At 63.9% G+C, this 57,303-nt stretch carries 53 protein-coding genes (1 of these 53 only partly in view); 34 read left to right on the forward strand and 19 right to left on the reverse strand.

The window, feature by feature from the left end:
- On the forward strand, positions 1-1,362 hold a 1,362-nt coding region (locus tag AQ12_RS23030; RefSeq protein WP_202967513.1), incomplete at its 5' end, for a hypothetical protein.
- A 63-nt stretch (positions 1,363-1,425) separates the two neighbouring features.
- Here the strand turns inward: AQ12_RS23030 and AQ12_RS17000 are convergent.
- The 4 genes from AQ12_RS17000 to AQ12_RS17015 form a co-directional block, all read right to left on the reverse strand.
- Entirely contained in the window at positions 1,426-4,011 is a 2,586-nt protein-coding gene (locus tag AQ12_RS17000) for a bifunctional aconitate hydratase 2/2-methylisocitrate dehydratase (protein ID WP_048441146.1), read from the reverse strand.
- Positions 4,012-4,065: 54 nt separating this feature from the next.
- Positions 4,066-4,770, reverse strand: a complete 705-nt coding sequence (locus AQ12_RS17005) for a hypothetical protein (RefSeq protein ID WP_048441147.1) — start codon at positions 4,768-4,770, stop codon at positions 4,066-4,068.
- Positions 4,771-4,796: 26 nt separating this feature from the next.
- The gene (locus tag AQ12_RS17010) at positions 4,797-5,807 is read right to left on the reverse strand and encodes an aldolase/citrate lyase family protein (protein ID WP_048441148.1); all 1,011 of its coding nucleotides are present in this window, start codon (positions 5,805-5,807) and stop codon (positions 4,797-4,799) included.
- Positions 5,808-5,900: 93 nt separating this feature from the next.
- The gene (locus tag AQ12_RS17015; RefSeq protein ID WP_048441149.1) at positions 5,901-6,887 is read right to left on the reverse strand and encodes a malate dehydrogenase; all 987 of its coding nucleotides are present in this window, start codon (positions 6,885-6,887) and stop codon (positions 5,901-5,903) included.
- A 201-nt stretch (positions 6,888-7,088) separates the two neighbouring features.
- Here AQ12_RS17015 and AQ12_RS17020 point away from each other — a divergent pair, with 201 nt between their 5' ends.
- From AQ12_RS17020 to AQ12_RS17050, 7 genes are all read left to right on the forward strand, one after another.
- The gene (locus tag AQ12_RS17020) at positions 7,089-7,880 is read left to right on the forward strand and encodes a GntR family transcriptional regulator (protein WP_048441150.1); all 792 of its coding nucleotides are present in this window, start codon (positions 7,089-7,091) and stop codon (positions 7,878-7,880) included.
- Between the two features lie 107 nt (positions 7,881-7,987).
- On the forward strand, positions 7,988-8,422 hold the full coding sequence (gene sdhC / locus AQ12_RS17025) for a succinate dehydrogenase, cytochrome b556 subunit (RefSeq protein WP_048441151.1): 435 nt from the start codon (positions 7,988-7,990) through the stop codon (positions 8,420-8,422).
- A 33-nt stretch (positions 8,423-8,455) separates the two neighbouring features.
- Entirely contained in the window at positions 8,456-8,821 is a 366-nt protein-coding gene (sdhD, locus tag AQ12_RS17030) for a succinate dehydrogenase, hydrophobic membrane anchor protein (RefSeq protein ID WP_048441152.1), read from the forward strand.
- A 1-nt stretch (position 8,822) separates the two neighbouring features.
- Entirely contained in the window at positions 8,823-10,631 is a 1,809-nt protein-coding gene (sdhA, locus tag AQ12_RS17035) for a succinate dehydrogenase flavoprotein subunit (RefSeq protein ID WP_048441153.1), read from the forward strand.
- Between the two features lie 51 nt (positions 10,632-10,682).
- A complete protein-coding gene (locus AQ12_RS17040; protein WP_048441154.1) occupies positions 10,683-11,387 on the forward strand; it encodes a succinate dehydrogenase iron-sulfur subunit in 705 nt (234 codons plus the stop codon).
- Positions 11,387-11,656, forward strand: a complete 270-nt coding sequence (locus AQ12_RS17045; RefSeq protein WP_048441155.1) for a succinate dehydrogenase assembly factor 2 — start codon at positions 11,387-11,389, stop codon at positions 11,654-11,656. The genes AQ12_RS17040 and AQ12_RS17045 overlap by 1 nt, the downstream gene beginning before the upstream one ends.
- Before the next feature lie 50 nt (positions 11,657-11,706).
- Positions 11,707-13,017, forward strand: coding sequence for a citrate synthase (locus AQ12_RS17050; RefSeq protein ID WP_048441156.1), 1,311 nt, complete (start codon positions 11,707-11,709; stop codon positions 13,015-13,017).
- Here the strand turns inward: AQ12_RS17050 and AQ12_RS17055 are convergent.
- Positions 13,014-13,946, reverse strand: coding sequence for a LysR family transcriptional regulator (locus tag AQ12_RS17055; RefSeq protein ID WP_048441157.1), 933 nt, complete (start codon positions 13,944-13,946; stop codon positions 13,014-13,016). The genes AQ12_RS17050 and AQ12_RS17055 overlap by 4 nt on opposite strands.
- Positions 13,947-14,041: 95 nt before the next feature.
- Between AQ12_RS17055 and AQ12_RS17060 the strand changes: the two genes are divergently transcribed.
- The 4 genes from AQ12_RS17060 to AQ12_RS17075 all read left to right on the forward strand — a co-directional run bounded on the left by AQ12_RS17060 (position 14,042) and on the right by AQ12_RS17075 (position 17,844).
- Entirely contained in the window at positions 14,042-14,824 is a 783-nt protein-coding gene (locus AQ12_RS17060; protein WP_082151653.1) for a Sua5/YciO/YrdC/YwlC family protein, read from the forward strand.
- Positions 14,825-14,922: 98 nt separating this feature from the next.
- The gene (locus AQ12_RS17065; protein ID WP_048441158.1) at positions 14,923-15,900 is read left to right on the forward strand and encodes a tripartite tricarboxylate transporter substrate binding protein; all 978 of its coding nucleotides are present in this window, start codon (positions 14,923-14,925) and stop codon (positions 15,898-15,900) included.
- A gap of 190 nt (positions 15,901-16,090) precedes the next feature.
- Positions 16,091-16,822, forward strand: coding sequence for an L-threonylcarbamoyladenylate synthase (locus AQ12_RS17070; protein WP_048441159.1), 732 nt, complete (start codon positions 16,091-16,093; stop codon positions 16,820-16,822).
- A gap of 53 nt (positions 16,823-16,875) precedes the next feature.
- The gene (locus AQ12_RS17075; protein WP_053076778.1) at positions 16,876-17,844 is read left to right on the forward strand and encodes a tripartite tricarboxylate transporter substrate binding protein; all 969 of its coding nucleotides are present in this window, start codon (positions 16,876-16,878) and stop codon (positions 17,842-17,844) included.
- On the opposite strand, the gene prpR is transcribed toward AQ12_RS17075, so the two are convergent.
- On the reverse strand, positions 17,831-19,807 hold the full coding sequence (gene prpR, locus AQ12_RS17080; RefSeq protein WP_048441161.1) for a propionate catabolism operon regulatory protein PrpR: 1,977 nt from the start codon (positions 19,805-19,807) through the stop codon (positions 17,831-17,833). The two genes, AQ12_RS17075 and prpR, sit on opposite strands and share 14 nt — an antisense overlap.
- A 150-nt stretch (positions 19,808-19,957) precedes the next feature.
- On the opposite strand from prpR, the gene AQ12_RS17085 reads away from it, so the two are divergent.
- The 15 genes from AQ12_RS17085 (at position 19,958) to accD (ending at position 36,437) form a co-directional block, all read left to right on the forward strand.
- On the forward strand, positions 19,958-21,154 hold the full coding sequence (locus AQ12_RS17085) for a CaiB/BaiF CoA-transferase family protein (RefSeq protein WP_048441274.1): 1,197 nt from the start codon (positions 19,958-19,960) through the stop codon (positions 21,152-21,154).
- A 5-nt stretch (positions 21,155-21,159) separates the two neighbouring features.
- Positions 21,160-22,071: a hydroxymethylglutaryl-CoA lyase gene (locus AQ12_RS17090; protein WP_152682847.1), complete on the forward strand. Its 912-nt coding sequence runs from the start codon at positions 21,160-21,162 to the stop codon at positions 22,069-22,071.
- Between the two features lie 22 nt (positions 22,072-22,093).
- Positions 22,094-23,083, forward strand: coding sequence for a tripartite tricarboxylate transporter substrate binding protein (locus AQ12_RS17095; RefSeq protein ID WP_053076779.1), 990 nt, complete (start codon positions 22,094-22,096; stop codon positions 23,081-23,083).
- 107 nt (positions 23,084-23,190) lie between these two features.
- On the forward strand, positions 23,191-24,135 hold the full coding sequence (locus AQ12_RS17100; protein WP_048441163.1) for a LysR family transcriptional regulator: 945 nt from the start codon (positions 23,191-23,193) through the stop codon (positions 24,133-24,135).
- A gap of 41 nt (positions 24,136-24,176) precedes the next feature.
- Entirely contained in the window at positions 24,177-25,601 is a 1,425-nt protein-coding gene (gene leuC / locus AQ12_RS17105) for a 3-isopropylmalate dehydratase large subunit (RefSeq protein WP_048441164.1), read from the forward strand.
- 22 nt (positions 25,602-25,623) lie between these two features.
- Complete coding sequence (locus AQ12_RS17110; RefSeq protein WP_048441165.1) at positions 25,624-25,755, forward strand: entericidin A/B family lipoprotein; 132 nt, start codon at positions 25,624-25,626, stop codon at positions 25,753-25,755.
- Between the two features lie 2 nt (positions 25,756-25,757).
- The gene (gene leuD / locus AQ12_RS17115) at positions 25,758-26,408 is read left to right on the forward strand and encodes a 3-isopropylmalate dehydratase small subunit (RefSeq protein ID WP_048441166.1); all 651 of its coding nucleotides are present in this window, start codon (positions 25,758-25,760) and stop codon (positions 26,406-26,408) included.
- 27 nt (positions 26,409-26,435) lie between these two features.
- On the forward strand, positions 26,436-27,533 hold the full coding sequence (gene leuB / locus AQ12_RS17120) for a 3-isopropylmalate dehydrogenase (RefSeq protein WP_048441167.1): 1,098 nt from the start codon (positions 26,436-26,438) through the stop codon (positions 27,531-27,533).
- Between the two features lie 85 nt (positions 27,534-27,618).
- Positions 27,619-28,767 carry an aspartate-semialdehyde dehydrogenase gene (asd, locus tag AQ12_RS17125; protein WP_048441168.1) on the forward strand — a complete coding sequence of 383 codons (1,149 nt, stop codon included), beginning with the start codon at positions 27,619-27,621 and terminating at the stop codon, positions 28,765-28,767.
- Between the two features lie 289 nt (positions 28,768-29,056).
- Positions 29,057-31,963: a FimV/HubP family polar landmark protein gene (locus tag AQ12_RS17130; RefSeq protein WP_238587751.1), complete on the forward strand. Its 2,907-nt coding sequence runs from the start codon at positions 29,057-29,059 to the stop codon at positions 31,961-31,963.
- Between the two features lie 40 nt (positions 31,964-32,003).
- Positions 32,004-32,786, forward strand: a complete 783-nt coding sequence (gene truA / locus AQ12_RS17135) for a tRNA pseudouridine(38-40) synthase TruA (protein ID WP_048441170.1) — start codon at positions 32,004-32,006, stop codon at positions 32,784-32,786.
- Positions 32,783-33,505, forward strand: a complete 723-nt coding sequence (locus AQ12_RS17140) for a phosphoribosylanthranilate isomerase (protein ID WP_048441171.1) — start codon at positions 32,783-32,785, stop codon at positions 33,503-33,505. Before truA ends, AQ12_RS17140 begins: the two co-directional genes overlap by 4 nt.
- The gene (gene trpB, locus AQ12_RS17145; protein ID WP_048441172.1) at positions 33,483-34,730 is read left to right on the forward strand and encodes a tryptophan synthase subunit beta; all 1,248 of its coding nucleotides are present in this window, start codon (positions 33,483-33,485) and stop codon (positions 34,728-34,730) included. The genes AQ12_RS17140 and trpB overlap by 23 nt, the downstream gene beginning before the upstream one ends.
- On the forward strand, positions 34,727-35,536 hold the full coding sequence (gene trpA, locus AQ12_RS17150) for a tryptophan synthase subunit alpha (protein ID WP_048441173.1): 810 nt from the start codon (positions 34,727-34,729) through the stop codon (positions 35,534-35,536). Before trpB ends, trpA begins: the two co-directional genes overlap by 4 nt.
- Before the next feature lie 28 nt (positions 35,537-35,564).
- On the forward strand, positions 35,565-36,437 hold the full coding sequence (gene accD / locus AQ12_RS17155; protein ID WP_048441174.1) for an acetyl-CoA carboxylase, carboxyltransferase subunit beta: 873 nt from the start codon (positions 35,565-35,567) through the stop codon (positions 36,435-36,437).
- A gap of 6 nt (positions 36,438-36,443) precedes the next feature.
- Here the strand turns inward: accD and AQ12_RS17160 are convergent, their stop codons facing one another.
- Positions 36,444-36,989, reverse strand: coding sequence for a YggT family protein (locus tag AQ12_RS17160; RefSeq protein WP_048441175.1), 546 nt, complete (start codon positions 36,987-36,989; stop codon positions 36,444-36,446).
- A gap of 45 nt (positions 36,990-37,034) precedes the next feature.
- Between AQ12_RS17160 and AQ12_RS17165 the strand changes: the two genes are divergently transcribed.
- Positions 37,035-37,667, forward strand: coding sequence for an LON peptidase substrate-binding domain-containing protein (locus tag AQ12_RS17165; RefSeq protein WP_048441176.1), 633 nt, complete (start codon positions 37,035-37,037; stop codon positions 37,665-37,667).
- A 133-nt stretch (positions 37,668-37,800) separates the two neighbouring features.
- Here AQ12_RS17165 and AQ12_RS17170 read toward each other — a convergent pair whose 3' ends face one another.
- Genes AQ12_RS17170 through AQ12_RS17205 form a run of 8 tightly spaced genes read right to left on the reverse strand, consistent with a single transcriptional unit; the run spans position 37,801 to position 46,412 of the window.
- The gene (locus AQ12_RS17170) at positions 37,801-39,606 is read right to left on the reverse strand and encodes a nucleoside-diphosphate sugar epimerase/dehydratase (protein ID WP_048441276.1); all 1,806 of its coding nucleotides are present in this window, start codon (positions 39,604-39,606) and stop codon (positions 37,801-37,803) included.
- Positions 39,593-41,089, reverse strand: a complete 1,497-nt coding sequence (locus tag AQ12_RS17175) for an aminotransferase class I/II-fold pyridoxal phosphate-dependent enzyme (protein ID WP_048441177.1) — start codon at positions 41,087-41,089, stop codon at positions 39,593-39,595. Before AQ12_RS17175 ends, AQ12_RS17170 begins: the two co-directional genes overlap by 14 nt.
- Positions 41,086-41,697 carry a NeuD/PglB/VioB family sugar acetyltransferase gene (locus tag AQ12_RS17180; protein WP_048441178.1) on the reverse strand — a complete coding sequence of 204 codons (612 nt, stop codon included), beginning with the start codon at positions 41,695-41,697 and terminating at the stop codon, positions 41,086-41,088. The genes AQ12_RS17175 and AQ12_RS17180 overlap by 4 nt, the downstream gene beginning before the upstream one ends.
- A 33-nt stretch (positions 41,698-41,730) precedes the next feature.
- Complete coding sequence (gene neuC / locus AQ12_RS17185) at positions 41,731-42,873, reverse strand: UDP-N-acetylglucosamine 2-epimerase (RefSeq protein ID WP_048441179.1); 1,143 nt, start codon at positions 42,871-42,873, stop codon at positions 41,731-41,733.
- Positions 42,870-43,895: an N-acetylneuraminate synthase gene (neuB, locus tag AQ12_RS17190; RefSeq protein WP_238587752.1), complete on the reverse strand. Its 1,026-nt coding sequence runs from the start codon at positions 43,893-43,895 to the stop codon at positions 42,870-42,872. Before neuB ends, neuC begins: the two co-directional genes overlap by 4 nt.
- Positions 43,896-43,915: 20 nt before the next feature.
- Complete coding sequence (locus AQ12_RS17195) at positions 43,916-44,704, reverse strand: SDR family oxidoreductase (RefSeq protein WP_048441181.1); 789 nt, start codon at positions 44,702-44,704, stop codon at positions 43,916-43,918.
- A complete protein-coding gene (locus AQ12_RS17200) occupies positions 44,701-45,396 on the reverse strand; it encodes an acylneuraminate cytidylyltransferase family protein (protein WP_048441182.1) in 696 nt (231 codons plus the stop codon). The genes AQ12_RS17195 and AQ12_RS17200 overlap by 4 nt, the downstream gene beginning before the upstream one ends.
- The gene (locus AQ12_RS17205) at positions 45,393-46,412 is read right to left on the reverse strand and encodes a Gfo/Idh/MocA family protein (RefSeq protein ID WP_161799042.1); all 1,020 of its coding nucleotides are present in this window, start codon (positions 46,410-46,412) and stop codon (positions 45,393-45,395) included. Before AQ12_RS17205 ends, AQ12_RS17200 begins: the two co-directional genes overlap by 4 nt.
- Positions 46,413-46,456: 44 nt before the next feature.
- Here AQ12_RS17205 and AQ12_RS17210 point away from each other — a divergent pair, with 44 nt between their 5' ends.
- The 4 genes from AQ12_RS17210 to AQ12_RS17225 are packed head-to-tail and all read left to right on the forward strand — an operon-like array spanning position 46,457 to position 50,872.
- Complete coding sequence (locus AQ12_RS17210; protein WP_048441184.1) at positions 46,457-47,776, forward strand: hypothetical protein; 1,320 nt, start codon at positions 46,457-46,459, stop codon at positions 47,774-47,776.
- The gene (locus tag AQ12_RS17215) at positions 47,773-49,008 is read left to right on the forward strand and encodes a CDP-glycerol glycerophosphotransferase family protein (protein WP_048441185.1); all 1,236 of its coding nucleotides are present in this window, start codon (positions 47,773-47,775) and stop codon (positions 49,006-49,008) included. The genes AQ12_RS17210 and AQ12_RS17215 overlap by 4 nt, the downstream gene beginning before the upstream one ends.
- Positions 49,005-49,760 (forward strand): bifunctional 2-polyprenyl-6-hydroxyphenol methylase/3-demethylubiquinol 3-O-methyltransferase UbiG, encoded by a 756-nt coding sequence (locus AQ12_RS17220; RefSeq protein WP_048441186.1) that lies wholly within the window; start codon positions 49,005-49,007, stop codon positions 49,758-49,760. Before AQ12_RS17215 ends, AQ12_RS17220 begins: the two co-directional genes overlap by 4 nt.
- The gene (locus AQ12_RS17225; RefSeq protein WP_048441187.1) at positions 49,757-50,872 is read left to right on the forward strand and encodes a hypothetical protein; all 1,116 of its coding nucleotides are present in this window, start codon (positions 49,757-49,759) and stop codon (positions 50,870-50,872) included. Before AQ12_RS17220 ends, AQ12_RS17225 begins: the two co-directional genes overlap by 4 nt.
- A gap of 66 nt (positions 50,873-50,938) precedes the next feature.
- On the opposite strand, the gene asnB is transcribed toward AQ12_RS17225, so the two are convergent.
- The 4 genes from asnB to AQ12_RS17245 are packed head-to-tail and all read right to left on the reverse strand — an operon-like array spanning position 50,939 to position 55,554.
- Entirely contained in the window at positions 50,939-52,726 is a 1,788-nt protein-coding gene (gene asnB, locus AQ12_RS17230; RefSeq protein WP_048441188.1) for an asparagine synthase (glutamine-hydrolyzing), read from the reverse strand.
- A gap of 3 nt (positions 52,727-52,729) precedes the next feature.
- Entirely contained in the window at positions 52,730-53,284 is a 555-nt protein-coding gene (locus AQ12_RS17235; protein WP_048441189.1) for a sugar transferase, read from the reverse strand.
- Positions 53,281-54,087 carry an aldolase/citrate lyase family protein gene (locus AQ12_RS17240; RefSeq protein WP_048441190.1) on the reverse strand — a complete coding sequence of 269 codons (807 nt, stop codon included), beginning with the start codon at positions 54,085-54,087 and terminating at the stop codon, positions 53,281-53,283. Before AQ12_RS17240 ends, AQ12_RS17235 begins: the two co-directional genes overlap by 4 nt.
- Before the next feature lie 12 nt (positions 54,088-54,099).
- Positions 54,100-55,554, reverse strand: a complete 1,455-nt coding sequence (locus tag AQ12_RS17245) for a lipid II flippase MurJ (RefSeq protein WP_048441191.1) — start codon at positions 55,552-55,554, stop codon at positions 54,100-54,102.
- Between the two features lie 101 nt (positions 55,555-55,655).
- Between AQ12_RS17245 and lysS the strand changes: the two genes are divergently transcribed.
- On the forward strand, positions 55,656-57,203 hold the full coding sequence (lysS, locus tag AQ12_RS17250; protein WP_048441192.1) for a lysine--tRNA ligase: 1,548 nt from the start codon (positions 55,656-55,658) through the stop codon (positions 57,201-57,203).
- Positions 57,204-57,219: 16 nt separating this feature from the next.
- On the forward strand, positions 57,220-57,303 hold the 5' portion of the coding sequence (locus AQ12_RS17255) for an Hsp70 family protein (protein WP_048441193.1). Its footprint extends 1,197 nt past the window's final position; the window shows 84 of its 1,281 coding nt (coding positions 1-84); the start codon lies at positions 57,220-57,222; the stop codon falls past the right edge of the window.

Below are 57,303 nucleotides of genomic sequence, written 5' to 3' on the forward strand. Positions count from 1 at the left end.
TCCGGTGGCGGGTCGGGCGGCGGCGGCTCCAGCGCAGGCGGCGGCGGGTCGGGCAGCGGCGGCGGCGCTGGCAGTGCCGGCGTCGGTGCAAGCGGTAGCGGACCCAGTGCCGGTGGCGGCGGTTCCGGCGGCGTTGGAGTGGGTTCCAGTGGCAGCGTGGGAGTCGGTGGAGTCGGCGTCGGCACCAGCACCGGCACCAGCGCGACCGGAGGCGGATCTGCCAACGGCGGAAGCTCCGGTGGCGCTCCGTCTGGCAATGCAGGCGGCAACGGCGGTGCGAACGCGGGGACCGGTAACAGCGGCGCCGGCGTTGGCAACACCGGCCCGGGCAACCAGGGCAACGGCCCGAATGGTGATACCGCTGGCAATGCCGGCGGTACCGCGTCGGGTGGAGTCGGCGTGGGCGGCGGTTCTGGCTCCGGTGGAGGCTCCGGCGGCGGGTCCGGCTCCGGCGGTGGCTCGGGCGGCGTGGGTGTCGGCGGCTCTGGCGGCGGCTCCGCCAACGGGGGCGGCGCAGGTGGCGCGCCCTCAGGGAATGCAGGCGGAAATGGCGGCGCGAACGCCGGCACCGGCAACAGTGGCAATGGCGTAGGCAACAGTGGGCCAGGCAACCAGGGCAATGGCCCCAATGGAGACACTGCAGGTAACGCAGGTGGTGGCTCTACCGGCGGCGGCACGGGCGCCGGTGGCGGCACGGGCGCCGGTGGTGGCACGGGCGTCAGTGGTGGCACAGGCGTCGGTGGTGGCACAGGCGTCGGTGGTGGCACGGGCGCCGGTGGTGGCACGGGCGTCAGTGGTGGCACGGGCGTCGGCGTCGGCACAGGCGGAAGCGCTGGGACCGGGGGCACGGCTGGCGTCGGCACGGGTGTAGGGACGGGCGGCACCGCTGGCGCCGGCACCGGTGTAGGCACCGGAGCCACTGCTGGCGTCGGCACCGGGGGGACCGGTACAGGTTCTGGTGCGGGTGCAGGAACCTCAGCAGGTGTTGGCACCGGGGCCGGCACAGGAGACACGGCCGGCGCGGGTGCTGGCGTTGGCAGCGGTCCCGGCTCGACGGCATCCGGTACGTCCAGTGGAACAAGCACTGCCGTGATCAACGTACCTCGCTCCGACGTCGCTGCGGGCAGCACCCCTTCCTCGACCGGTGTCGCCGGCATGAGTGGCGGGCCTGTCAGCGCCGGCGTCAACACCAGCAGCCAGAGCATGGGCGCACCGGCCTCGATGGGCGTCGCGCAAGGTCCGTCGGCCAGTCCTTCGACCAACAGCACGGCCATGGGTGCCCCGGCAGCGAGCACATCGTCGACCTCAATGGGTGCTGCACCGACCCGTCCGGCCCGCGCTGCCAAGGCCGACCGCAACTAAGCGATCAAGCCCCCAATGAAAAGCGGCCGCAGGCCGCTTTTTTTATCCACTCACCAGGCAGGATCAGGCGGCGACGCTGTCAGCCAGCTTCTTGTAATCCTCGAGCTTGTCGAAATTCAGGTACTGGTACACCGTGCTGCTGGCAGCCGTGAGTACGCCCATGTCGGCCATGTACTCTTCCTTGGTTGGGATGCGCCCGAGCTTGGAGCAGATGGCCGCGAGTTCGGCAGAGCCCAGGTACACGTTGCTGTTCTTGCCCAAACGGTTCGGGAAGTTGCGCGTGCTGGTGGAGAACACCGTCGCGCCTTCCTTCACCTGCGCCTGGTTGCCCATGCACAGCGAGCAACCCGGCATCTCCATGCGCGCACCGGCACTGCCCAGCACGCCGTAGTGACCTTCTTCGGACAACTGCGTGGCGTCCATCTTGGTCGGCGGCGCTACCCACAGCTTCACCGGAATGTCGCGCTTGCCTTCGAGCAGCTTGGAGGCCGCACGGAAGTGACCGATGTTGGTCATGCACGAGCCGATGAACACTTCATCGATCGTGGCACCGGCCACATCGGCGAGCGTCTTCACGTCGTCCGGATCGTTCGGGCACGCGACGATAGGCTCGTGGATATCGGCCAGGTCGATCTCGATCACGGCTGCGTAGTCGGCATCGTCGTCGCCCTTGAGCAACTTCGGATCCTTCAGCCAGGCTTCCTGGGCGGCGATGCGGCGAGCCAGCGTGCGCGCATCCGCGTAGCCGTTGGCAATCATCGAACGCATCAGCGTGATGTTGCTGTTGATGTATTCGATGATCGGCTCTTTGTTCAGGTGCACCGTGCAGCCCGCAGCAGAACGCTCGGCCGATGCGTCTGACAACTCGAACGCCTGCTCGACTTTCAGGTCTGGCAGTCCTTCGATCTCCAGGATGCGGCCCGAGAAGATGTTCTTCTTGCCCTTCTTCTCGACCGTCAGCAGGCCTGCCTTGATCGCGTACAGCGGGATCGCATTGACCAGGTCACGCAGCGTGACGCCGGGCTGCATGCTGCCCTTGAAGCGAACCAGCACCGACTCCGGCATGTCCAGCGGCATCACGCCGGTGGCGGCTGCGAATGCAACCAGTCCCGAGCCTGCCGGAAAGCTGATGCCGATCGGGAAACGCGTGTGCGAATCGCCGCCGGTGCCCACGGTGTCGGGCAGCAGCAGGCGGTTGAGCCAGCTGTGGATCACGCCATCGCCCGGACGCAACGAGATGCCGCCGCGCGTCGAGATGAACTCGGGCAGCTCGTGGTGCATCTTCACATCGACCGGCTTGGGATAAGCGGCGGTATGGCAAAACGACTGCATGACGAGGTCGGCCGAGAAGCCTAGGCAAGCCAGGTCTTTCAGCTCATCGCGCGTCATCGGTCCGGTGGTGTCCTGCGAGCCGACCGAGGTCATGCGCGGTTCGCAATAGGTGCCGGGACGAACGCCCTGGCCTTCTGGCAGACCACATGCGCGGCCCACCATCTTTTGCGCGAGCGTGAAGCCCTTCTTGGTGTCGACGGGCGCTTGCGGCAGGCGGAACAAGGTCGAAGGTCCCATGCCCAGCGCTTCACGCGCCTTGGCGGTGAGACCGCGGCCCACGATCAACGGAATGCGGCCGCCGGCGCGCACTTCGTCAAACAGCACATCGCTCTTGACGCGGAACTCGGAGACGACTTCGCCGCCCTTGAGCGCCTTGCCTTCGTAGGGACGCAGTTCGACCACATCGCCCATCTCCAGCTTGCTCACATCCAGCTCGATCGGAAGCGCTCCCGCATCTTCCATCGTGTTGTAGAAGATCGGCGCGATCTTGCCGCCCAGGCACACGCCGCCAAAGCGCTTGTTGGGCACGAACGGAATGTCCTGCCCCGTCCACCACAGCACGCTGTTGGTCGCCGACTTGCGCGAGGAGCCTGTGCCGACCACATCGCCCACATAAGCGATCAGATTGCCCTTGGCCTTGAGTTCCTGGATGAACTTGACCGGGCCGCGCTTGCCCTCTTCTTCGGGCGTGATACCGGGACGCGGATTCTTGTGCATCGCCAGGGCGTGCAGCGGAATGTCGGGACGGCTCCAGGCGTCGGGTGCGGGCGACAGGTCATCGGTGTTGATTTCGCCGGAGACCTTGAAGATCGTCACGGTGATGCTTTGCGGCACTTCGGGGCGGCTGGTGAACCACTCGCCGTCGGCCCAGCTTTGCAGCACGGCCTTGGCGTTCTCGTTGCCCTTGTCGGCCTTTTCCTTGACGTCATGGAACTGGTCGAACATCAGCAGCGTCTTCTTCAGCGCGTCGGCTGCCACGGTGCCGACTTCGGCATCGTCCAGCAGGTCCACCAGCGGGCTGATGTTGTAGCCGCCCAGCATGGTGCCCAGCAGTTCAGTCGCACGCGCGCGGCTGATGATCAGGCAGGTTTCCGTGCCGTGGGCGACTGCCGCCAGGTACGAGGCCTTGACCTTGGCCGCATCGTCCACGCCTGCAGGCACGCGGTTGGTGATCAGGTCGAGCAGGAAGCTGGCTTCTGCGGTCGATGGATTCTTCAGCAGCTCGATCAGGTCGGACGTCTGTTTGGCCGTCAGCGGCAGGGGTGGGATGCCGAGCGCCGCGCGTTCGGCGACGTGGGCTACGTAGGCTTGCAACATCGTGATTCTCCGTTTCTTGACTTCAGGTATCGGGGTGCGGCTATCAGGCCGCGGCTATCGGGAGGCCGGTACTGCCGGCAGCGCTGCAGCAGCGGGAACGGCTGCCTCTGGTGGCGCCACAGGCGGCTGGGTTACAACAGGTGCAGCGACTGGCAAAGGGTCTAGCAAGCTTGGTGCCGCCGGTGCTCTTTTCATGGCCTCGGCAACGACTGCCTGCGGTGGCGCCATGCATTCGTCTGCGAGACGGCGTCCGAGCTTCTGGCTCATGAGCATCGACTTGTTGGCCAGCTGGAGCCACATGGCACCGCCCACCGGGTCTTCGAGCCGAATCGCGCCGGTCTTGCTTTCGACCGGGTGCATGCGAAAGCGCTGCAGTCCGGCGCGCACGATGAAAAATCCCTCGCGCTTGTGCTGCGTGACATGCACCGTGGCACCGAGTTCGCAAGGGATATCGCCGATATGAATCTTCTTGGCGACCTCCAGGTCGGCTGGCGTGAGCTTGACGGACGGATCGTCATCGACGTTGATGCTTTCTTCCAGCGTCTTGGGCACGACCGCGCCACCGCGCTTGGTGACGGTGGGCCGGGTGCCGTCAGCCGCGGCGGGTGCCAGCGGAACAGGCTTGACCGCCGGCGCTCTGGCAGCCGCCTTGGGAGCCGCTTTGGGAGCGGTCTTCGGTGCGGGCTTGGTGGTCGTGGCCTGCGCGAGCGCCAGGGCAGGTGTGATTGCCATCAGCAACGTTGCCAAAACAAATTTCATGCTGCGTGTCTCCGTCGGGTCATTGGTTATGGTTTGGTGGCGGCCGCCGGTGTGTCCAGCCAGCCCCGTACTTCTTCGGGCAGCGTCCTGCCGGTGCGGTGCGCCCGCTCGAGCACTTGCCAGTGATACCGGTAGCTCGCCCGGTCCTCCAGCTTGTTGTCATGGCTGATGGGCGCCCAGTCGGCTTTGGCTGCAGCCACGATCACGCTGGCCGCGCGCCCGATTTCATCGGCTCCAGGCGCAAAGGCCTCGAGGATCGGCCGGATCTGGTCGGGGTGGATGCTCCACATGCGGGTGTAGCCGAGTTCGGTGGCAGCGCGGCGGGCCGCTGCGGCAAACGCATTCGTGTCCTTGAACTCGGTCACGACACCATGCGACGGCACCTTGCCGTGTGCGTGGCAGGCCGATGCGATTTCGAGCTTGGCGCGCACAACCAGCGGATGCGTGAATTGCCCATGAATGCCCATGCCGTCCGACGGAATTGCACCGCCATGCGCGGAGACAAAATCCATCAGGCCGAAGCTGAGCGACTGCACGCTCGAATGCGCGGCAATGTCGAACACGCGGTGCACGGCAGCCGGGGACTCGATGAGGGCGTGCAGCGGCAACTTGCCGGCGCCGACCGCAGAAAGCGCCTGCACGGCTGCATCGACATCGTTGGACGATTCGACCTTGGGCAGCATGATGTGGCAGAGCCTGCGGCCAGCCTGGCCGGCAATGATGGCGATGTCTTGCTGAAAGGCCGGATGGTCCACAGGGTGGACGCGAACCGCCACGCGCGCCTGCGGGTCGGCTTCGAGTGCGAGGCCCACCACAAGCTGCGCGTGGTCGCGCTCACCACCCACCGGCGCGCCGTCTTCGCAGTCGAGTGTGACGTCAAAGACGCATTCACCAAACTCGCGTGTCATCTCGGCCTGCAAGGCCAGGGAGCGCCGCATCCGGGCCTCGACGCCGCTGTAGTGGTCGCAGACCGGCAGGAAGCCGGTCTGCGCCTGCGCGCCCAGGAGGACTTGTCGAGGGTGGGTCATACGTGGCATGTCATTGCGGGCTCGACCCGCAATCCACCGCGAAGCGGCGACCGCGCCCGATCCGGGCCATCGTCTTGCGAATCACCGATGACAGTCATTGGCTCAGAGCAGGTGCGAAACCCCAGCCTGCTCGTCCTGCAGTTCCTTGAGCGTCTTGTCGATGCGCTCCTGGCTGAATGCATCGATGTCCAGGCCCTTGACGATTTCGTACTTGCCGTCTTTCGTCGTGACCGGAAATCCGAACATCACATCCTTGGGGATGCCGTAGTCGCCATTGGACGGGATGCCCATCGTGACCCACTTGCCGTTGGAGCCCAGCGCCCAGTCGCGCATGTGGTCGATGGCTGCGTTGGCGGCCGATGCAGCAGACGACAGGCCGCGCGCTTCGATGATCGCGGCGCCGCGCTTGCCCACCGTCGGCAGGAAGGTATCAGCGTTCCAGACCTGGTCATTGATCATGTCCTTGATGCTCTTGCCGCCGGCGGTGGCAAAGCGGTAGTCGGCGTACATCGTGGGCGAGTGATTGCCCCACACGGTGAGCTTTTCGATATCGGCAACGGCCACACCGGTCTTGGCGGCAACCTGCGACAGCGCGCGGTTGTGGTCCAGGCGCAGCATGGCGGTGAAGTTCTCGCGCGGCAGGCTGGGCGCGCTCTTCATCGCGATGTAGGCGTTGGTGTTGGCAGGGTTGCCGACCACCAGAACCTTGACGTTGCGGCTGGCGACGGCGTCGAGCGCCTTGCCCTGGCCGATGAAGATCTGGCCGTTGATCGAGAGCAGCTCGGCGCGCTCCATGCCGGCCTTGCGGGGCATCGAACCCACGAGCAGCGCGTAGTCGGTGTCCTTGAAAGCGGTCATCGGATCGCTGTGGGCTTCCATGCCGGCCAGCAGCGGGAAAGCGCAGTCTTCGAGTTCCATCATCACGCCCTTGAGCGCCTTTTGCGGACCTTCGACAGGCACTTCGAGCAGTTGCAGGATGACGGGCTGGTCCTTGCCCAGCATTTCGCCGGAGGCGATGCGAAACAACAGGGCGTAACCGATTTGACCTGCGGCGCCGGTGACGGCAACGCGGACGGGCTTCTTGCTCATGAGGGAATCTCCGAAGGTGATGAAAGACGGCGCCGGCAGGGTCTGGAAACAGGGCGCGAAACGCGCTGGAAATCGCCGGCCGGACAGCCCGCGAGTGTACTCGCGCAAACCCTGACTCGTCAATTTGTCTTATGTCTTATATAAGATATGATTCGCCGACCCTCCCGAAGACTTCCCGGACATCTCGCTTCGCTCACGATCATGGCCGCAACACCCGCATCCAACGCCGAAAACGGCCCGGCCGACGTCACTGCCGTGTCGTCGGCGACGCCGGCTTTCAGCCCGCTCTACCAGCAGATCAAAAGCCTGATCCTGCAAAGCCTGCAGGCTGGCGAGTGGAAGCCCGGCGAGGCCATCCCCAGCGAAATGGACCTGGCCGCGCGCTTTCGCGTGAGCCAGGGCACGGTGCGAAAAGCCATCGATGAACTGGCCGGCGAAAACCTCGTCGTGCGTCGGCAGGGCAAGGGAACTTTCGTCGCCACGCATTCCGAGCAGCAGGTCCAGTACCGCTTCCTGAAACTCATGCCCGACAGCGGCGACCGCGATGACGAAGGTCCCGCGCAGCGCACCGTGGTCGAATGCAAGCGCGTGCGAGCCACCGCCGATGTGGCGCGCCTGCTCGCGCTGCGGTCGGGCGACGCAGTTGTGCAGGTGCGCCGCGTGCTCGCCTTTGGCGGCGTGCCCACCATCGTCGAGGATCTCTGGCTGCCCGGCAACGCCTTCAAGGGAATTTCCGCAGAGCAGGTCGCGGGCTATCACGGCCCGACGTATGCCATGTTCGAGGAAGAGTTCGGTGTTCGCATGGTCCGCGCAGAAGAAAGAATCCGCGCCGTCGCCGCCGACCCGCAGCAGGCCGAGCTCCTGAAAGTGGAGCAAGGCACACCGCTGCTGAGCGTGGAGCGCGTCGCGTTCACCTACAACGATGCGCCGATGGAGTTGCGCCGCGGCTTCTACCGCACGGACACGCACCACTACCGCAACGAGTTGAATTGATGCGTGAACAAAAGTGCGGGTAAGTCGGGATTGCTGAAGGCTTCGAGTCAGTTTGATGCGTTGCAATAGAATTTTGGGTTGTTTGCTCATAAACCGAAAGCCATGACATGACAGAGTTAGCCAGAAAACGTCCGGAATTCCGGAACATCAACGCCATCTCTGACCTTCCGACTTACCGCCTGCCCGCTGCGGGTTGGGTTTCGATCCTGCATCGTGTGAGCGGCGTGCTCATGTTCCTTTTGCTGCCGTTCATCATCTGGATGTTCGACACCTCGGTCTCTTCCGAATATTCGTTTGCGAAATTCCGAAGTGCCTTCAACAACGGCATCTGGTTTTTTCCAGGCTTCTTCCTCAAGCTCGTGGCCCTGGCCCTGATCTGGGCTTACCTGCATCACTTCATCGCCGGCGTTCGCCACCTCTGGATGGACGTGAGCCACAAGGCCGTGAGCAAGCAGTTCGGCACGACCTCCGCAATAGTCACACTGGTCCTGAGCGTCCTGCTCACCGTGGTGCTGGGCGCCAAGCTCTTTGGCCTCTACTGAAATCTCCACAGAACAACAACAAGGCTGCAATCAATGACTGTCAACTACGGCTCCAGGCGCACCGTCGTCGGGGCACATTACGGACTCAGGGACTGGCTCAGCCAGCGCGTCACCGCCACGCTCATGGCGCTCTTCACGCTGGTCGTCCTGGGTCAGGTGATCTTCAGCCGGGGCCCGATCGGCTACGACAAATGGGCAGGAATTTTCTCCGCGCAGTGGATGAAGGTGCTGACGTTCACCGTCATCGTTTCGCTGCTGTGGCACGTGTGGGTCGGGATGCGCGATGTCTTCATGGACTACGTCAAGCCCGTCGGTCTGCGCCTGGCGCTGCAGGTCTTCACCATCGCATGGCTGACCGGCTGCGCCGGCTGGGCAGTGCAAGTGCTGTGGAGACTCTGAGATGACCTATACCAAAAAGAACATCACCCGCCGCAAGTTCGACGTTGTTATCGTCGGCGCGGGCGGCTCCGGCATGCGTGCCTCGTTGCAACTGGCACGCGCAGGCCTGAACGTCGCCGTGCTCTCCAAAGTGTTCCCGACGCGCTCGCACACGGTCGCCGCCCAGGGCGGCATCGGCGCATCGCTGGGCAACATGTCCGAGGACAACTGGCACTATCACTTCTACGACACGGTCAAGGGCTCCGACTGGCTCGGCGACCAGGACGCCATCGAATACATGTGCCGCGAAGCTCCGCGCGTCGTCTATGAACTTGAGCACATGGGCATGCCGTTCGACCGCAACGCAGACGGCACGATCTACCAGCGGCCCTTCGGCGGACACACCGCCAACTACGGCGAAAAGCCAGTGCAGCGTGCCTGCGCCGCGGCTGACCGCACCGGCCACGCCATGCTCCACACGCTGTACCAGCAGAACGTGAGCGCCAAGACCAGTTTCTTCGTCGAGTGGATGGCGCTTGACCTCATCCGCGACGCCGAAGGCGACGTCGTCGGTGTCACCGCGCTGGAAATGGAAACCGGCGACCTGCACATCCTCGAAGCCAAGACCACGCTGCTGGCCACGGGCGGCGCGGGACGCATCTTTGCGGCATCGACCAACGCCTTCATCAACACCGGTGACGGCCTGGGCATGGCAGCGCGTTCAGGCATTCCGCTGGAAGACATGGAGTTCTGGCAGTTCCACCCCACCGGCGTGGCCGGCGCGGGCGTGCTGCTGACCGAAGGCTGTCGCGGTGAAGGCGCCATCCTGCTCAACAGCAATGGCGAGCGTTTCATGGAGCGCTATGCGCCCACCCTGAAAGACCTGGCGCCGCGCGACTTTGTTTCGCGCTCGATGGACCAGGAAATCAAGGAAGGCCGTGGCTGCGGTCCCAACAAGGACTACGTGCTGCTCAAGCTCGACCATCTGGGCGCCGAGACCATCCACAAGCGGCTGCCGTCGGTGTACGAGATCGGCGTGAATTTCGCCAACGTGGACATCACGCGCGAACCGATCCCGGTCGTGCCCACCATCCACTACCAGATGGGCGGCATCCCCACCAACATCCACGGCCAGGTTGTCATCCAGAAGGGTGACGTTCACAACGCCATCGTCAATGGACTGTATGCAGTGGGCGAATGCTCATGCGTCAGCGTGCATGGCGCCAACCGCCTGGGCACCAACTCGCTGCTCGACCTGCTGGTCTTTGGCAAGGCGGCGGGCAACCACATCGTCGAGTTCAACAACAAGAACAAGACGCACAAGCCCATCCCGGCTGACGCTGCTGACCGCACGCTCGAACGACTCAATCGCCTCGAAGAGACCAACTCGGGCGAGTACGCACAAGACGTGGCCAACGACCTGCGCGCTTCGATGCAGCTGCACGCAGGCGTGTTCCGCACGCAGGCGATGATGGACAAGGGCGTCACGCAGATCGCGGCCATCCGCGAGCGCGTCAATTCACTGGCGCTCAAGGACAAGTCGAAGATCTTCAACACCGCGCGCATCGAAGCGCTGGAAGTCGAGAACCTGATCGAATGCGCGCAGGCCACCATCGTGTCGGCCGCCGCACGCAAGGAATGCCGTGGCGCGCATACCGTCAACGACTACGAGCGCCCGGTCGATGACCCGGTCGCACCGATGGGCCGCGACGACGCCAACTGGATGAAGCACTCCCTGTGGTACAGCGAAGGCAGCCGTCTTTCGTACAAGCCGGTCCAGCTCAAGCCGCTCACGGCTGAGTCAGTACCGCCAAAGGTTCGTACGTTCTAGTACGTACTTTCATTGCCCGATCAAACCGCCTAGATTCAAAGACCGCACGACATGCAAAAACGCACCTTCCAGATCTATCGGTACGACCCTGACAAGGACGCCAAGCCGTACATGCAGACCATCGAGATCGAACTCGCTGGTGATGAACGCATGCTGCTTGACGCGCTGATGAAGCTCAAGGCACAAGACCCGACACTGTCGTTCCGGCGCTCGTGCCGCGAAGGCGTGTGCGGCTCCGACGCCATGAACATCAATGGCAAGAACGGCCTGGCGTGCCTGACCAACATGCTCACGCTCAAGGGCACCATCGTGCTCAAGCCGCTGCCAGGCCTGCCTGTGATCCGCGACCTGATCGTGGACATGACGGACTTCTTCAAGCAGTACCACTCGATCAAGCCGTACCTCATCAATGAGGGCATCCCGCCAGAGACAGAACGGCTGCAGTCACCGGTCGAGCGCGAAGAGCTCAACGGCCTGTACGAGTGCATCCTGTGCGCGAGCTGCTCGACCAGCTGCCCGAGCTTCTGGTGGAACCCCGACAAGTTCGTCGGCCCCGCCGGCCTGCTGCAGGCGTACCGCTTCATCGCTGACAGCCGCGACGAAGCCACCGCCGAGCGCCTGGACAACCTCGAAGATCCGTACCGCCTCTTCCGTTGCCACACCATCATGAATTGCGTTGACGTTTGCCCCAAGGGCCTCAACCCAACCATGGCGATCGGAAAAATCAAAGAGCTGATGGTGCGACGGGCCGTGTGATGGAAATTGAAGAAGCGCTCATCGACGAAAGGTCGCTCAGCAAGCTGAAGTGGCGTTGCCGCCGTGGCCTGCTGGAAAACGATCTCTTCATCGAGCGCTTCTTCACGCGGCATGAGTCCAGCCTGACAGTGAATCAGGCCGCAGGGCTCACCGCGTTGATGGATTTGGCAGACAACGACCTGCTGGACCTGCTGCTTAGGCGCCGGGAACCCGAGGGCGAGATCAATACAAGCGACGTCAGACAAGTGTTGGGAATGCTGCGGACCTGAAACGGCCGCGCTCCATGACAAACGGGTATAGAAACAAGCAGGAAACCGATATGAAACTCGCCGACAACAAAGCCACCCTCTCGTTCAGCAACGGCAGCCCCAGCGTTGACCTGCCGGTCTATCACGGCACGGTGGGCCCGGATGTCGTGGACATCCGCAAGCTCTACGCACAGACGGGCATGTTCACCTATGACCCGGGCTTCCTGTCCACCGCCGCCTGCCAGTCGGCCATCACCTACATCGACGGCGACAAGGGCGAGTTGCTCTATCGCGGCTACCCTATCGAGCAACTGGCCACGCAGTGCGACTTCATGGAAACCTGCCACCTGCTGCTGTACGGCGAGCTGCCCGATGCGAAGGGCAAGAAGGACTTCACCAACCGCGTGACCATGCACACCATGGTCAACGAGCAGATGCAGTTCTTCCTGCGCGGCTTCCGGCGCGACGCACACCCGATGGCCATCATGACCGGCCTGGTCGGCGCGCTGTCGGCCTTCTATCACGACAGCACCGACATCAACAATCCCGAGCACCGCGACATCTCGGCCATCCGCCTGATCGCCAAGATGCCCACGCTGGTTGCGATGGCCTACAAGTACAGCGCCGGCCAGCCGTACATGTACCCGAAGAACGACCTGTCCTACTCGGGCAACTTCCTGCGCATGATGTTCGCGACGCCTTGCGAGGAATACGTGGTCAATCCGGTGCTCGAGCGTGCGCTGGACCGCATCTTCATCCTGCACGCCGACCACGAACAGAATGCATCCACCTCCACCGTGCGCCTGTGCGGCTCGTCGGGCACCAACCCGTTCGCGGCCATTGCCGCTGGCGTGGCCTGCCTCTGGGGCCCCGCACACGGCGGCGCGAACGAAGCTGCGCTCAACATGCTGGAAGACATCCAGCGCAATGGCGGCGTGGACAAGATCGGCGACTTCATCAAGCAGGTGAAGGACAAGAACTCCGGCATCAAGCTGATGGGCTTCGGGCACCGCGTCTACAAGAACTACGATCCTCGTGCCAAGCTCATGCAGGAAACCTGCAAGGAAGTGCTGGGCGAACTGGGCCTGCAAAACGACCCGCTGTTCAAGCTGGCAATGGCGCTTGAGAAGATCGCGCTCGAAGACGAGTACTTCGTCTCGCGCAAGCTCTACCCGAACGTCGATTTCTATTCGGGCATCGTGCAGCGCGCCATCGGCATTCCGGTGTCGCTGTTCACCGCGATCTTCGCGGCAGCACGTACCGTCGGCTGGATCGCCCAGCTCAACGAAATGATCGGCGACCCCGAGTACAAGATCGGCCGTCCGCGCCAGCTGTTCACCGGCTCGACCCGCCGCGACGTCAAGGCACTGGACCAGCGCTAAACCTGCAGGGATCCGGCCTTTGGCCGGGAGGCTGCAAGCTCGCGCAAGACCGAGCGAACGACCTCCACGAAGGCTGAAGCAGCCGGCGAGAACGAACGGTCCCGCCGGCTGTAAACCCCAATGGTTCGCGAAAGCGGTGGGTTGACCAGCGGCCTGGAGGTCAAGGTCGGGTGACCCGCCACCGGCAGTGCGATCACCGGCAATACCGAGACGCCAAAGCCCGCTTCCAGCATGCCGTGCACCGTGGACAGGTGCGAGACCGGCGTGCTGCTGCCCAGCACCACGCCCTGCCTCACCATCTCGCCCCGAATCATCTGGTGGGTGCCGCTGGTGGTTGAAAGCGCGATGAAACGAATGCCGTTCAGGTCGCGCCATGCCACACGCTTCTTGCGGGCCAAGGCATGCTCACGCGGAAAGACCACATGGAAGCGGTCCTGCTGCAGCGGCTCGAACGCCATGCCTTCGCCCAGTTCGGCCGGCTCTATCGTCAGGCCGAAATCCGCTTCGCGTGAGCGCACCGTGTTGAGCACACCCATCGCCACGTCGTCGTGCACCGTCACATCGACTTGCGGATAACGCTCGGCGCAGCGTTCCAGCGCCAGCGGCATGACGCGGCCCGCGATGGACGACACGCACGACACCACGACACGCCCCCGACGCGACTGGGCCACTTCGCCCACCTCCTGCACCAGCCGGTCGAAGTCCGCCAGGACGCCACGCGCGCCCTGGACAAACGATTCGCCCAGTTCGGTGATCGCGACCGAGCGTGACGTCCGGTCGAACAGGCGCACGCCCAGCTCGCCTTCCAGCTCGGAGATGGCCAGCGAGAGCGCAGGTTGCGACAGATGCACGGTCTCGGCCGCGCGGCGAAAGCTGCCGGTTGTGGCAACGGCCACGGCAGCGCGCAGGTGACGCAAGGTCACATTCATATATTCATACGATTTACGGATCAATCCATAAGAACAATAAACTTGTCTGAATGATAGGGGTGGCCTACGCTCGTGTCCATTCGAACGGAGCACCCATGACAGTTCTCGATATTGCCGGCGACGCCCGGCGAGCTTTTGACACGCTCAAATCCGGCGGCATCGCCATCTTTCCGGTGGACGTCGGTTACACCATCGCAGGCGGCTCGCAGCATTCGCTGCAGCGCATCTTCAAGGCCAAGGGGCGCGCCCCGACCAAGCTCAACGCGATGGTGGGCGACATGGCGATCCACCGCAGCCTGCACCGGCTGCCGGCGCGTGAAAGCGCGATGGTTGCGGCCATCGCCGAGGAATACAACCTGCCCCTGGGTGTGATTGCGCCCTACGACACGTCGCACCCACTGATCCGCAAACTCGACCCTGCGGCGCTTGCAGGCAGTTCGCTGGACGGAACGATTGCCATGCTGGTCAACGCCGGTCCGCTCCATGCAGAGCTTTGCCGGTTGAGCCGCGAAGAGGTGTTCCCGATCTTCGGCTCGTCGGCCAACCTGACGAACACCGGCACGAAGTTCCGGGTGCAGGACATTCCACAGGAACTCACCTCGATTGCCGACACGGTGATTGATCACGGGCTTCGCAAATATCACCTGTACCAGCGCTCGGCCACGCTCATCAACTTTGCCACGATGGAAGTCGTGCGGCAGGGGTCCTGCTATGAGTTGATCGCCGATGTGCTCGCACGGCACTTCGATGTGCAGCTTCCTGCGGATCGCGCTGCGAGTGCGCTGCAGACACGCCCAACGGCCAACGCCGCATGGATTGCGGGTCAAGCCCGCAATGACAGCCCCCATCCCGTCATGCAGGCCCCAGTCCCTCAATGACAGAGTGAGTTTTTGCTGTCATGCCGGACTCGATCCGGCATTCACCGCAAAGCGGCGACAGCGCATAGTCCTTCACAGAATTCCACGGAGACAAACACATGACCAACCCATCCCTCAACCGCCGCCTGCTGTGCACCCTGGCCGCAGCCGCAACCCTCGCCTGCACCCCCGCCCTCGCGCAAAAATTCCCCGACAAGCCGATCAAGCTCGTCGTGCCATTTGCCGTCGGCGGCGGCACCGACATCCTGGCGCGCGAAATCGCGCCCAAGCTGGGCGAGATGCTGGGCCAGGCCGTCATCGTCGAAAACCGCGGTGGTGCCGGCGGCAACGTCGGCTCCGACGCTGTCGCCAAGTCGGCGCCAGACGGCTACACCGTCCTGTTCGGATCCAACACACTCTCGATCAATGCCGGCCTCTACAAAAACCTGCCGTTCGACCCGGTCAAGTCGTTCGCGCCGGTCGGCGTGGTCGCCACGGCGCCGCTGGTACTCGTCGCCAATCCGTCATTGCCGATCAACAGCGTGGCCGACCTGGTCGCGCAGGCCAAGGGCAAACCCGGCGCGTTGAACTGGAGCGCGCCCGGCAACGGCACACCCCACCACCTCGCCTCGGAGCTGTTCAACAAGATGACCGGCACCAACATCGTTCATGTCCAGTACAAGGGCGGCGGCCCCGCCATCAACGACCTGCTCGGCGGTCACACACAGGTGAGCATCCTGACGCTCGCATCCGTCAAGGCATTCATCGATGCCGGCAAGATGCGCGCGCTCGGCGTGGCCACCGCCAGGCGCTCGTCGCTGCTGCCGGGCGTGCCTGCCATCGCAGAGTCGGTGCCCGGCTATGAAGTCGAACTCTGGTACGGCCTCTTCGCGCCCGCCGGCACGCCCGACGCCGTCGTTCAAACGCTCAACACGGCGCTCAACAAGGTGTTCGCCGACAAGGCGCTGCAGACCAAGTTCGCAAGCCAGGGCTACGAGGTGCGCGCTGGTTCACCAGCCGACCTGCGCACGCTGCTGGCCAGCGACCTGGCGCGCAGCGTGAAGCTCATCAACGACGCGAACATCAAGGCGGAGTAACCCCGCAGGCCCTGGCACGCAATGTGTCAGGGCCGGTTTCAATGAAACACGTGCAACGCGTGTTTGCAGGCCTTTAACTCCCCTGTCCAGCAAAATCAACGACTTACGTCATTCAGTGCGTCGGCACGCTTTCTGCTGACTGCTTCATGTGGGCCTGCCCGCGACATCCAACCACCATCAGGAACCAGACATGAAACACATCGGAAACGGACACGTGCCACAAGGCGACGCACTGCGGCAGGAAGCCCGCGAAATCTTCGGGATCATGGGCGCGGGCGGCGTGGCGATCGTGCCGTTCGACGTGTCCTACGCGATCTTTGCGCACACCGCGCGCGCCGTGGAACGCATTTACGAAATCAAGAACCGCAGCTCGGCCAAGCCCAACGGCGTGCTCGGAACCTGGGACACGTTCTCCGAGGTTCTGGAGACCACCCAGGCCGACAAGGACCTGGTCAGCTGCATCATCCGCGACAACAACCTGCCGCTGTCGGTCGTCGGCACGTATCGTCCCGATCACGACTTCCTGCGCACCACGCAATTCGGCGCGCTGCGACGCTCGACCAAGGGCCCGACGATGGACCTGCTGCTCAACGCAGGCGCGATCCACGGCGAGCTGGCCCGCATGTCGTTCGAAGCGGCCATCCCGCTCATGGGCTCATCGGCCAATCGCTCACTCACCGGCAACAAGTTCAAGCTGCAGGACATCGAGCCTGAAGTGCTCGCGCAAGTGGACATCAACGTGGACCACGGCGAATGCAAGTACGCCAACCAGTGGCTGGTGGGCAGCACCATCATCGAGATGGGCACCTGGCGCGTGCTGCGCTTTGGCACCTGCTACGAGCAGACGCAGGCCATCATCAAGCGCGAATTCAAGTTCGACATGCCCAATCGCCCGACCTCCGGCAGCATGAGCCTGGTCTGACCCCGCGCACCCAGCAACACCCATCACGAGACAAGCACATGCAAAAAATCCGAATGAACCGTCGCTCTGTTCTGGCCGTCCTGTCGCTGGCCTTCGCAGCGGCCGCGCCGGCCGTGGCGCAGGGCCAGTACCCCGACAAGCCGATCCGCGTGATCGTTCCGTATGCAGCCGGTGGCGGCACCGACCTGTTCGCGCGGGTCGTGAGCGCCGAGATGGGCCGCATCCTGGGCCAATCCGTGGTGATCGAGAACAAGACCGGCGCTGCCGGCATGATCGCCGGCACGGCGGTAGCGCAGGCCGCGCCCGATGGCTACACGCTGCTGGTGGACCAATCGTCGATTGCGACCAACCCCGCGCTCTACGCCAAGGTGCCGTTCGACGTGACCAAGGACCTCGCCCCTATCGGTGTAGGCGTCACCCTGGAAAACGTGTTGCTCGCAAGCCCCAAGCTGCCGGCCACCACCGTCAGGGAAGCGATCGCGCTGGCCAAGGCCAAGCCCAACGGCCTGAACTACGCATCGACCGGCATCGGCTCGCCGCAGCATCTGTCGATGGAAATCCTGAAGGACCAGGCCGGCGTGCAGATCGTTCACGTGCCCTACAAGGGCGGCAATCCGGGCATCCTCGCCACGAGCATGGATGAAGTGCAGCTGTTTTTCATCAGCGTCTCCACCGCCTTGCCGTTCATCAAGGGCGGCAAGGTGAAGGCGCTCGGAAGCGGCGGCCTCAAGCGCTCGTCGCAATTGCCTGATGTGCCCACGCTCAATGAATCGGGCCTGCCCGGTTTTCAGGCGGTCGGCTGGCTGGCGTACTTCGCACCCGCAGGCACGCCGCCTGCCATCGTGAAGACGCTCAACGACGCGCTCAACAAGGCCCTGAAGAATCCGAAGATCGCCGAGCAGTTGAAAGGCCAGGGGTTCGAGCCTGCCGGTGGACCTCCAGAAGATCTCGGTTCACTCGTGCGCCGCGATCTGGATTTCTACGGCCGCATCATCAGGAAGGTCGGCATCAGGGCTGAATAACCTCGCCGGGGTCACCGTCCTGCGCCACCTCGCCCTCTGCGCGCAACCAGCGCCAGAGTGTCGAGCGGCTGATGCCCAGACGCCGCGCCGCCTCCTGGCGGTTGCCGCCTGAAAGCCGCATCGCCTGCGCCACGCGTTGCGCCATCGGCAACTCCTGTCCCAGCACTCGCACCTGAGCCTGCTCAAAAAGCTCCGGGCAGTCTTCAGGCAGCAGCGCAAGATCAATGGCCGATTCGCTGTCGAACTGGATCACGAACACCGCCAGGCGCTCGCAGATGTTCTCCAGTTCGCGCACATTGCCGGGCCACGCATAGGCTTGCAGCAGCGGCAGCAATGGCTCGATCACGACTTCGGCGCGATGGCGCGATCCCTGCTGCTCCAGCGACCTGCGCAGCAGCATCGTCGCCAATACTGCGACATCGCCGGGCCGCTCCCGCAGCGGCGGCAATGCAATGCGCAGCGTGTTGATGCGGTAGTACAAGTCCTGCCGGAATCGCCGCTCGCTCACCATCTCCTGCAGCGGTTGATGCGTGGCCGCAATGATCCGCACATCGACCGGAATCGCGGCGGTCGCGCCCAGGCGCGTGATCTCGCGCTCTTGCAGCACGCGCAAAAGCCGCGTCTGCAGCGACTGCGGCATGTCGCCAATTTCGTCCAGGAACAGCGTGCCGGTATGCGCGGTTTCGATCAGGCCCCGTTTGCCGCCGCGACGCGAACCCGTGAACGCGCCATCTTCGTAGCCGAAGAGCTCGCTTTCCAGCAGGGTCTCGGGGAACGCAGCGCAGTTCACAGCCACGAATGGCTTTCCCTGGCGACGGCTTTCGTTGTGGATGGCCTGCGCGAACAGCTCCTTGCCCGAGCCGCTCTCGCCCACGATGAGCACCGTGAGGTCCGTGGCTGCGTACCTGCGCGCCGTGTTGACCGCGCGAAGGAACGGCTCACTGCTGCCAATCAGGCCCGAGAAGCGATGCCGCGCCGCGTGCTGCCGGCGGCGCTGCTGGATGCGCACGCTGGTGTCCGCATCCTGGATCGACTTCACGTCGTAGAGCGTGAGCGCCGCACCCGTGATGCTGCTGCCCTCGCGAATCGGCGTGCGATTGGCTACCCAGTCGCGATCACGAAAGCGCATCACGACGCCGCGATCCTCGTTGCCTCGCTCCAGTGCCGATGTGAGCGCGAGTTCGGGCGCGATCTCATCGAGTCGCTCACCACTCAACTCGGCGCGAGGGCGGCCCAGCAGCAGTTGCATCGCACCGTTGACGGCGATGATGCGGTGCGCCCGGTCGACCGCAACCACTGCCTCCTGGATGTTGCTGAGCACGCTCTCCAGTTGTGCGTAGCGGGCGGCCTCTATCCTTGCCACGCGAGCCAGCTCAAGCGCCTCCTCGAAGCCTTTGCGCACCGATCGCTGCGAGTACGCCAGCAGCGCCGGCAAGCCGACTGCCTGCGCCAGATCCACCACCAGGCTGGAACCGACCACTGCGCCGTAACCATCGCGGCGCAGCTGCTCGAACTTGTCCTTCGCGTCTTCGGGCGTGAGGTAGGCGTACTGCGCAACATCGAGGTCCAGCAGCGGCTTGACCTCTTCAAGCTCTGTGATGGTCGCGCCGTAGGTCACCACGCCAACCTTGCGCGAAATCTGCCGGGCGCGGATCAGCGCCTGGAGGATGTCGAAGCCCGTGGCTTCGATGGTCGCGACGGGCGCGCTGAGGTTCGCGCGCAGGATCGCCGCGTTCGATCCGGCGCTCACGAATGCGTCGACAGCGCCACGCCGCAGGCGCTCCCTGGCATTGGCCAGCGCGTCTTCGAACACGCCGTCGACCACGTCGATCACCGCGCGGTCGGTAAATTCTTCCAGCACCGGCGCCGCGAACGCACGAATGCGCGGGTAACTGATGAAGCACAGGCGGGGCAGGTCCGTTTTTTTTGCGGATGGGGTGGCGGATGGGGCGGCGTTGGACATGGAACCCACAGTGTCGCACGGCGTGTTTCATGCGACATGCACCCTGACCCCGTCTGCAGCGGCCTTCAATGAAATCAACGACTTGCAAGCGCTGCGGTCTTGGCACGGACGCTGCAATGGTTCACCTCACCCGAACCGGAGAACTTGCGCATGGCCCTCGAACACATCACCGTCCTTGACCTCACCCATATGCTTTCCGGGCCTTACGGGACGATGCTGCTGGCCGACCTGGGCGCCCGAACGATCAAGGTCGAGCCGCCCGGCAGCGGCGAAGGCACGCGTCGCCTGCTCGAAAACGACCCCGCGTATTCACGCGACGGCATGGGCGCGTACTTCCTCACGCTCAACCGCAACAAGCAAAGCGTCTGCATCGACCTGAAGAGCGAAGCGGGCCGCGCTGTCTTCATGGACCTGGTGCGGCACGCCGATGTGGTGTTCGACAACTTCGGCGCGGGCGTGACGCAGCGCCTGGGCATCGACTACGAGACGCTGTCGCAGGTCAATCCGCGCATCGTCACCTGCTCGGTCACCGGCTTCGGCCAGACCGGCCCCGACACACAGCGCCCGGCCTTCGATCAGGTCGTGCAGGCGATGGGCGGCGGCATGTCGATCACCGGATCGCCCGAGACCGGCCCGATGCGAAGCGGCATTCCGATGGGCGATCTGGGCGGCGGCATCTTCGGTGCGATGGGCGTGCTGGCCGCCATTGCGGAACGTGAGCGCACCGGTCGCGGCCAGCATGTGGACGTGTCGATGCTCGACGTGCAGATCTCGCTCTTGAACTACATGGCCACCATGTACCTCATGTCCGGCAACATCCCCGGCGGCATCGGCAACGGCCACTTCGTGCATGTGCCCTACAACTGCTACCCGACGCATGACGGCCACATCATCATTGCGTGCATCGGCGATCCGTTCTTCGAGCGATTCGCCGAGTTCATCGACATCGACGCATTGCGCGATCCCGAATTGCGCAAGCAGCCCGTGCGCTACGCCGCGAAGGACCGCATCGACGCCATCGTCGGCGAGAAGCTGCGCACGATGCCCTCGGCGCACTGGCTCGCGAAGCTGCGCGAAGCCCGCATTCCGTGCGGGCCGGTCAACAACTTCGAGCAGGCGATGAACGATCCCCAAGTGCAGGCACGAGACATGGTGACGAGCGTCACGCTGGCAACCGGCGAGACGATTCGCATGCCCGGCAACCCGATCAAGCTTTCGGGCGCGAAGAAGATGGAGCACACCGCACCGCCTGCGCTCGGCTCGCAGACCGACGAGATCCTGGGCGGGATGCTGGGCTACTCGCAAGCACAACTCGATGAACTGCGCACCGCAGGCGCAGTGGGTTGAGCGCGATGGAATCCATCGTCATCACCGATGTCTCGCCGCGCGACGGCCTGCAGAACCAGGCGATTCATCTGTCGACTGCGGACAAGCTCGAATTTGTCAGGCTGCTCGCTCGAGCCGGGGTCACGAGCGTCGAAGCCACAAGCTTCGTGTCGCCGAAGGCCGTGCCGCAAATGGCCGATGCAGCTGATTTGCTGCCGCTGATTTCGCAGGCCTTGCCGCAACTGCGTGTCTCGGTCCTGGTACCCAACCTCAAGGGCCTGGAACGCGCACGCGCTGCGGGCGCCAAAGAGATTGCGGTAGTGCTCTCAGCCACCGAGACGATGAACCAGAAGAACATCAACATGACTCTGGCGCAGGCCACGGCGGTGAGTGTCGAGACGCTGCAAGCCGCTCGCGCAGCAGGTTTGCGAACACGCGCCTATCTGGCCGTTGCGTTCGAGTGCCCCTTCGAGGGAAAGACACCGGTGGAGGCCGTGCTTCGCCTGGCGGCTGTGCTGCATGAAGCGAGGGCTGACGAACTGGTGATCGCCGACACGATCGGTGCGGCCGGGCCTGCGCAAGTGCGCGACCTGCTGCGCGAACTCGTGGGCGTGTTGCCTGTCGATGAGGTCGGCGCGCACTTCCACGACACACGCGGCATGGGCGTGGCCAACGCATGGGCTGCGCTGGAAGCCGGCGTGCGCCGATTCGACGCGAGCGCGGGCGGGATCGGTGGATGTCCTTTCGCGCCCGGTGCGGCGGGCAACCTCGCAACGGAAGACCTCGCATTGATGGCGCATCAAGCCGGATTCGCCACCGGCGTCGAGCTCACAGCGTTGCTCGAGGCCGTGCAGTTCGCCCAGGACCGCTTGCAGCGTCCGCTGGGCGGGCGTTCGAGCACGTGGCTGCGCAAGCAGGCGCTGCGCGCCGCCAGCTGATTTCATGAAGCAAGGAGACAAAGTGATCGCCATCCAAAAATCATTCACGCGCCTGGTCCAGGTCGTTGTTGCAACCGGGGCGCTTTGCGGCCTGGCCGCACCGGCCTTCAGCCAGCCCTACCCTTCGAAGCCGATCAAGCTGATCGTTCCGTTTCCGCCCGGCGGCGGCGCAGACGGCCTCGCCAGGCCGCTGTCCGAGCGGCTTCGCGCCAAGCTCGGCCAGAGCGTCGTGATCGAGAACAAGACCGGCGCCGGAAGCAACATCGGCACCGCCGAAGTAGCGCAGGCCAAGGCTGACGGCTACACGCTGCTGATCAACACCGACGCCGTCGCGATCTACCAGCACCTGTACAACAACCTGCGCTACGACGTCTTCAAGGACCTCGCGCCGGTTGGCTATCTCGCCAGTTCGCCGCTGGTGCTGGCGGTGAACAACAACGTGCCTGCGAACAACGTGAAGGAACTGATCGAACTCGCCAGGAAGTCACCCGGCACGCTCAACTTTGCCAATCCCGGCCAGGGCTCGCCGCATCACCTCGCGTGGGAACTGCTGGCTCGCACGGCGTCCATCAACGTCGGGCAGGCCACCTATCGCGGCGGCGGTCCCGCGCTGAACGACGTGCTCGCAGGGCATGCGCAGATCGGCATGTTCACCTACGGCGCAGTGCGCCAGTTCATCGAGTCCGGCAAGATCAAGCCACTGGCCCTGATGACCGAAACCCGCAGCGACCTTGCGCCCAATCTGCCCACGGTGGTGGAGTCGGGCCTGAAGAACGTGCACGTCGCGCTTCGATTCGTCGTGATGGCGCCGGCCGGCACGCCCAGAGAAGTCGTCGCGCAGCTGCAAACGGCGATGGCTGAGATCGCTGCCGAGCCGGAGTTTCGCCAGGTGCTGCGCCAGCAGGGCTACGAGCCCTTCGTCACCACGCCCGCCCAGACGGCGACCCTGCTGCGCACCGAATACGAGCGCTGGGGGCCGATCCTCAAGGCCGCCAACATCAAACTCGAATAGCGACAGCCATCCTGGGGGAAAGAGGGTCATCTCCAAACGCGATGGCTTTTTTACCTCTATTCAGGGAAAATGCCATAAGTCATCGCAATCCGCGACTGCTCCCACCCATGCGCCCCTCCGAACGTTCCTTCGCCCGACGGATAGACCTCACCTCGCTGCAGCTGTTTGTAGCGGCGGTCGAGCTCGGCTCCATCGGCCGCGCGGCGGAGCGGGAGTCGATTGCGGCATCGGCAGTGAGCAAGCGACTGTCCGATCTGGAAGCCACCGTCGAGACGACGCTGCTGTATCGCCACGCGCGCGGCGTCGATCTGACACCCGCCGGCGAAAGCCTGCTGCACCATGCACGCTCGATGTTGTTCAGCCTGGAGAAGATGCAGGGCGAGTTGTCCGAATACGCCGATGGCGTGCGCGGTCATGTACGGGTTCACGCCAGCATCTCGGCCATCGTGCAGTACCTGCCCGAAGACCTGGGCGCGTTCATCGGCCAGCACGCGCAGGTCAAGATCGACCTTGAAGAGCACCTGTCCACCGAGATCCTGCGTGCCGTCCAGGAAGGCACTGCCGATCTGGGCATCTGCAACGCGAGCGTGCGCAGCGACCACGGCTTGCAATCGCGTCACTATCGCCAGGACGAACTCGCGCTCATCGTGCCGCGCCGACATCCGCTGTCTCGTCGCAAGTCCATCGCGTTTGCCGACACGCTCGACTTCGACCACGTCGGGCTGCACGCCAACAGCTCGATCTCCATGGCGATGCATGATGCGGCGGCCGCTGTCGGCCGCTCGATCAAGCTGCGCATCCACGTCACCGGGCTCGATGCAATGTGCCGCATGATCCACAACGGGCTGGGCGTGGGCGTGATGCCGCGTCGTGCTTTCGAGTTGATGCACGGCGTCGGCGAACTCGAGTGCGTGAAGCTCACCGATGCGTGGGCGCGACGCAGCCTGGACCTGGTGGCGCGCGACTTTGACACCCTGCCGGTGACCGCGCGCTTGCTCGTAGACCATCTGTCCTCGCAGACGCAGAACGCGGACATGCGCCTCGCAGCATAAAATTTTCCGAAAAGCTGAAGCTGAAAGACTGGACAAGCCCCATGGCAAGAACCCTCTACGACAAGATCTGGGACGAACACGTCGTCCACACCGAAGAAGATGGCACGTCCATCCTCTATATCGACCGCCATCTGGTGCACGAAGTCACCAGTCCGCAGGCCTTCGAAGGCCTGCGTGAAGCGGGCCGCAAGGTCTGGCGCGTGAGTTCCATCGTCGCGACGGCCGACCACAACACGCCCACCACCGGCTGGGAGCGCGGCTACGACGGCATCGACGATCCGATCAGCAAGGAGCAGATCACCACGCTCGACAAGAACATGGCGCAGTTCGGCTCGGCCGCGTACTTTCCGTACCTCTCGAAGCGTCAGGGCATCGTGCATGTCATGGGGCCTGAGCAAGGCGCGACATTGCCCGGCATGACGGTTGTCTGCGGCGATTCGCACACGTCCACGCACGGCGCATTCGGTGCGCTCGCCCACGGCATCGGCACCAGCGAAGTCGAACACGTCATGGCCACGCAAACCCTGTTGGCCAAGAAGGCGAAGAACCTGCTGGTCAGGGTCGAGGGCAAGCTCGCCCCCGGCGTCACCGCCAAGGACATCGTGCTGGCCATCATCGGCCGCATCGGCACGGCCGGCGGCACGGGCTACACGATTGAATTCGCCGGTTCGGCCATCCGCTCGCTCACCATGGAAGGTCGCATGACGGTGTGCAACATGGCAATCGAAGCCGGTGCGCGTGCGGGCCTGGTGGCCGTGGACGAAAAGACACTGGACTACGTCAAGGGTCGCCCTCTTGCCCCGACGGGCGTCGAGTGGGATCACGCGGTCGCCTACTGGAAGACCCTGAAGTCCGACCCCGATGCGAAGTTCGACACGGTGGTCGAGCTCAACGCCTCTGACATCATCCCGCAGGTGACATGGGGAACATCGCCCGAGATGGTCGTCGGCATCGATGGCCGCGTGCCCGATCCGGACAAGGAGAAAGACCCGAGCAAACGCGACGCCATCGAACGCGCACTTGCCTACATGGACCTCGCACCCGGCAAGCCGATGAACGATATCTTCATCGACAAGGTGTTCATCGGTTCCTGCACCAACAGCCGCATCGAAGACATGCGTGACGCGGCAGCGGTGGTCAAGAAGCTCGGCCAGAAGATTGCGAAGAACGTGAAGGTCGCGATGGTTGTTCCCGGCTCCGGCCTCGTCAAGGAACAGGCCGAGCGCGAAGGCCTGCATGAGATTTTCAAGGCCGCCGGTTTTGAGTGGCGAGAACCCGGCTGCTCCATGTGCCTGGCGATGAATGCCGACCGGCTCGAGCCGGGTGAGCGCTGCGCATCGACCAGCAACCGAAACTTCGAAGGACGGCAAGGCGCGGGGGGACGCACGCACCTGGTCAGCCCCGCAATGGCTGCTGCTGCTGCGGTTCACGGCCACTTTGTAGATGTTCGACAATTCGCTTCCTGACTCAACCATGCCTGGAGCCACCATGAAGACCATCACCACCCTGATCGCCCTCTCATTTGCCTGCCTGCTCGCCGGTTGCAACACCGTCAAGGGTGTGGGCCAGGACGTGCAGAAAGCCGGCGAGAAGATCGAAGACGCTGCCAGGAAGAAATAACGATGCAAAAATTCAATGTGCACAAGGGCCTCGTTGCCCCGATGGATCGCGAGAACGTCGACACCGACGCGATCATTCCCAAGCAGTTCCTCAAGTCCATTCGCAAGACGGGCTTCGGGCAGAACCTGTTTGACGGCTGGCGGTACCTCGATCAGGGCGAGCCTGGGCAAGACCCGGCTTCACGCAGGCCCAACCCCGATTTCGTCCTGAACCAGCCCCGATATGCAGGCGCATCGATCCTGCTCGCCCGCAAGAACTTCGGCTGCGGGTCGTCGCGCGAACATGCGCCCTGGGCACTGGACCAGTACGGTTTCCGCGCCATCATCGCGCCGAGCTATGCCGACATCTTTTTCAACAACTGCTTCAAGAACGGCCTGCTGCCTATCGTGCTCAGCGAGGCACGCGTCAGCGAGCTGTTCGACGCGACGCTCGCATTCCCCGGCTACGAAATCACGGTCGACCTCGACCGGCAACTGGTGCTCAAGCCCGACGGCGGTGCATTCGAATTCGACGTGCAACCGTTTCGCAAGTACTGCCTGATGAACGGGTTCGACGACATCGGCCTGACCTTGCGCCAGTCGGACAAGATCAAGGCGTTCGAGGCAGAGCGCCTTGCGACGAAACCCTGGCTCGCGCATACGCTCGCCAGCTAATCACTTTCCCGTTCCAGGATTCCTCCCATGAAGATTGCAGTTTTGCCGGGTGACGGCATTGGCACCGAAATCGTTGCCGAGGCCGTCAAGGTGCTCCAGGTTCTCGATCTGAAATTCGAACTTGAGACCGCACTGGTCGGTGGCGCCGCGTATGAAGCGCACGGCCACCCGCTTCCCGAATCCACGCTCAAGCTCGCAAAAGAGTCGGATGCCGTCCTGTTCGGCGCTGTGGGCGACTGGAAGTACGACAAGCTCGAGCGGCCGCTGCGCCCCGAGCAGGCCGTGCTGGGCCTGCGCAAGAACCTGGGCCTGTTCGCCAACTTCCGCCCGGCCATCTGCTATGACGAACTGGTGTCCGCTTCCAGCCTCAAACCGGAGCTGGTGTCCGGCCTGGACATCCTCATCATTCGCGAACTGACGGGCGATATCTATTTCGGGCAGCCGCGCGGCCGCCGCGTTTCGCCCGATGGCAACTTCCCCGGCGCCGAAGAGGCTTTCGACACGATGCGCTACTCGCGCCCGGAGATCGAGCGCATCGCCCGCGTTGCATTCGAAGCTGCCCGCAAGCGCAGCAAGCGGGTGACCAGCGTGGACAAGGCCAACGTGCTGGAGACGTTCCAGTTCTGGAAGGACGTCGTCACCGGTGTCGGCAAGGAGTACCCCGACGTCGCGCTCGACCATATGTATGTCGACAACGCAGCCATGCAGCTCGTGAAAGAGCCCAAGAAGTTCGATGTGATCGTCACCGGCAACATGTTCGGCGACATCCTGTCCGATGAGGCATCGATGTTGACCGGCTCGATCGGCATGCTGCCATCGGCCAGCCTGAACGCCAGCAGCCAGGGCCTGTACGAGCCGTCGCACGGCAGCGCGCCCGACATCGCCGGCAAGGGAATCGCCAATCCATTGGCTACAATCCTGTCAGTTGCCATGATGCTCCGCTTCTCACTCAACCAGCCCGAGGCCGCCGACCGAATCGAGTCCGCGGTCAAGCACGTGCTTGCATCGGGGTTGCGTACCGGGGACATCTACTCCCAGGGCACGAAAAAGGTTGGCACGCGCGAAATGGGCGACGCTGTCGTGTCCGCTCTTTCCGCCATTACCAAGACGACCACCAAGGGCTAGATAAGCTCCGGTTCGTCGCGCCCACCCCGGCCCGAGCGAGCCGGGGGAACAAAGGTTTGAAATCACAACTTTGAAAGGCGCAGAAATGAAATTTGACAACGGACAACAACCCCTGGTCGGCCTTGTCGGCTGGCGCGGCATGGTCGGCTCGGTCCTGATGGACCGCATGCAGGTTGAAGGCGACTTCGGCCTCATCGAGCCCGTCTTCTTCTCGACTTCCAATGCAGGCGGCAAAGCGCCCGCCCAGGCAAAGAACGAAGCGACGCTCAAGGATGCGATGGACATCGAGGCACTGAAGAAGTGCGACATCGTCATCACCTGCCAGGGCGGCGACTACACCTCCGAGGTATTCCCCAAGCTGAGGGCCGCCGGCTGGAACGGCCACTGGATCGATGCGGCCTCCACGCTGCGGATGCAGGACGATGCGGTCATCATTCTTGACCCGGTGAACATGCCGGTCATCAAGAATGCGCTTGCAAAGGGTTGGCGCAACTGGATCGGCGGCAACTGCACCGTGAGTTGCATGCTCATGGGTGTCGGCGCACTCTACAAGGCGGGTCTGGTCGAGTGGATGTCGAGCATGACCTACCAGGCAGCATCGGGCGGTGGCGCCCAGCACATGCGCGAGTTGCTCACCCAGTTCGGCACGCTCAATTCAGAGGTACGCCCCCTGCTCGACGACCCGAAGTCCGCCATCCTCGAAATCGACCGCAAGGTGCTGGCCCGCCAGCGCGCCATGTCGTCGGCCGAGACAGAGAACTTCGGTGTGCCGCTCGGTGGCTCGCTGATTCCCTGGATCGACAAGGATCTGGGCGATGGCATGTCGAAAGAAGAATGGAAGGCCGGTGCCGAAACCAACAAGATCCTGGGCCAGGGTCAGGGCTTCGCAACACCGGCGGTGCCTGTCGACGGATTCTGCGTGCGCGTGGGCTCGATGCGATGCCACAGCCAGGCGCTAACCTTCAAGCTCAGGAAGGACGTTCCGGTCGCCGACATCGAGCAGATGATCGCGGCCGACAACGACTGGGTCAAAGTGGTCCCGAACAACAAGGAAGCCACGTTGCGCCACCTGACGCCGGTCGCAGTGACCGGGACGATGGACATTCCGGTGGGACGTATCCGCAAGCTGGCGATGGGGCCAGAGTACGTGGGCGCCTATACGATTGGCGACCAACTCTTGTGGGGTGCTGCAGAGCCGCTGCGTCGAATGCTGCGGATTTTGCTGGATACTTGAGCGTTCGCACTTTGCGCGCGTCCGGTTGAGCGTTCGCGCGATGCACGCGTCCGGTTGAGCGCTCGCGCAAAGTGCGCGTACTGCGCGACGGCCTGTAATGTGTAGTTACAGGCCGTTGTCACATCACAACATCGAATTTGACTCCCGGCAAGCTCAGGCGGATGCTGCGGGAAGTTAAGAGATGTCTCAGCTTGTCAGTCTAAGACATTGATGTTATGGTCCTTTTAGCAAATTCAGTGTCGAGGCGTATGTCCGCATGATGAGAAAAATATTGCCTGCAGACCGAGCAGTGGGGGCGCACAAAACGACCGAAAAGCCGAAATGGCGCGCCACCGCTCTGGCAATTGCAGCGGCTGCGCTCCTGGGGTTTTCGGCATCGGATGCATCCGCACTGGGCTTGGGTCGCATCACGGTTCAGTCCGCATTGGGGGAGCCCCTGCGCGCCGAGATCGATATTCCTGAGATCAATGCGGAAGAGCTTGCGTCGCTGCGCACGTCGGTTGCGTCCCCCGAGGCGTTTCGCGCCGCCGGCCTCGAGTACAACCCCACCGTTTCCAACCTCAAGATCACGCTGGAGCGTCGCGCCGATGGGCGCCACTTCCTGCGTCTGGTCAGCGCGCGTCCCGTCAACGAGCCCTTTGTCGACCTGATCCTTGAAACCCAATGGGCCGCTGGCCGTATCGTGCGCGACTACACGATGCTGTTCGATCCGCCGAGCATGCGTGCACCCGCTGCACCGCTGGCTGCGCAGATCACTCCCGCACCTTCTTCCCCGTCGGCGGCCGCACCGCGTGCCGCCGCGTCTCCCGCACCATCGCAGCCAGCCCGGGCGGCAGTTGCCCGGGCACCGAGCGAGCCACGCGCCGCTACTGCACGTCCACCTCGCGCGGCTGGCGTGGGCGGCAGCGAAAAGCAGGTCACCGTTCAAAGCGGCGATACCGCAGGCAAGATCGCAGCCCAGTTCAAGCCGGCCAATGTGTCGCTGGACCAGATGCTGGTCGCCCTGCTGCGCGCCAACCCTGACGCCTTCATCAATGGCAACATCAACCGGCTGCGCGCTGGCGCCGTGATGGATGTGCCGGGCAGCGATGAGGCCAACCTGGTGCCTGCCGGTGAAGCGCGCCAGACACTGGTCGCGCAAAGCCGTGACTTCAACGAATTCCGCCGCAAGCTGGCAGAAGGTGCCCCGACCACTCGCGCCGCCACCTCCGACCGCCAGGCCACCGGTCGCGTGCAGGCGCAGGTCGAAGAAAAGCGTCCCGGTGCCACTGCGCCCGACAAGTTGCAGCTTTCCAAGGGCTCGGTGCAAGCCAGGGCTGCCGAAGACAAGATCGCACGCGATCGCGCCGCCCAGGATTCCGCCTCGCGTGTTGCAGAGCTGAACAAGAACATTGCCGACCTGAACCGGGTGGGCACGGCCAGCGCCCCTGCGGGCTCCGGTGCAAGTGCCGCCCGTCCGGGCGTTGCGCTTCCGCTGGGAACACCCGTCGGCACAGCCAGTGCCGCGCGTCCGGCTTCCGCGACCGCACCCGCTGCGGTCGCCAGTGCCGCTCGCCCGGTGGCAGCGCCGCCTTCGATTGCTCCAACGCCGGCGCCAGTGCCGGTCCCTGCTGCGGCCACGATCGCCGCATCGGCGGCCGCTGCCGCAAGACCCGCGTCTGCAGCAGTTGCCACCCCGGTCATCGCTTCCGCATCGGCGGCCAGGCCCGCATCGGGACCTGCCACGACAGCGGTAACGCCAGTCCCGGCTGCTGCCGCATCCTCGGCTGCAGCGCCGGCGACACCTTCGGCGACCACCGCAGCGGCCCTCGCGCCTGGAGCCAGCGCGCCTGCAAGTTCTGCGGCCGCAGCAGCATCCCCTGCTTCCGCGACCAACGCGTCCGCTTCTGCTGCAAAGCCCGTTGTACCGACCAAGCCACCGGCTCCCGCTCCCGTCGAGACCAGCCTCATCGACGACATGCTCGAGAACCCGATCGTGCCAGCGACGCTGGGCGGCATCCTGGCACTCTTGCTGGGCTTCGGAATCTATCGCGCACAACAGCGCAAGAAGTCCACACAAGTCGACAGCTCGTTCCTGGAAAGCCGCCTGCAGCCCGATTCATTCTTCGGCGCCAGTGGCGGTCAGCGCATCGACACGAATGAAGGCGGAGCCACCGGTTCTTCGATGGTTTATTCGCCCAGCCAGCTTGATGCGGCCGGCGATGTCGATCCCGTTGCCGAAGCCGATGTGTACCTGGCTTATGGCCGCGACCTTCAGGCCGAGGAAATACTCAAGGAGGCAATGCGCACGCAGCCCCAGCGCGTCGCCATCCATAGCAAGCTGCTCGAGATCTACTCCAAGCGCCGCGACGGCAAGGCGTTCGAACAGGTGGCGACTGAGGCCCATGGCCTGACGCACGGTGAAGGTCCCGAGTGGGAACACATCTGTGAACTCGGCAAGGAACTCGATCCCTCAAACGCGCTTTATCGCCCAGGTGGAAGCCCTTCAGCAGTGGGTATCCCGAGTTCCTCGATGGCGACGCAGGCGTTCAGCGCCTCCACCCAACCGATGGCTTCGGCGCATCTGCCGGCGGCGCAACCGCAGCCAGCACCCGACTTTGATCTCGACCTCGATTTCTCGCTTGACGATCCTGTGCAGGGCAGTACGGCGGCACCGCTGACTGCCTCGAGTGACGAGCGCACCCAGGCGATACCGGCGGTAGCGCAGCAGGCACCTGCCCTGGACATGGACTTTGGAGACGAGCCCGTGTCGCTCAACGCTCCTCCCGTGAACACGCCTGCCCCAGTCTCACAGACAGAAACCGTTCGGCTCGATGCCCCTGACCTCATGCTGGACCCGAACAGCCTGAGCTTCACGACTGAACCCCCCAAGCCGGCACCTGCACCGGTTGCAGTGGCAAAGCCGCCTGCAACTGACACCGGCATGATCGAGTTCGACCTGGGCGCGCTTTCCCTTGACCTGGGTCCTGACACGCAGGGCGCGGAAAATGACGATGCCCCGGTCAGCACCGCAGGCTCACCACTGGGTGCCGACAACAGCGCCAACGATCCGCTGGCAACCAAGCTGGCGCTTGCTGAAGAGTTCAATGCCATCGGCGACCCCGAAGGCGCTCGCAGCCTCGCTGAAGAAGTTGTCGCCGAGGCCACCGGCGACCTGAAGAATCGCGCCCAGCGATTCCTGGCGGAAATCAGCTGAAGGGGCGCTCGCGCCTCATCCGCTGCTTGACGGGCCTGCCATGAGGCTGGCACTGGGTATCAGCTACAACGGCCAGGCCTATCAGGGCTGGCAGAGCCAGTTGTCGGGTTTGACCGTTCAGGACAAGCTCGAAAAGGCGCTTGGCCAATTCGCCGTGCAACGCATTTCCACCGTATGCGCCGGACGCACCGATGCCGGCGTGCACGGCCTGATGCAGGTCGTCCATTTCGACACGGAAATCGAGCGAGACGAGTTCTCGTGGATTCGCGGAACCAATCGCTTCCTGCCGCACGACATCGCCGTGCAATGGGCGCGCCCGGTCCCCGACGCTTTTCATTGCCGCGCAAGCGCTCTGTCGCGGCGCTACGCCTATGTCGTGCTCGAATCCCCGGTGCGGCCCAGCATTGATTCAGGTCGGACCGGCTGGGTTTATCGGCCGCTCGATGAGGCCGCCATGCGCGAGGCAGCAGCAATCCTGATGGGCGAGCACGATTTCACTTCTTTCAGGGCATCGGCCTGCCAGGCGCTCTCGCCGGTCAAGACCATGAAGCGGATCGACATCTCGCGTCGTGGCGCTTACTGGCGTTTCGACTTCGAGGCCAATGCGTTCCTGCATCACATGATCCGCAACATCATGGGATGCCTGTTGCAGATCGGCCAGGGGATGCAGCCACCCGGGTGGATGGCGCAGGTGCTGGCAGCGCGCGACCGCGACGCCGCCGCGCCGACGTTCTCGCCGGACGGACTGTATTTTCTGGGGCCGGTGTACGCACCGGAGTGGGGGCTTCCCGATCGCACTGCTGCGTATGATGGACTGCCATGAGCACTGCACCATTGCCCCGCACCCGTATCAAGATCTGCGGCCTGACACGCGAACAGGACATCGACGCCGCGGTTGAAGCCGGCGCCGATGCGGTCGGCTTCGTGATGTATCCGAAGAGCCCGCGATTCATCTCGCCGGGTCGCGCCGCAGAACTCGCGCGCCGGCTGCCACCCTTCATCACGCCGGTGCTTCTCTTCGTCAACGAAACACCGAAAACCGTTCTGGAAGCATGCGCACGGGTGCCCGGATGCCTGGCCCAGTTCCACGGCGACGAGACCCCCGAACTGTGCGAGGAGTCCATCGGCCATGGCAGGCTCGCCTATATTCGGGCCGCAAGAATCCCTCTGGATGACACGCCTTTCGACTTGCTAAAATTCGCATCGGATTACCGCCGCGCAAGAGCGATCCTTCTCGACGCCCATGTCGAGGGATACGGCGGTGCCGGGAAAACATTCAATTGGTCACAGCTGCCCGCAAACGTCAACGTTCACCTCGTCTTGTCTGGTGGGTTGACGCCTGCAAACGCGGGCGATGGCATCTTGCAGGTCCGGCCGCGCTGTAAATCGCTGGCCGTCGATGTGAGCTCCGGTGTCGAACTGGACGGCCCTGGCAACAAAGGCCTGAAAGACCCGGAAAAGATCAATCGGTTCGTCGCGGCCGTGCGTGCCGCCGACGTTCTCCTTGCAAAGAGCACCCATGGCCTCCTATCAACAACCTGACATCACCGGGCACTTCGGCCCCTACGGCGGCAGCTTCGTCAGCGAGACGCTGACTCACGCGATCAACGAGCTGCGCGCGGCCTATGCCAGGTACCAGAACGACCCTGAGTTCCTGGAAGAGTTTCGCTACGAGCTCAAGCACTTTGTCGGTCGCCCCTCGCCGGTCTATCACGCAGCCCGAATGAGCCGTGAGCAGGGCGGCGCACAGATCTACCTCAAGCGCGAAGACTTGAATCACACCGGCGCCCACAAGATCAACAACGTGATCGGCCAGGCGCTGCTGGCACGCCGCATGGGCAAGCCCCGTGTGATTGCCGAAACGGGCGCAGGCCAGCACGGCGTGGCCACGGCCACGATCTGCGCACGCTACGGCCTCGAGTGCATCGTTTACATGGGCATCGAGGATGTGCGGCGGCAAAGCCCCAACGTCTATCGCATGAACCTGCTCGGCGCGACGGTGGTTCCGGTCACCTCCGGCAGCCGCACCTTGAAGGACGCGCTCAACGAAGCCATGCGCGACTGGGTGACCAACGTCGAAAACACTTTCTACATCATCGGCACCGTGGCGGGTCCGCACCCCTATCCGATGATGGTGCGCGACTTCCAGAGCGTGATCGGCAACGAGTGCCTCACGCAGATGCCCGAACTCGCCGGCAGCCAACCCGATGCCGTCGTTGCCTGCGTGGGCGGCGGCAGCAATGCGATGGGCATCTTCCATCCGTACATCCCGCACGAGAACACGCGCCTCATCGGCGTTGAAGCTGCAGGCGAGGGTCTGGACAGCGGCAAGCATTCGGCGTCACTGCAACGTGGCAGCCCTGGCGTGCTGCACGGCAACCGAACCTACATCCTTCAGGACGACAACGGCCAGATCACCGAAACGCACAGCGTGAGCGCGGGCCTCGACTACCCGGGCGTCGGTCCCGAGCACGCCTGGCTCAAGGACATCGGACGCGCGGAGTACGTCGGCATCACCGACAAGGAAGCGCTCGAAGCGTTCCACTACCTGTGCCGCACCGAAGGCATCATCCCCGCGCTCGAATCCAGCCATGCGATCGCGTATGCGATGAAGCTCGCCAAAACCATGAAGCCCGACCAGAAGATCCTGGTCAACCTCTCGGGCCGTGGCGACAAGGACATCGGCACGGTGGCCGACCTCGCAGGTGTCGAGTTCTACGACCGGCCTTCCATGCGCGGCATGAAGGTCAAGGGAGCGCAGCCATGAGCCGCATCGCACCGAAAATGCAGGCGCTCAAGGCCGCGGGCCGCAAGGCGCTCATTCCATACGTCACGGCCGGATTCCCCTACGCCGACATCACGCCCGAGCTGATGCACGCGATGGTCTCGGCAGGCGCCGACATCATCGAACTCGGCGTGCCGTTTTCCGACCCGATGGCAGACGGCCCCGTCATCCAGAAGGCCGGCGAAAAGGCGCTGACCTTCGGCATCGGCACGGCGCAGGTGCTCGCGATGGTCAAGGACTTTCGCGCGCAGGACAACGTCACGCCCGTCGTGCTGATGGGCTATGCCAATCCGCTGGAACGCTACGACCTGATGCGCGGCAAGGACGCATTCATCCGCGATGCGTCGCAAGCCGGCGTGGATGGCATCCTGGTCGTCGACTACCCGCCGGAAGAATGCGAGGAGTTCGCCGCGAAACTGCGCAGCAACGGCATGGACCTCATCTTCCTGCTGGCACCCACCAGCACCGATGAGCGCATCGCGCTGGTCGCCAAAGTGGCCAGTGGCTATGTCTATTACGTGTCGCTCAAGGGCGTGACGGGTGCGGCGAGCGCCGATGCAGGTGCTGTCGAGCTGATGCTGCCGCGCATTCGCGAACACGTCAAAATCCCGGTGGGCGTTGGTTTTGGCATTCGCGACGCCGCGACCGCGCAGGCCATCGGCAAGGTGGCCGATGCAGTAGTCATCGGCACCAAGATCATCCAGCTGATCGAGAACGAACCGCGCGAGAACGTGGCGCCTGTCGTCTCCAGCTTCCTGCAACAGATCCGGCTCGCGCTGGACGTATGATGAACGATTCACGAGGAGTCTCCCACCCATGAGCTGGCTCGAAAAACTGCTTCCGCCCAAGATCCAGCAGACGGATCCCGCTGACCGCCGCCAGGTGCCCGAGGGCGTCTGGGTCAAGTGCCCGAGCTGCGAAACCGTGCTGTACAAGACCGACCTGGAACAAAACCAGAACGTCTGCCCCACCTGCAGCCACCACCACCGCATCGGCGCGCGTGGTCGGCTCAATGGCTTCCTCGATGCCGAGGGCCGCTACGAAATCGGGCAGGAAGTGCTGCCGGTCGATGCGCTCAAGTTCAAGGACAGCCGCAAGTACCCCGAGCGCCTGAAAGAAGCCCTGGAAAACACCGGCGAGACCGATGCCCTGGTCGTCATGGGCGGGGCGGTGCACAGCATCAGCCTGGTGGCAGCCGCGTTTGAATTCGACTTCATGGGCGGCAGCATGGGCAGCGTCGTCGGCGAGCGTTTTGTGCGCGGCGTCGAAGCGGCGATCGAACAGAAAGTGCCCTTCCTGTGCTTCACCGCAACCGGTGGGGCGCGGATGCAGGAAGGCCTGTTGTCCCTGATGCAGATGGCCAAGACCAATGCGGCCCTGACCCGGCTGGCCAAGAAGGGCCTGCCCTACATCAGCGTGCTCACCGACCCGACGATGGGCGGTGTGAGTGCAGGCTTTGCGTTTGTTGGCGATGTCGTGATCGCGGAGCCCAAGGCGCTCATCGGCTTTGCGGGTCCGCGCGTGATCGAGTCCACGGTGCGGGTCACCCTGCCCGAAGGCTTCCAGCGCGCCGAGTTCCTGCAGACCAAGGGCGCCGTCGACTTCATCTGCGATCGGCGCGAACTGCGCAAGACCGTGGCGAGCACACTCGCCATGCTGCAGCGCCAGCCCGCCGACGCGGTGGACTGATTCGCCTCAGCGCAGGACGGCGGCCTGCAGGTACGCCAACGCAATTGCGGCGACCTGCAACAGCACCAGAAGCGCCAGCGGCGACAGGTCAATCCCGCCCACCAGCGGGATCAATTTCCTGAACGGGCGAAGCAGGGGCGCGCAAAGCCGGTCGATGATGTCCACGATCGGCGAATCGGCGCGAACCCATGACAGGATGGCGTGGACGATGACCAGGCCCGTGAGGAGCGAAATGATCAGCCGCACCACGCCAAACAGGGCGAGCACAGGCAGCATCTCGAGCCCGCCCAGCCGCGTGAGCAGCCAGAGGATCGAGAACTGCGCGAGCTCCACCAGGAACACGCCGACCACACTGGCCGTATCCACCTTGCCGATGGCGGGAAGCACCCGCCGCAACGGCAGGACCAGCCAGTCAGTGAGCGCAAACACAAACTGGCCGACCGGATTCTTGAACGGGACTTTCTGGTACTGCATATAGGCGCGCAGCAGAAAAGCACCGCCCAGCAGACCGGCCGCAACGTCCAGCACAAACGAAATGATTTGGTAAAACATGGATGGGTTCTCTCGTGGGATGATAGCGGGCAGAACGGGAAATCGATGTCGTCAGCCCTCACCCTGCAATCCCTGCCGTTGTTCCCACTGGGCACGGTCCTTTTTCCTGACGGCGTCCTGCCGCTTCGCATTTTCGAGGTCCGCTACCTCGACATGATCGGCCGCTGCCACAAGGCGGGCGCGCCCTTCGGGATCGTCTCACTCACCCAGGGTAACGAAGTCCGTCAACCAGGCGCCACGGAATCATTTGCCAATGTCGGCACGTTGGCCACCATCAGCCACTTCGAAACCCCTCGCCCGGGCCTCATGATGATCCGCGCGCATGGGGCGCAACGCTTTCGGATCACCTCGCGCGACCAGCTCAAGCACGGCTTGTGGATTGCCGATGTGCAGGGGCTCGCCGTCGATATGGCAGTGCCGATTCCGGACGACCTGAAGATCACGGCCACTGCGCTTTCAAGGCTGATCGATTCGCTGCAGCAAAAGGCCGATGCGCCGGGGCAACTTCCGATCGAGGGACCCTACCGGCTCGACGACTGCGGATGGGTCGCCAATCGCTGGTGCGAATTGCTGCCGCTGGGCGTGCAACTCAAGCAGCGGCTGATGGAACTCGACAACCCGCTCGTGCGGCTGGAACTCGTGAGCGATGTGTTGGCGCGTACGGGGATTGCGCAGTAGCGTCTGGTGGCTGCGCAACGATCGCTGCCGATTCGCGGTGGATGCCGGATCAAGTCCGGCATGACAGCCCTGGTACTTGTCATTGCGGACTCGATCCGCAATCCATGACTTCACTGCGACAGCACCGCAGCGCTTACCGCGGCGTGTACTCCGGCACCTGGCTGCGCAGCCAGTCGCGCACAGCCCCGCCCGCCGGAAACGGCCCCGCTTCATTGATCCATTGCGTGACGCCAGCCACATCGGGCAGCGAGGTTGAATTCTTCGCGACGCGCAGTTTGGGATGCGGCGTCGGCTCGGTGGTCTCGTCGTCGGCAAGCAGTTCCTCATAGAGCTTCTCGCCCGGCCGCAGGCCCGTATAGGCAATCGGCACTTCCTGCTCGGTGCGCCCCGACAGGCGGATCAGCATGCGAGCCAACTCGACGATCTTCACCGGCTCGCCCATGTCCAGCACGAAGATCTGGCCCGAACTGCCCATAAGGCCTGCCTGCAGCACCAGCTGCGCCGCTTCAGGAATGGTCATGAAGTAACGCACGATGTCCGGATGCGTCACCGTGACAGGACCGCCGCGTGCGATCTGCGAGGTGAACAACGGCACCACGGAACCGCTGGAACCCAGCACATTGCCAAAGCGCACCGACACGTATTGCGTGCGATCGAATTGCGCTGCCACGGCCTGCACCATCAGCTCGGCCAGGCGCTTGCTCGCGCCCATCACATTGGTCGGGTTCACCGCCTTGTCGGTCGAGATCATCACGAATCGACGCGCGCCACACTCACCCGCGACACGCGCCGCATTCAGGGTGCCGATCACATTGGTACGCAGCGCCTCGATCTCGTTGAGCTCTTCCATCAGCGGCACGTGCTTGTAGGCTGCCGCATGAAGGATCACCGTGGGCTTGTGCTTGTCCGCGATGGCGCGCAGCCGGTCCAGCTCGCGCACATTGGCGGTGTAGTAGAGCCCGTGCATCTGCGGATGCGAATCGCGCATTTCCTGCTCAAGCCGGTATACCGCGTACTCCGAAACATCGACGCACACCAGCCGCCCCACGCCGAAGCGGGCGACCTGCCTGCACAGCTCCGAGCCGATGGAGCCGCCGGCGCCGGTCACCATCACCGTCTGGCCGGAGAACAGGTCGGCCAGCTGCGCCGTGTCCAGCTGCACCGGTGAGCGTCCCAGCAAATCCTCGAGCTCGATCTTGCGCGGACCGGGGCTGTCGGTCTTGAGCCACTCATTGGGCCTGGGCATGGTGAGCAGGGTCAGGCGCGCACCAGCCGCATTCATCAACGCCTCATGCCGCTCGGGCGAACCGGGAGGACTTGCGACCAGCGCCGCATCGGCCTGCGCCATCTCGCACACGTCGATCAACGATTCAGACTGGCCCAGCACGCGCACGTTCTGGATGGACCGGCCAACTTCACTGGCGACCGGAGACGCAATGGCAACCGGCTCCCATTGGTGCGAACCCTTGAGCGCACGCAGCGCATCGGCGGCATCCTGCAGCGAACCCACGATGACCAGCCTGCGGCCGATGCCTCGCCCCAGCGTGCGACGCTCGATGAAGGTGCGCCAGCCCGCGCGCGCAGCGCCCAGCAGCACCAGGGCGATCAGCGGCTGCAGCAGCAGCACCGAACGCGGAAAGTTTTGCATGCGCAGCATCAGGATCGCCGCAGCGGACAGCAGCCCGCCCAGCAGGATACCGACCGCGAGTTGCCGAAGTTCAGGCAGGCCGATGTAGCTCCAGACCTGCCGATACACGCGAGCCAGCGACAGGCCTGTGGCGTATCCCGCGAGCGTCCATGGAATGCTGTGCCTGGCAAGGCGATCAAACTCACCGGGGATGTCGAAGTTGAACCGCAGCCAGAACGCGACCCAGCCGGCGACCAGCACCAGCGCCAGATCCACCGCCACCAGCACCAGCGTGTTCCTAGACAGTCGCACGCGCACCCGCCTGTTGCAGCGCACGGCGCAGCTGGTCGATCACACGACCCTGCTGCTCCTGCGTGAGGTTCGAGCCCGAGGGCAAGCACACACCCGACTCGAAACACGCTTTCGAAAAATCGCCGCCCTCATGCGCGAAGTACGGCGCATCCTTGAAAAGCGGTTGCATGTGCATCGGCTTCCAGACCGGACGCGCTTCGATGGAATGCCGCTCCAGCGCCCGCAGCAGGCGATCGCGCCTCGACTGTCCATCGGTACCCGGCAATGTGAAGCAACTCAACCACCGCGTGGACCGGTAGCCCTCGGGTTCCGGCATCCACTCGATCGCCGCATCGGCAAGCTCGGCGCGATAGATGTCGAAGACCTGGCGTCGTTGCTCCACGCGTTGGTCCAGCACCCGCAGCTGGCCGCGGCCGATGCCCGCCAGCACATTGCTCATGCGGTAGTTGAAGCCGACCTCGATGTGTTCGTAGTGCGCCGCCGGCTCGCGCGCCTGCGTTGCGAGCTTTCGTGCCCGTTCGGCCATCTGCGCATCGTTGGTCACCAGCATTCCACCGCCGGACGTGGTGATGATCTTGTTGCCGTTGAATGAAAAGATGCCAATGGCGCCGAAGCTGCCACTGGCGCGCCCCTTGTACTTTGCGCCCAGGGACTCGGCCGCGTCTTCCAGCAGCGGGACGCCATAGCGTTCGCACACCGCAAGCAAAGCGTCCATGTCTGCGCTCTGCCCGTACAGGTTCACCACGATCACGCAACGCGGCATGCGGCCTTCGCGCTGCGCCCACTCGAACGCGCGCTCCAGCGCCTGCGGACACATGTTCCAGGTCTGAGGCTGCGAGTCGATGAAAACGGGCCTCGCATTGCAGTAGAGGATCGGATTGCAGCTGCCCACAAACGTCAGCGAGGAACAAAAAACCGTATCACCAGGCTTTACGCCCAGCAGCAGCAATGCCAGATGAATCGCAGCCGTGCCCGAGCTCACCGCTGCGCCGTGGCCCACGCCCGCGTAACTCGCGAGCTCACGCTCGAAGCCATCGACATGCGGGCCAAGCGGCGCGATCCAGTTCGTCTTGAACGCATCTTCGACAAACGCTGTTTCTTCTTCGCCCAGGTGCGGCGACGAAAGCCAGATGCGCTGCGACAACTCGCGCCTGAACATGATGTCGACGGCGCGGCCGGCTTCATCGACGACCGGCAAATGATCGATCTGGTGCTTGTCGAGCACGGCCATCGCAGTGGGCAGGCCTGCATCGAGACCAACGGTGACAGGCGCCTGCTCGGGCAGGGCCGACACCGCGGAATCCTCGGGCACGTGACTCAGCGCAGCGCGCCGCAGGTCCCCGTCGGTGAGCGTTCGCTGCAGCGAGCCGTCCGCACGGGTGACGAGCAGGATGCCGCGACCGGTTGCATTGAGGGCTTCAAGGGCCTGGTGCAGCGTCGCCGTCGCAGGCAGGCAAAGGGCGTTGAACTGGTCGGCGTTCACTTCAATCTCCTGGCGGGAACGCCGGCATAAACGCCCGCTTCGGCGATGGGCTGCGTGACGACAGCGCCTGCCCCGATGGTCACGTCGTCGGCAATGCCAATTCCCGGCAATACCGTCGAGCCCGCGCCCACCAGCACACGGCGTCCCACACGCACACCGCCGCCGAGCACGGCGCCCGGCGCGACATGCGAAAACTCGCCGACCACCACATCGTGATCGACAACCGCGCCGTGATTGACGATGACCGCGCGGCCTAGCACTGCACCCGGGGCCACCACCGCCTGCGCAGCAATGAAACACCCGGCAGCGACGCTGGCATGGACGGAAACCGATGCATGGGGATGAATGACGGTGACGTGCTGTCTGCCGGTGGCGGCAGCCGTTTCTGTCTCACGATTCGCGGCGCGACCGATGGCCACATGCAGCGTGCACGACTGCGTGAGCGTCGAATCAATCGCGAGCAGCGCAACACCGGGCAACAACTCACCGCTTGCACGCGCCGGGTTGCGGTCGCACGCAAACACACGCGACCATGCGCCGCTCGCCAATGCCGCGTCCGCCACCACGCGGCCATGGCCGCCCGCACCCAATATCAGCAATTCCGCCAAGCGATTCGCGCCTTCTTCAGTACGTCAGAAACGTCAAAAACTGTTGGTTTTGTCCAGGAGATGAGGGCCTGCCGGCAAGCTTGCCAGCAGTGCGGCGATGCGCTCGCCCGCCTTCCCGTCACCCCAGAGATTGTCCCACGGCCAACGACCGTGTTCGATGGCAGAACGCAGCGCTGATTCGATGGCATCGCGCTCGGGCGGCACATCCGTGACGTTTGGATTGCGCTCGCGCAAACGCTGCCTGTCACCGATGTTGACCACCGGCGTGCCGAATGTGGCCGCTTCAATGATGCCCGCCGAGGAGTTGCCTGCGAGCACCGCGCAATGCGCAAGCGCCGCGGCAAACTGCGCCCGTGGCAGATGGCGGATTCGAACTGAACCGTGCGCAAGCGCCGCCCTGTCGAGCGCCTCCAGGATCTCGCGCGAGCCGGCATCGGCATTGGGGTCCAGCCACACCACCGGTAACCCGATGCTTGCCAACGCGGCCAGTAATGCGTCGGCTTGCGCCCGTGCCTGCCCTGCCTGCTGCACCACTGGGTGGAACATGGCGAGGACGAACGGTGAGTTGCTGCTCAAGCCGAGCACTCGAATCGCTTCGGCTCGCGGCACGGCGCCAAGCTCAGCAAGCCCATCGAGCCCCGGCGCACCGGTTACGAAGATTCGTGCCTCATCCTCGCCCAATCCGATCAGGCGCTCGCGCGAGCCCTGCGTCGCGACGAAGTGGTAACTTGCCAGTTTGGAGATCGCGTGACGGATCGGCTCGTCGACCGTGCCCGACCGCTCGCCGCCGTGGATGTGAACGCAAGCAACACCCGTGTGCAGCGCGGCCAGTGCGCCCGCCAGCATCTCACCGCGATCACCGAGCACCACCAGGAAATCAGGCTTCTCGCGATCGAGCAGTTGCGTCATCGCGCGCAGACAGTCAGCCAGCGCAAAGGCCATCCCGGCACCTGTGCGGTTGTCCATGTCGAGCGCGAGTTCCGCGCAAATTCGCAGGCCGCTCGCGCGAACCTCATTGACCGTTTCGCCGTGCGCGCGGCTCAGGTGCATGCCGGTCACCGCAATGCTCAAGTCGATGCCCGGCGTCGATGCGACGCGCTGCAACGTCGACTGAAGCAGGCCAAAATCCGCACGCGTGCCAGTGAGGTAAACGATGCGGCGCGGCGCTTGAGTCATGCGCCGCTCCGGCCTTCAACATCAAGATCGCTCCACTGCAGCACGGTGCCCGCAGGCATGTTCGTCCTGGCCTTAGCACCCACCACCTGCGGCAGCTCGCGAGGCGCCATGCCTGTCGCGGGACGACGGCAAGCCAGCATCGCCTCCGTCATTCGCGTTCCTGCCTTGATGTCGACTGCAGCGACAACGCTGCGACGCGCCACGCGGGCCGTGTTCCGTTCTTCAGCGGTAGGCGCCTTCACACCGTCACCCAGCATCGCCGACACGCGCCGGATGCCGGCCACCATGCGCGCGAACTCAGCGGGCTCCAGCGAGGCACTGTGATCGGGACCGGGCAGTTCGTTGTCGAGTGTGAGGTGCTTCTCGATCACGGTCGCGCCAAGGGCCACCGCCGCCAGATCGGCCTCTATCCCCAGGCTGTGGTCGGAGTAGCCGATCGCCACGCCCAGGTCGCGCGCCATCGAGACGATGGCCGTGAGATTGAGCGCGCTGTCAGGCGCAGGATAAGCAGAGGTGCAATGAAACACGGTGACATCGACCAGACTGCCGCGCGCCTGGCCGATCCAGTCGAGCGCCTCGCGGATTTCTTCCATCGTTGCCATGCCAGTGGAAACCAGCAGCGGAAGTTTCTGCGAAGCCGCATGTGCCACCAGCGCGCGATGCGTCAGCTCGCCCGACGAGAGCTTGATGCGCCTGACGCCAAGCTGCACCAGCATGTCCACTGCATTCACTGAAAACGGCGTCGAGAAAAACTCGATCCCGATCGCATCGCAATGCGCCTTGAGGGCCTCGTGCTGCTCGCGTGACAACTCCAGCGCGCGCAGCATGGCGAACTGGTCCTGCGCGCCGGTCGCCTTGGCCTGGTAGTCGGCCGTGGGTGCGCCCGGCACGACCAGGTCTTCGGCGCGAAAGGTCTGGAACTTCACCGCGTCTGCGCCAGCCGCATGGGCCGCATCGCACAAGCGCAGCGCCATCTGCAGATCGCCGTTGTGGTTGACGCCTGCCTCCGCTATGACGAACACGTGATGGGGCGGCAACATCGCTACCACACCGTCCATCCACCATCGACGACCAGGTTGTGGCCGGTCACGTACTTCGACGCATCGCTTGCGAGGTAGCGCATGGCATTGGCCATGTCATCGGCCTGGGCCATGCGGCCCAGTGGCGCGCGGCTGGCGTAGTTCGCGACGAAGGTTTCGTTCTGCCCGCTGAAGACGCCGCCCGGCGTGATCGCGTTCACGCGGACGCCCTTGCTGCCCCAGTAGCTGGCGAGGTACTGGGTCAGGCCCCACAGTCCGGCCTTGCTGGCCGCGTAGATGGCGGGCGTGTTGATCGCGCGGCCCAGGTACAGCGAGCCTTCGTAGATGCGCTGATCCGGTGCGACCACGCCATAGATCGAAATCGTGTTGATGATGCTGCCCTTGCCGCGCGCGGCCATCGGCGCGCCGAACGCCTGCGCGCAGAGCATGGCGCCGGTCAGGTTCACGCCCATGACCTCGTTCCAGTCGGCGAGTGGAAAAGTCTCGAAGGGTTCGAAGAAGTTTTCGGATTTGGTGGCGGCGTTGTTCAGCAGCGCGTCGGCCACACCCCACTTCTCCTGCAACGACACGCGCGCCCGCATCACTTCGTCCGGCCTGGAGATATCGGCGACGCAATGCACCAGCTCGCCCGTTGCCGGCCCCAGGTTCTGCTCCAGCAGCGCAGCATCGCGATCGATCGCGAAGACGCGCGCGCCCGCCGCCAGAAAGTTGCGGGTGACTTCGCTTCCGATGATGCCCGCCGCTCCGGTCAGCACGACCACCTTGCCATCAAGCCCGAAGGCATCACTCATGTTGTTCCCTTTTGTCTTTTCATCAGCAATTCGACAAATTCAAAATCCAGCGGATGGTCGATGTCGATCGAACGCTCACGCGGCATCACATGCAGGCGAATGCGCGGATGCGCCCAGAGCGACGAGGCCAGTGTGCGCCGGTGCCACACATAGATCGACGCATTCATCGCATACACCCTGGGTGCGAGCTGACGGCCTGCCACTTCGCTCGCCGGCGGACACACGCGCTCATAAAAGCCGCCCGGCTTTTGCTCGACCATGTTGAAGTACGGATTCTTGTCCGATTCGTAACCCGTGATCACTGCATCGGTGTCTTCGTCCAGCAGCGCGTTGCAGGCGACGATATCGCTCACTTCCCGCAAAGGCGAAGTCGGATCGAGGTCGATGATGCGATCGACCGGCATGTCGTTGGCTTCCACCCACTCCACCAGATGCTGGATCACCGGCAACTTCGCGGCAGTCGATGTCGCAAGTTCGGCAGGACGCACGAAGGGCACAGTCGCACCATGGGCGCGCGCCACTTCTGCAATCTGCTCATCGTCGGTCGAGACGTAGATTCCACGCGCCAGGCCGCTGCGCTGCGCCTGTTCTATCGTCCATGCGATCAGCGGCTTGCCCAGCAAGGGACGGATATTTTTGCCGGGCAGGCCCTGCGAGCCGCCGCGTGCGCAGATGGTGATGATGGTGTTCATTGCGCGGCCCCACCAGCAGTACGCCAGGCAGTTGCTTCGAGGGCGATCATCCAGCGAGTGACATGCATGGCGCGCTGCAGGTCGTAGCGCGTCTTCGATCCCGTGCGCCATGCATGGAGCAGGTCCTGCATCGCCAATGGGTAGGTGCCGGCCATGTCCCAATCCGATGCTTGCGTTTCAATGACGTGGCTCCCGTTTGCATCCTGCAGCGTGAGCTGCCGTCCCACGATATCCAGGCGCAAGGTTCCCCGGTCGCCCACCACCAGGTACTCGCGCACCGGCTTTCGGCTCACATAATCGAGGCCGACCTGCACCGGCAGTCCGCTCTTCATCGACAGCGTGATCGCCGCCGCATCGTCACTGTCAATCTGCAGGCTGCCACTGTTCGAGGCCGCAGCCTGTCCCATGCCGATTTCGCCAAAGAGGTATGCCGCGCTGTCGATCTCATGCACCAGGTCGAAGATCACGCCGCCGCCATCATCACGGTGCGCGCTGTAGCTCTGGCGGTAATCGCGACCGGCGCGCCAGTCGGGCAACCACTGGCCGACCTGCAGGGTGGCGCGAGCGATGCGCCCTGCTGCTTCGCTTTCGCATGCGGCCTTGAGCTTGTTCACCGCCCCCAGGTAGCGCAGGTTGCAACCGACCACACTGGGGCGATCCCACCCCGCCTCGATCCGGCGTTGGATCGCGCGGAGCGAAACCGCATCAATGACCACGGGCTTCTCGATGTAGAGCGCATCCACGCAATCCATCAGCGCATCCAGATCAGCCGCATGCTGGGCCGACACGCTGCAAACCACTGCGATCTGCGGCCTTGCCGCAAGCCCCGCCGCGACGCAGGCGACCGGCGTCGCAGCAAACTGGCGCGCCCACCCCACGGACTCCTCGCGCGTGGCGACCATGAAAAGCTCGGCTCCTGGCACCAGCGCGCGAATGTTTTGCGCATGCCGCCGCCCTATCGACCCGGCTCCTGTCAACAGCACCCGTGGACGGTCGCTCGCGGCTCGGTTTTGCATAATGGCGGTCATTATTTCATTCCCCGGAACACCCCGGACAAACGATGCCTGATCCTGTCTTGCATATCGTCCATTGCATTGACACGGAAGGTCCACTGCAAGAGCCGCTAGCCGCCACTTTCGATCGCCTGAAAGGCATTTTCGGGCTCACCATCGAGCCGACCGCCGACAACCTCAAGCGCCTGCAGCAGCGCCAGATCGACCTGGGCGGACTCGAAGCCGAGGTGGCGCAGGTCATCAAGCCTGAACTGCTGGCCTACAACGGCGACTGGGATGCCGTGGGCGCGATGCTTGAAGACGCGATGGGCGAGCCCTTTCGCACCGAAACCATCGACGACTTCGGCGGCGGCTGGATCTACAGCTGGCACGTGATGGACCACGTCGGTTACGCCAGCAATCCACGCAACAAGGCCCTGGGCTATGGCGCGGTGTTGCGCTTCTACCGCGAGGCGGTGAAGCAGTCAGGGCCAGCGGACGAGATCAACTGGCACTTCCACCCGCTGTTTCCCGACGGCGATCCGCTCAAGGCCGCGACGTCGTACACCAACAGTTACGCGCAGCTCAACCAGATCCTGGCCCGCAGGCTGATCGACCACGGCTGGTTTCCGGTTGCGAATCGCCCGGGTTTTCACAGCGAGCGGCCCGACAGCCACGCTTTCCTGGAGCAATGGATTCCGTTCGACTATGCCAACCAGTCCTACGAAGAAGAGTCGGGCCAGAAGGATCTGCGCGGCGGCCGCTTTGGCGACTGGCGGCGCGCGCCATCATCTTGGGTCGGCTATCGGCCTTCGCACCGCGACTACCAGCAGCCGGGCGACATGAACCGCCACATCTTCCGCTGCCTGAATGTGGGCACGCGGTTTCGCGAGCTGGGCGAGCAACATGTGGATCAGGCGTTTGAGGATGCCCGGCGCACTGGCAGCGCGATTCTTGCGTTTGCGGATCACGACTACCGCGACATCCGACCCGATGTGCGACGCGTGCGTGAGATGGTGCAGGCGGCCCGATCGCGGTTTCCCGATGTGAAGATCAGGTTCAGCGGTGCGGTCGATGCAGCGCGCGCACATCTGGCTTCACGCGGCGAATTGGCCCGTCACGCGCCGCTCGCGCTGGCGCTGTCCATCGAAGACGCCGTGCTCAGCGTGCGTTGCACTGCCGGCGAGTGTTTCGGCCCGCAGCCCTTTCTTGCCTACAAGACAAAGAGCGGCCTGTACATCCACGACAACTTCGATCTGCAGGAGCCCGAGCGGCACTGGACCTACATCTTCGACTCGCAGACCGTTCCCCTGGACGAGATCGAGTCCATTGCGGTTGCAAGCGCCGGCGCCGACGGCAGCGTTGCGGTGACAGGGCGCGTGTTGTGAAGCGAGTCCTCGTCGCCGCATATGGCGGCGCGCATGTGGCTGCGGCCATGCCGCTGTACCGCGAACTGCTGGCTGCGGGGCTGCAACCGGTGATGCTGGGCCTCACAACAGCGGCAGACACGCTGCGCCGCCACGGCATCCCCTTCGTGCACTTTCTGGACCACGTCGATATCGGCGATCCGGCCGTGGAACGATGGGGCAATTTCCTGTGCGAGTTTCATCATCGTGACGGCATCGGCATCACGCGAGATGAATCGATGGCCTACCTGGGCGCGAGCATGGCCGAGCGGGTCGCGGATGTCGGCGAAGAAGCGGCTCTTGCCAGTTACAGGGCAAGGGGACTGAACGCGCTGCTTCCGGTTCGCACGTTGAAGCGAATCATCGAAGCGCAGCAGATCGACGCCGTCATCGCCACCGACTCGCCTCGCGCGGAACGGGCAGCACTCAACGCAGCCGTCCAGATGGGGCTGCCTTCGGTTTGCCTGCTCACGAGTTTTCCCCACATCGGCCTGGATTACCTCCAGCGCAGTGACAACGGCGCTGTCATTTGCGTGCTCAATGAGCGGATTCGCCAGCAACTCATTGACGCTGGACGCCAGCCTGCAAGTGTGATCGTCACAGGCAACCCCGCCTTTGACGCACTGATCGCACCGGATGCGCAAGCGCGCCGTTCAGAGCTTCGCAAGCAGGCAGGAATTCCTCCCGAGCAACGCGCCGTCCTCTGGGCCGAACAACCCGAGCCGGGTAATCCTGACCTTCCCATTGCCATGCGGGAAGGCCTCGCGGCAACCTGCGCAAGCCACGGATGGAAGTTCATCGCGCGCCTGCATCCCTCCAGCCAGGCCGGCGCGAGCATCACCTTGCCCGAGGGTGCGCTGCTGAGCCCTCGCACGCAAGGCGTGCGCGACGCCCTGCTCATGTGCGATGCGGTCGTGACTTTCACATCCACCATCGGATTCGAGGCGCTGGTTCTCGACAAGCCGGTTGTCGTCGCCGCCGTTTCGCAGTACAGCCATTTCGTGGATTACCGCGAAGACGATGGTGTCTTCGTCGTTCCATCGATGTCTGCGGTGGAACCGGCGCTCGCCAGTTTTTTCGCCGATGACGAACACGCCCAGCGCCTCGCACGCTTTCGCCGTACGCTCCCACAGAACGGGCAAGCTGCCCGCGCCATCGTCCAGTGCCTGTTGGCGCAGGACACGACGCCTTCCTTCACGACTGCAACGCCATGAATTCCCCCGCAACACCGCCGCCCCAGGTTGACCTCCACGCCAAGGGTGACGCGTATCTCGCCACCTCGTACAGCCAGGAGAACCGGCCGCTCAGTCCGTATGTGAAGGTCATGTCCAGGCACCTGCACGACACCGTGTTCGGCGGGCGCAGCGGAAGATTGCTCGACATCGGTTGCGGTCGAGGCGACCAGATGCGCGCCTTCGCAGAACTGGGCCTTGAATGCAGCGGCACCGATATCGCCAACAGTGCCTCGCAACTGGCGAGCGGCTTCGATGTTCGCGTGGCCAACCTTGAAGTCGATCCGCCGCCGTTTGGCGACAGCCAGTTCGACTTTGTGTACAGCAAGTCGGTCATCGAACACATGCGCCAGCCCGACCGATTCCTGGACACCGCGCTCACCTCGCTCAAGCCCGGAGGCACAGCCTGCATCCTCACGCCGAGCTGGTTTCACACGTACCGTATCTTCTACATGGAGTACACGCACGTCACGCCCTTCACCATCGAGTCGCTCAAGACAGCGATGACCATGGCCGGCTTTGTTGACGTGGAAGTGCACTATTTCTACCAGCTGCCTTTTCTGTGGAAGAACCGCGCGTGGATGCCGCTCATCAAGGCGCTGGGTGCACTGACCGGCATGCTGGGTCTGCCCTACCGGCCTATCCGCAACATGCCGTGGCCCACCCAGATGAACAACGTCATCCGCTTCTCGCACGACGTGATGCTGATGGGCGTGGGACGACGCGCACCATGACCACCATCGGGCTCGCGGACCTCGATCCGACGGGTCACACCTCGTTTTCTTTCTACGACCTCCTGCCGGGCAACCAGGTGACGGTGGAGGGCGCGCCGGATGCGGCGGACGCGCTCGCACTCGCTACCCGGTTGCTGCGCACCGATCTGCTGGAAGCAGGCGATCAAGAGATCGACAGCTTCGCGGCCCTCCTGGTCACGCACGGCCATCTCTTGCCGCCCTCGGGAGAATTCAAGCAACTCGCCGACGCTACAGCGCGCGGCTTTGCAGCCTTGATCGGCAATGAGGCCCGGCGACCGCGACGCATGCGCCTGACCCGGCTCTCACTGATGCTGCGCGTCGTGCTGGATCGCACCGAGTCCACCGCTGGCGTGCTGTCCGACACGACGCTGCCCTGCAAGAGCCCGTGGGATTTCATCGCGATGGATGGGTCATCACAGGACGGATGGGTGGCAAGCTGCGACGAGAACAACTTCCGTCGCCTGGAGGCAGGTGCCTGCGTGTGGAGTCGCCGGCTCGGCCTGCCAACGCAGCTCGACAGACTGGGTGACGGCCTGTGGGTCGGGTCGCACTACAGCGACGGCGGGTTCATCGTGACGCAGGCGGAATCCGCAGATCCGCAAGTGCTGGAAATCGCGCACAGCTGCCCCCTGGTGCTGGCTTTCGAATTTGGCGGTACGCGGTATGCGCTGGACTCACGTGGCGCATTGGGCAAACTCGCTGGCGATCAAGTGGGGCCTGCGCTGCTGCGACTGCCGGGCACGATTCATCGGGCGCGGATCATCGGCGACAGCCTGTACGCCTTCGATTGGGGACAGGCCGGCGTCGGGTTCCGCATCGACCTGCGAACCCTGCAGGCCGTCACGATTCGCACGGGCGACATCATCGTGTGCAACGACATCTGCGCGCAGGGTGACTGGCTTTACGGCATCTGCAAACTGCAAGGCCGAGTCTTCAAGATGACACGCGACTGGACACCAGTTTCGACACGCCTGGGTGCGGGCACCGGACCGGGTCAGCTGCTGGACCCGATCATGATTCGTTGTGAGGCGGACGTGCTGGGCGTGGTGAACTGGTTTTCGTCGCGGATCGTGCGGCTGCCCGCGTTCTAGATTCAGCTGTCATTGCGGGCTTGACCCGCAATCCATGTCTTCAGCGACCGCTGCCATGTTGCATCGTCACAAAAACTCCGCCGCCCAGATCGCCACCGCAGCCAACGCCCTCAACTCGCGCGTGTAGTTCGCCGCGCCATCGCGATGTGCATCCAGCATCCGGTCGATCGCCTCTGGCCTGAACAGCGACTGCAGCAAGGGACTGTCACGGAGCGTCTGGCGCAACCATCCGTGGCTTTCGAACCGGAACCAGTCGCCCACCGGCACGGTGAACATCTGCTTCTTTCGATAGGCCAGATCCTGCCCGATCAGCGGCGTCACGGCCCGCTTGAACCAATGCTTCTTGTCGCCCAGGTGCAACTTGGTCTGGGCGCGCGAGCGAAACGCGAACTCCATCATTCGCCAGTCGAGAAACGGTGTCCGTGCTTCTATCGACACCGCCATGCCCATGCGATCGGGCTTGACCAGGTTGTTGCCCGAGAGCAGCAATTGCATGTCCAGATAGAGCGCCTGGTTCAATCGACTGAAGTGCGCCGACTCCTCAAACCACGGTTTGGCCGCCTGCGCAAAACTGTCAATGCCCGCCAGCTGGCTCGCGATTCCGGGTCGATACAACGCCATCTTGTCTTCGGGTGAAAACAGCGAGATCGAATCGAAATAACTGCGCTGGAAAACGTCATCATCCAGGGTGTCGACATCGGGCCTGCCGAAGTAGTCGGCATACTTTTCGTAGCCCGCAAAAAGTTCATCGCCGCCATCACCCGTCAGCACGACCTTGACATGGCGCGCCGTAAGCTCGCTCACGCGCAAGGTCGGCATGAACGACGCATCGCCGTGCGGCTGGTCCAGGTGATGCAGCACCTGCGGCCAGCGGTCGAGCATGTTCAGCTCGGCGGTCTCGCTCGTGTGGTCGCAGCCGAAACGCCGCGCAGCTTCGGCTGCAAAAGCCGACTCGTCATAGCGCTGATCGGCAAAGCCGATGCAGAAGGTCTTGACCGGCCTGTCCACATGACGCGCCATCAGGCCCACGATGGTGCTCGAATCAACCCCGCCCGACAGGAAGGCACCCCAGGGCACATCGGCGCGAAGCCGAATGCGCGTCGCATCATCCAGCGTCGCCAAGAACTCTTCGCTCCACGCGCCGAAGTCATGATCGCGCTCTTGCTGGTCGGCCAGATTCCACCAGCGATGGGTTTGCACTCCGCTGCGCGTGAACTTCATCCAGGTGCCCGGCATCACATGGCGGATGCCCTGCCACACCGTCCACGGCGCGGGGATGTAGTTGAAGGTGAGGTAGTGGTGGATCGCTTCGAGGTCGATGGCGGACAGACCCTCACGCGCGCGGGTGAACGGCAGCATCGCCTTCATTTCAGAGGCAAACACCACGCGAGCGCCATCGTCGGCGACGTACAGGGGCTTCACGCCAATGCGATCGCGCATCAGGTACATCGCGTCCTCGCGTGCGTCGTCGACAGCAATCGCGAACATCCCGTTCAGGCGCTCCAGCCCCTTGATGCCCTGCTGCTCGTACAGGCGCAGGATCACCTCGGTGTCCGAATGCGACCTGAGTTGCACACCCTGCGCGCGCAGTTCGTCGGCAAGCTCGATGTGATTGAAGATCTCGCCGTTCTGCACAACCGCGATCTGGCCGTCGTCGGAGACAAACGGCTGATGCCCGCCGCTAATGTCAATGATCGACAGGCGGCGGTTTCCGATCGCCACGCCGCGCTGCGGCTGGCTCCAGATGCCCTCGTCGTCCGGTCCGCGGTGCACGAGCTTGCTCGCCATCACAGCCAGTGCCTCATCGGGCATGGCGCGCCCTGCACGGTCCCAGTAGCCGAAGATGCCGCACATGGTCTAGTTGCTTCCCTTGCCGGTGAGGCGACCCAGCGTCCAGACGGCTATTTGCAGGTCGAGCCGCAGGTTGTGTTCACGCGCATAGCGCAAGTCCATCGCAAGGCGCTCGGCCTGCGTGCCTTCGGAACGCAGCAGCGCCTGTGCGAGGCCGGTGATGCCCGGGCGAACGCTGCATCGCTCGGTCCACTCGGCTTCGCCATACAGGGCGCGCTGCGCAGGCACATCAGGGCGCGGGCCGATCAGGCTCATGTCACCCTTGAGCACATTGATCAATTGCGGCAGCTCATCGATGCTGGTGCGGCGCAGGATGCGGCCCGCCCGTGTGATGCGTGCATCGCCTGCCGAGGTCTGCCACGACCCGATCGCTGCAGCGTTCTTCACCATGCTGCGGAATTTGTACATGCCGAACTCGCGACCACCCAGGCCGATGCGAACCTGGCGAAAGAACACCGGGGCGCCACTTTCGATCACGATGGCAAGCGCCGCCGCAACCAGCAACGGCGAAAGCAAAAGCAGCGCGATCAATGCGACCGCGATATCGATCAACCGCTTCATCGCGCGGATTCCATTGCAGCGGCGATGCGATGGATGATGGCGTGAATGCGCTTTGCGTCTTCGTCGATTTGCGCGGACGTGCGAAGCGACAGCTGCACCTCGGCGCTGCGCAGTTTCGCAACTTCGTCCTCGAAACTGTCGCCCTCTCCGGCGCGATGGAAAGTGCGCGACAGGATCACCGCAGATGACCCCAGCCGCAGGTGCTCGGCCAGCACATCACGGCCGGGCAGATGCCCCTCGTCCATGCGGGCGATTCCGCCGAACCCAAAGGAAAGCCCCTGCGCATTCGCTGCGGCGGCAACGCGATCGACCATGCCCAATGCCAGCGGCTGGAACATGAAGCGATGTCCCAGCGAGATGTGCAAGTCGTTCAGGCCGACATACACCTGCCCCAGGCCGGGTGTCGCAATCCATTCGTCAACGCAAGCAAGCGCCTGCGCGGTTTCCAACAGCGGGATGACCGGCACACGGCCATGAACGATGTCCACGAACTCGCGCAGCTCAGAGGGCGTGTGAAACATCGGAAGCATCAGCAGATCAGCGCCTGCGCCAATCACGGCATCGACTTCCGCTCGCGTGCCTTCATGCAATGGATTGACGCGCACCATCAACTGCGAGTGCCGCAGCGCGGACTTGACGCGGCCAACATCCTCTAGCGAATGCACGCTGATGAACGTATTGCGGCCGGCCTGGCGCTCGGCCTTGCCCATGCGTTCCAGGTCGACCCACAGACGGAATCCGCCCATGTCGTCGCATCGACGCGCAAACTCAACGTCGTTGGTGATCTGTATCAGTTCAAGCATGGCAGGCGCTGATTATCGGGCCAGCGCCGCGCGCAAATCGGTACTGGACAGCCATGTCACGACGGCCACGAGCCCCGCAGCGATTAATGCAGACGCGAGTCCCGCAACCAGCGATGGCGTCAGGGAGAGCAGTCGTGACACAGCGGCCACACCGAGCAGGCATGCCAGCGAGACCGCCATGGCTTTCCACGGCATCCAGCGCGCCACGTTGTGTCCCAAGGCGCCAATGCAAACGATCGCTACGCCAGAAAGCAGCAGATTGATCACGACCATCAGCTGCGCGCCGCCTACCCATCCGAACGCCGGCGCCAGCAACAACATCGCCACCGCACTCGCATAGGCGGCGACGGCGGCAGACATCGAAGCACGCGCCGCCAGCACCGTGAGCGCGACGGCAATGAGCGCTTGCGGCAGCAATCCCCATGCGCCCAGCGATCCCCATTGCGCAATGCGCTCCAGCGCCTGCGCATCCATGCGGCCCCAGCCGAACAGCAGGGAAGCGATGGCCGGCGCACCGACGATCAGTCCTGCGGCGGCTGCGCACGCCAAGGTCCAGGCGAGCGCGAATGCGGTTCGCACTGCAGTCGTCGTCAACGCTTCATCACGCTGTGCAACCGCACGCGCAATCGCGGGGAACGCCAGCGTCGCCACCAGTTGAATCGCAAGAATCAGCGGCAACTCGACGAGTTTCCACGCGTAGTTGAAAGTCGCGAGAGCACCCTCGCCTTCGCGCGATGCGATTGACCTCGCAACGAAGGGCAATGCCAGCGGAAGACCCGCTGACAGTGCTGCCCATAGCCACACGGGCGGCGTCGGCAGTGCAGGGGCAACTGCTGTCACGGCAGTGAGGTCGACGGCTGGCGCCCTCCAGTGCAGCCATGCGAGCCGCAGCAGCATCGCCGCGACCAGACCGATCCCCAGGAACTGCACCGCGTTGCCGACAGCAGAGTTGGCCGTCCACACGATGGCCGCGATCAATGCCACATTGACGACCAGGTTCGCGCCATACATCCCGGTGAAGTCGCGTTCATGTTGAAGGCGGGTCACCCAGAGCGCGGCCAGCAACGCAGCAGGGAGCGCGACCGCACTCCAGATCAATGCGGTGGACGCCGCCGGCGCCTGTGCCGTTGAGAGCCCGCCGGCGAGCCAGCCCGCAGCGGACTGCCGCAAGACAAGCAGCCCCAGCGCCAGCAGCACGCCCCCCACAATCACCCAGATCGCCACCCGTCGCTGCGTGGCCGCAACGCTCGCCCTGTCTTGCCCGGCCCAGGCCGGCACCAGCACATACGCGAGCGCCCCGCTCGCCAGAAAGCCTGCCAGCCAGTCGGGCAAGGTCAGCATCAGCACGACCACATCCGCCAGCCCCGACGCGCCAAATGCCGCCGCCTGCGCCGATTCGCGCAAAAGGCCCAGCAACCGGCTGGCCAGCAGCAGGGCCAGGGACAGGGCGCCGGCTTTCAAAAACATGGGGCCTGATTATCGAGTCCGGGTGGGCTTGGGCCGCAAAAACTTAGAATCGACGGTTTGGCCGACCATCGGCCTTTTTGTCTTTTGCACTGGCGCCTCCCATGTCCGACACCAAGAACCCTGCCCTTCCCGTGCCTCCCGCCGCACCGGTCGATGAAAACCAGCTGATCTCCGAGCGCCGCGAGAAACTCAAGGCGCTGCGCGAAGCCCAGCGAGATGGCAAGGGCGTCGCTTTCCCCAACGATTTCAAGCCCGGACACCGCGCGGCCCATTTGGTCGAGCACCACGACGGCAAGACGCCGGAAAAGCTCGCCGAAGAAGGCATCTTTGCCAGCGTCGCGGGCCGCATGATGCTCAAGCGCGTGATGGGCAAGGCAAGCTTTGCGACCATCCAGGACGCGACCGGCAAGTTCCAGCTCTACGTGACGCGCGATGAGATCGGCGAAGAACTCTACGCAGCGTTCAAGCACTGGGACCTGGGCGACATCATTGGCGCCGAAGGCAAGCTGTTCAAGACCCGCACCGGCGAGCTGTCGCTGCACGTGACGAAGCTGCGCCTTTTGACCAAAAGCCTGCGACCCATGCCGGACAAGTTCCACGGCGTGGCCGACCAGGAAGTGAAGTATCGCCAGCGCTATGTGGACCTGATGATGGACCCGGTGGCGCGCGACCGCTTCACCGCGCGCAGCAAGGCTGTGAGTGGCATTCGCGACTTCATGGTGAACGCGGGCTTTCTCGAAGTCGAGACCCCCATGCTGCATCCGATTCCCGGTGGCGCCAATGCCAAGCCGTTCGTCACGCACCACAACGCGCTCGACCAGGAGATGTTCCTGCGCATCGCGCCGGAGCTGTATCTCAAGCGCCTGATCGTCGGCGGTTTCGAGAAGGTCTTCGAGATCAATCGCAGCTACCGCAACGAGGGCATCTCGGTGCGCCACAACCCCGAGTTCACCATGATGGAGTTCTACGCGGCTTACTGGAACTACCGCGACCTGATGGACTTCACCGAAGCGCTCATTCGCGACGCGGCGCAGCGCGCAACCGGCACACTGCAACTGACTTACGCGGGCAAGCCGGTAGACCTGGCCAAGCCGTTCGAACGCCTGACGATTCGCGAAGCGATCATCAAGCACACCGAGGCAGGCGACAAGGTCGATGACCGCGAGTTCCTCACCAACGCCCTTCGCAAGCTCGGCATGAATGAAGAAAAGGACAAGCTTTCCGCGCGTTCGCTCGCCAGCCTGCAGGTGATGTACTTCGAGGAAACCGTGGAAGAAAAGCTCTGGGAGCCGACTTTCATCATGGAACACCCCACCGAGATTTCGCCGCTGGCACGCGCCAACGACGACAGGCCCGAAGTGACCGAGCGGTTCGAGCTCTACATCACAGGCCGTGAGTTCGGTAACGGCTTCTCGGAACTGAACGACGCCGAAGACCAGGCCGCGCGCTTCAACGCGCAGGTCAACGCCAAGGACGCGGGCGACGACGAAGCCATGTTCTACGACCACGACTTCGTGCGCGCCCTCGAATACGGCATGCCGCCCACCGGCGGCTGCGGCGTGGGCATCGACCGGCTGATGATGCTGCTGACCGACAGCCCCAGCATCCGCGACGTGATCCTGTTCCCAGCGCTGCGCCGCGAAGCGTAAAGGCTGGGGTCCAGCGATGACGGGTGGTAAAGCCGAAGCGCTCGGCATCGACTTCGGCACGTCCAATTCGGCTATCTCCTATGTCGGGCCTCGCGGGCTC

Source organism: Caenimonas sp. SL110 (assembly GCF_001044395.1).
GTDB lineage: Bacteria > Pseudomonadota > Gammaproteobacteria > Burkholderiales > Burkholderiaceae_C > Ramlibacter.

What these genes read in the sequence shown, in the direction of transcription:
- AQ12_RS17000 (WP_048441146.1), bottom strand. Translation starts at nt 4,011, where the DNA reads ATGTTGCAAGCCTACGTAGCCCACGTCGCCGAACGCGCGGCGCTCGGC.
- AQ12_RS17005 (WP_048441147.1), bottom strand. Translation starts at nt 4,770, where the DNA reads ATGAAATTTGTTTTGGCAACGTTGCTGATGGCAATCACACCTGCCCTG.
- AQ12_RS17010 (WP_048441148.1), bottom strand. Translation starts at nt 5,807, where the DNA reads ATGCCACGTATGACCCACCCTCGACAAGTCCTCCTGGGCGCGCAGGCG.
- AQ12_RS17015 (WP_048441149.1), bottom strand. Translation starts at nt 6,887, where the DNA reads ATGAGCAAGAAGCCCGTCCGCGTTGCCGTCACCGGCGCCGCAGGTCAA.
- AQ12_RS17020 (WP_048441150.1), top strand. Translation starts at nt 7,089, where the DNA reads ATGGCCGCAACACCCGCATCCAACGCCGAAAACGGCCCGGCCGACGTC.
- sdhC (WP_048441151.1), top strand. Translation starts at nt 7,988, where the DNA reads ATGACAGAGTTAGCCAGAAAACGTCCGGAATTCCGGAACATCAACGCC.
- sdhD (WP_048441152.1), top strand. Translation starts at nt 8,456, where the DNA reads ATGACTGTCAACTACGGCTCCAGGCGCACCGTCGTCGGGGCACATTAC.
- sdhA (WP_048441153.1), top strand. Translation starts at nt 8,823, where the DNA reads ATGACCTATACCAAAAAGAACATCACCCGCCGCAAGTTCGACGTTGTT.
- AQ12_RS17040 (WP_048441154.1), top strand. Translation starts at nt 10,683, where the DNA reads ATGCAAAAACGCACCTTCCAGATCTATCGGTACGACCCTGACAAGGAC.
- AQ12_RS17045 (WP_048441155.1), top strand. Translation starts at nt 11,387, where the DNA reads ATGGAAATTGAAGAAGCGCTCATCGACGAAAGGTCGCTCAGCAAGCTG.
- AQ12_RS17050 (WP_048441156.1), top strand. Translation starts at nt 11,707, where the DNA reads ATGAAACTCGCCGACAACAAAGCCACCCTCTCGTTCAGCAACGGCAGC.
- AQ12_RS17055 (WP_048441157.1), bottom strand. Translation starts at nt 13,946, where the DNA reads ATGAATGTGACCTTGCGTCACCTGCGCGCTGCCGTGGCCGTTGCCACA.
- AQ12_RS17060 (WP_082151653.1), top strand. Translation starts at nt 14,042, where the DNA reads ATGACAGTTCTCGATATTGCCGGCGACGCCCGGCGAGCTTTTGACACG.
- AQ12_RS17065 (WP_048441158.1), top strand. Translation starts at nt 14,923, where the DNA reads ATGACCAACCCATCCCTCAACCGCCGCCTGCTGTGCACCCTGGCCGCA.
- AQ12_RS17070 (WP_048441159.1), top strand. Translation starts at nt 16,091, where the DNA reads ATGAAACACATCGGAAACGGACACGTGCCACAAGGCGACGCACTGCGG.
- AQ12_RS17075 (WP_053076778.1), top strand. Translation starts at nt 16,876, where the DNA reads ATGAACCGTCGCTCTGTTCTGGCCGTCCTGTCGCTGGCCTTCGCAGCG.
- prpR (WP_048441161.1), bottom strand. Translation starts at nt 19,807, where the DNA reads ATGTCCAACGCCGCCCCATCCGCCACCCCATCCGCAAAAAAAACGGAC.
- AQ12_RS17085 (WP_048441274.1), top strand. Translation starts at nt 19,958, where the DNA reads ATGGCCCTCGAACACATCACCGTCCTTGACCTCACCCATATGCTTTCC.
- AQ12_RS17090 (WP_152682847.1), top strand. Translation starts at nt 21,160, where the DNA reads ATGGAATCCATCGTCATCACCGATGTCTCGCCGCGCGACGGCCTGCAG.
- AQ12_RS17100 (WP_048441163.1), top strand. Translation starts at nt 23,191, where the DNA reads ATGCGCCCCTCCGAACGTTCCTTCGCCCGACGGATAGACCTCACCTCG.
- leuC (WP_048441164.1), top strand. Translation starts at nt 24,177, where the DNA reads ATGGCAAGAACCCTCTACGACAAGATCTGGGACGAACACGTCGTCCAC.
- AQ12_RS17110 (WP_048441165.1), top strand. Translation starts at nt 25,624, where the DNA reads ATGAAGACCATCACCACCCTGATCGCCCTCTCATTTGCCTGCCTGCTC.
- leuD (WP_048441166.1), top strand. Translation starts at nt 25,758, where the DNA reads ATGCAAAAATTCAATGTGCACAAGGGCCTCGTTGCCCCGATGGATCGC.
- leuB (WP_048441167.1), top strand. Translation starts at nt 26,436, where the DNA reads ATGAAGATTGCAGTTTTGCCGGGTGACGGCATTGGCACCGAAATCGTT.
- asd (WP_048441168.1), top strand. Translation starts at nt 27,619, where the DNA reads ATGAAATTTGACAACGGACAACAACCCCTGGTCGGCCTTGTCGGCTGG.
- truA (WP_048441170.1), top strand. Translation starts at nt 32,004, where the DNA reads ATGAGGCTGGCACTGGGTATCAGCTACAACGGCCAGGCCTATCAGGGC.
- AQ12_RS17140 (WP_048441171.1), top strand. Translation starts at nt 32,783, where the DNA reads ATGAGCACTGCACCATTGCCCCGCACCCGTATCAAGATCTGCGGCCTG.
- trpB (WP_048441172.1), top strand. Translation starts at nt 33,483, where the DNA reads ATGGCCTCCTATCAACAACCTGACATCACCGGGCACTTCGGCCCCTAC.
- trpA (WP_048441173.1), top strand. Translation starts at nt 34,727, where the DNA reads ATGAGCCGCATCGCACCGAAAATGCAGGCGCTCAAGGCCGCGGGCCGC.
- accD (WP_048441174.1), top strand. Translation starts at nt 35,565, where the DNA reads ATGAGCTGGCTCGAAAAACTGCTTCCGCCCAAGATCCAGCAGACGGAT.
- AQ12_RS17160 (WP_048441175.1), bottom strand. Translation starts at nt 36,989, where the DNA reads ATGTTTTACCAAATCATTTCGTTTGTGCTGGACGTTGCGGCCGGTCTG.
- AQ12_RS17165 (WP_048441176.1), top strand. Translation starts at nt 37,035, where the DNA reads ATGTCGTCAGCCCTCACCCTGCAATCCCTGCCGTTGTTCCCACTGGGC.
- neuC (WP_048441179.1), bottom strand. Translation starts at nt 42,873, where the DNA reads ATGACTCAAGCGCCGCGCCGCATCGTTTACCTCACTGGCACGCGTGCG.
- AQ12_RS17195 (WP_048441181.1), bottom strand. Translation starts at nt 44,704, where the DNA reads ATGAGTGATGCCTTCGGGCTTGATGGCAAGGTGGTCGTGCTGACCGGA.
- AQ12_RS17200 (WP_048441182.1), bottom strand. Translation starts at nt 45,396, where the DNA reads ATGAACACCATCATCACCATCTGCGCACGCGGCGGCTCGCAGGGCCTG.
- AQ12_RS17205 (WP_161799042.1), bottom strand. Translation starts at nt 46,412, where the DNA reads ATGCAAAACCGAGCCGCGAGCGACCGTCCACGGGTGCTGTTGACAGGA.
- AQ12_RS17210 (WP_048441184.1), top strand. Translation starts at nt 46,457, where the DNA reads ATGCCTGATCCTGTCTTGCATATCGTCCATTGCATTGACACGGAAGGT.
- AQ12_RS17220 (WP_048441186.1), top strand. Translation starts at nt 49,005, where the DNA reads ATGAATTCCCCCGCAACACCGCCGCCCCAGGTTGACCTCCACGCCAAG.
- AQ12_RS17225 (WP_048441187.1), top strand. Translation starts at nt 49,757, where the DNA reads ATGACCACCATCGGGCTCGCGGACCTCGATCCGACGGGTCACACCTCG.
- asnB (WP_048441188.1), bottom strand. Translation starts at nt 52,726, where the DNA reads ATGTGCGGCATCTTCGGCTACTGGGACCGTGCAGGGCGCGCCATGCCC.
- AQ12_RS17235 (WP_048441189.1), bottom strand. Translation starts at nt 53,284, where the DNA reads ATGAAGCGGTTGATCGATATCGCGGTCGCATTGATCGCGCTGCTTTTG.
- AQ12_RS17240 (WP_048441190.1), bottom strand. Translation starts at nt 54,087, where the DNA reads ATGCTTGAACTGATACAGATCACCAACGACGTTGAGTTTGCGCGTCGA.
- AQ12_RS17245 (WP_048441191.1), bottom strand. Translation starts at nt 55,554, where the DNA reads ATGTTTTTGAAAGCCGGCGCCCTGTCCCTGGCCCTGCTGCTGGCCAGC.
- lysS (WP_048441192.1), top strand. Translation starts at nt 55,656, where the DNA reads ATGTCCGACACCAAGAACCCTGCCCTTCCCGTGCCTCCCGCCGCACCG.